Annotated in this window: 53 protein-coding genes and 2 pseudogenes (1 of these 55 running past the window's edge); 33 read left to right on the forward strand and 22 right to left on the reverse strand. The window is 41.2% G+C overall.

Features of this window, described 5'->3' with window-relative positions; all coding sequences use genetic code 11:
* Positions 1-41: 41 nt before the first annotated feature.
* Positions 42-278 carry an IDEAL domain-containing protein gene (locus IOC57_RS16430; RefSeq protein WP_207439742.1) on the reverse strand — a complete coding sequence of 79 codons (237 nt, stop codon included), beginning with the start codon at positions 276-278 and terminating at the stop codon, positions 42-44.
* A 317-nt stretch (positions 279-595) separates the two neighbouring features.
* Here IOC57_RS16430 and IOC57_RS16435 point away from each other — a divergent pair, with 317 nt between their 5' ends.
* Positions 596-1159, forward strand: coding sequence for a competence protein ComK (locus tag IOC57_RS16435; RefSeq protein WP_207439743.1), 564 nt, complete (start codon positions 596-598; stop codon positions 1157-1159).
* Positions 1160-1246: 87 nt separating this feature from the next.
* Here IOC57_RS16435 and IOC57_RS16440 read toward each other — a convergent pair whose 3' ends face one another.
* Entirely contained in the window at positions 1247-1462 is a 216-nt protein-coding gene (locus tag IOC57_RS16440; RefSeq protein ID WP_207439744.1) for a DUF3006 domain-containing protein, read from the reverse strand.
* A 95-nt stretch (positions 1463-1557) separates the two neighbouring features.
* Entirely contained in the window at positions 1558-1842 is a 285-nt protein-coding gene (locus tag IOC57_RS16445) for a ComEC/Rec2 family competence protein (RefSeq protein ID WP_207439745.1), read from the reverse strand.
* 127 nt (positions 1843-1969) lie between these two features.
* Between IOC57_RS16445 and IOC57_RS16450 the strand changes: the two genes are divergently transcribed.
* On the forward strand, positions 1970-2824 hold the full coding sequence (locus IOC57_RS16450) for an STAS domain-containing protein (protein WP_207439746.1): 855 nt from the start codon (positions 1970-1972) through the stop codon (positions 2822-2824).
* Between the two features lie 248 nt (positions 2825-3072).
* On the opposite strand, the gene IOC57_RS16455 is transcribed toward IOC57_RS16450, so the two are convergent.
* Positions 3073-3444, reverse strand: a complete 372-nt coding sequence (locus IOC57_RS16455; RefSeq protein ID WP_207439747.1) for a YhjD family protein — start codon at positions 3442-3444, stop codon at positions 3073-3075.
* A gap of 289 nt (positions 3445-3733) precedes the next feature.
* On the opposite strand from IOC57_RS16455, the gene IOC57_RS16460 reads away from it, so the two are divergent.
* The 5 genes from IOC57_RS16460 (at position 3734) to trpB (ending at position 13650) form a co-directional block, all read left to right on the forward strand.
* The gene (locus tag IOC57_RS16460) at positions 3734-4348 is read left to right on the forward strand and encodes a TVP38/TMEM64 family protein (protein ID WP_207439748.1); all 615 of its coding nucleotides are present in this window, start codon (positions 3734-3736) and stop codon (positions 4346-4348) included.
* 33 nt (positions 4349-4381) lie between these two features.
* Positions 4382-4945: a signal peptidase I gene (lepB, locus tag IOC57_RS16465; RefSeq protein WP_207439749.1), complete on the forward strand. Its 564-nt coding sequence runs from the start codon at positions 4382-4384 to the stop codon at positions 4943-4945.
* A 188-nt stretch (positions 4946-5133) separates the two neighbouring features.
* Complete coding sequence (gene addB / locus IOC57_RS16470) at positions 5134-8631, forward strand: helicase-exonuclease AddAB subunit AddB (RefSeq protein ID WP_207439750.1); 3498 nt, start codon at positions 5134-5136, stop codon at positions 8629-8631.
* Positions 8624-12358, forward strand: a complete 3735-nt coding sequence (gene addA / locus IOC57_RS16475) for a helicase-exonuclease AddAB subunit AddA (RefSeq protein WP_207439751.1) — start codon at positions 8624-8626, stop codon at positions 12356-12358. Before addB ends, addA begins: the two co-directional genes overlap by 8 nt.
* 128 nt (positions 12359-12486) lie before the next feature.
* The gene (trpB, locus tag IOC57_RS16480; RefSeq protein ID WP_207439752.1) at positions 12487-13650 is read left to right on the forward strand and encodes a tryptophan synthase subunit beta; all 1164 of its coding nucleotides are present in this window, start codon (positions 12487-12489) and stop codon (positions 13648-13650) included.
* Between the two features lie 45 nt (positions 13651-13695).
* Here the strand turns inward: trpB and IOC57_RS16485 are convergent, their stop codons facing one another.
* The 6 genes from IOC57_RS16485 to IOC57_RS16510 form a co-directional block, all read right to left on the reverse strand.
* The gene (locus IOC57_RS16485; RefSeq protein WP_207439753.1) at positions 13696-13914 is read right to left on the reverse strand and encodes a spore germination protein; all 219 of its coding nucleotides are present in this window, start codon (positions 13912-13914) and stop codon (positions 13696-13698) included.
* Between the two features lie 21 nt (positions 13915-13935).
* The gene (locus IOC57_RS16490) at positions 13936-14343 is read right to left on the reverse strand and encodes a spore germination protein GerPE (RefSeq protein ID WP_207439754.1); all 408 of its coding nucleotides are present in this window, start codon (positions 14341-14343) and stop codon (positions 13936-13938) included.
* A 5-nt stretch (positions 14344-14348) separates the two neighbouring features.
* A complete protein-coding gene (locus IOC57_RS16495; protein WP_207439755.1) occupies positions 14349-14528 on the reverse strand; it encodes a spore gernimation protein GerPD in 180 nt (59 codons plus the stop codon).
* Positions 14518-15129: a spore germination protein GerPC gene (gerPC, locus tag IOC57_RS16500; RefSeq protein ID WP_207439756.1), complete on the reverse strand. Its 612-nt coding sequence runs from the start codon at positions 15127-15129 to the stop codon at positions 14518-14520. Before gerPC ends, IOC57_RS16495 begins: the two co-directional genes overlap by 11 nt.
* An 82-nt stretch (positions 15130-15211) precedes the next feature.
* Positions 15212-15418, reverse strand: coding sequence for a spore germination protein GerPB (locus IOC57_RS16505; RefSeq protein ID WP_207439757.1), 207 nt, complete (start codon positions 15416-15418; stop codon positions 15212-15214).
* Between the two features lie 21 nt (positions 15419-15439).
* On the reverse strand, positions 15440-15661 hold the full coding sequence (locus IOC57_RS16510; protein WP_063592643.1) for a spore germination protein: 222 nt from the start codon (positions 15659-15661) through the stop codon (positions 15440-15442).
* A 223-nt stretch (positions 15662-15884) separates the two neighbouring features.
* Between IOC57_RS16510 and IOC57_RS16515 the strand changes: the two are divergent.
* From IOC57_RS16515 to IOC57_RS16530, 4 genes and pseudogenes are all read left to right on the forward strand, one after another.
* A pseudogene (locus tag IOC57_RS16515) lies at positions 15885-17479 on the forward strand (long-chain-fatty-acid--CoA ligase).
* A gap of 320 nt (positions 17480-17799) precedes the next feature.
* Positions 17800-19074 carry an MFS transporter gene (locus IOC57_RS16520; protein WP_207439758.1) on the forward strand — a complete coding sequence of 425 codons (1275 nt, stop codon included), beginning with the start codon at positions 17800-17802 and terminating at the stop codon, positions 19072-19074.
* Between the two features lie 40 nt (positions 19075-19114).
* Positions 19115-20296 (forward strand): DUF418 domain-containing protein, encoded by a 1182-nt coding sequence (locus IOC57_RS16525; protein WP_207439759.1) that lies wholly within the window; start codon positions 19115-19117, stop codon positions 20294-20296.
* 133 nt (positions 20297-20429) lie between these two features.
* The gene (locus IOC57_RS16530) at positions 20430-20771 is read left to right on the forward strand and encodes a YisL family protein (RefSeq protein ID WP_076367205.1); all 342 of its coding nucleotides are present in this window, start codon (positions 20430-20432) and stop codon (positions 20769-20771) included.
* Positions 20772-20827: 56 nt separating this feature from the next.
* Here IOC57_RS16530 and IOC57_RS16535 read toward each other — a convergent pair whose 3' ends face one another.
* Positions 20828-21394 (reverse strand): DUF2777 domain-containing protein, encoded by a 567-nt coding sequence (locus IOC57_RS16535; RefSeq protein ID WP_063232220.1) that lies wholly within the window; start codon positions 21392-21394, stop codon positions 20828-20830.
* Between the two features lie 284 nt (positions 21395-21678).
* Between IOC57_RS16535 and asnB the strand changes: the two genes are divergently transcribed.
* A complete protein-coding gene (gene asnB / locus IOC57_RS16540; protein ID WP_207439760.1) occupies positions 21679-23526 on the forward strand; it encodes an asparagine synthase (glutamine-hydrolyzing) in 1848 nt (615 codons plus the stop codon).
* Positions 23527-23568: 42 nt separating this feature from the next.
* Here the strand turns inward: asnB and IOC57_RS16545 are convergent, their stop codons facing one another.
* Entirely contained in the window at positions 23569-25320 is a 1752-nt protein-coding gene (locus IOC57_RS16545) for a glycoside hydrolase family 13 protein (protein WP_207439761.1), read from the reverse strand.
* A 374-nt stretch (positions 25321-25694) separates the two neighbouring features.
* Here IOC57_RS16545 and IOC57_RS16550 point away from each other — a divergent pair, with 374 nt between their 5' ends.
* The 4 genes from IOC57_RS16550 (at position 25695) to IOC57_RS16565 (ending at position 31739) form a co-directional block, all read left to right on the forward strand.
* Entirely contained in the window at positions 25695-26942 is a 1248-nt protein-coding gene (locus tag IOC57_RS16550) for an extracellular solute-binding protein (RefSeq protein ID WP_207439762.1), read from the forward strand.
* 150 nt (positions 26943-27092) lie between these two features.
* A complete protein-coding gene (locus IOC57_RS16555; RefSeq protein ID WP_207439763.1) occupies positions 27093-28628 on the forward strand; it encodes an alpha-amylase family glycosyl hydrolase in 1536 nt (511 codons plus the stop codon).
* A 79-nt stretch (positions 28629-28707) separates the two neighbouring features.
* Complete coding sequence (locus IOC57_RS16560) at positions 28708-30357, forward strand: glycoside hydrolase family 13 protein (protein ID WP_207439764.1); 1650 nt, start codon at positions 28708-28710, stop codon at positions 30355-30357.
* 338 nt (positions 30358-30695) lie between these two features.
* Entirely contained in the window at positions 30696-31739 is a 1044-nt protein-coding gene (locus tag IOC57_RS16565; RefSeq protein WP_207439765.1) for a LacI family DNA-binding transcriptional regulator, read from the forward strand.
* Between the two features lie 39 nt (positions 31740-31778).
* Here the strand turns inward: IOC57_RS16565 and IOC57_RS16570 are convergent, their stop codons facing one another.
* The 5 genes from IOC57_RS16570 to IOC57_RS16590 all read right to left on the reverse strand — a co-directional run bounded on the left by IOC57_RS16570 (position 31779) and on the right by IOC57_RS16590 (position 35453).
* On the reverse strand, positions 31779-32558 hold the full coding sequence (locus IOC57_RS16570) for an MBL fold metallo-hydrolase (RefSeq protein WP_309487721.1): 780 nt from the start codon (positions 32556-32558) through the stop codon (positions 31779-31781).
* Between the two features lie 121 nt (positions 32559-32679).
* The gene (locus IOC57_RS16575) at positions 32680-33555 is read right to left on the reverse strand and encodes an SDR family oxidoreductase (RefSeq protein WP_286184940.1); all 876 of its coding nucleotides are present in this window, start codon (positions 33553-33555) and stop codon (positions 32680-32682) included.
* Positions 33556-33791: 236 nt separating this feature from the next.
* On the reverse strand, positions 33792-34283 hold the full coding sequence (locus IOC57_RS16580; RefSeq protein ID WP_063232211.1) for a YajQ family cyclic di-GMP-binding protein: 492 nt from the start codon (positions 34281-34283) through the stop codon (positions 33792-33794).
* 103 nt (positions 34284-34386) lie between these two features.
* Positions 34387-34518: a DUF3941 domain-containing protein gene (locus IOC57_RS16585; protein ID WP_082196697.1), complete on the reverse strand. Its 132-nt coding sequence runs from the start codon at positions 34516-34518 to the stop codon at positions 34387-34389.
* 68 nt (positions 34519-34586) lie between these two features.
* Positions 34587-35453: a DegV family protein gene (locus tag IOC57_RS16590; RefSeq protein ID WP_207439768.1), complete on the reverse strand. Its 867-nt coding sequence runs from the start codon at positions 35451-35453 to the stop codon at positions 34587-34589.
* 157 nt (positions 35454-35610) lie between these two features.
* Here IOC57_RS16590 and IOC57_RS16595 point away from each other — a divergent pair, with 157 nt between their 5' ends.
* Entirely contained in the window at positions 35611-36453 is an 843-nt protein-coding gene (locus tag IOC57_RS16595; protein WP_076367181.1) for a YitT family protein, read from the forward strand.
* Between the two features lie 187 nt (positions 36454-36640).
* On the opposite strand, the gene IOC57_RS16600 is transcribed toward IOC57_RS16595, so the two are convergent.
* The 3 genes from IOC57_RS16600 to IOC57_RS16610 form a co-directional block, all read right to left on the reverse strand.
* Entirely contained in the window at positions 36641-36832 is a 192-nt protein-coding gene (locus tag IOC57_RS16600; RefSeq protein ID WP_207439769.1) for a DUF3813 domain-containing protein, read from the reverse strand.
* Complete coding sequence (locus tag IOC57_RS16605) at positions 36832-36984, reverse strand: hypothetical protein (RefSeq protein WP_164468789.1); 153 nt, start codon at positions 36982-36984, stop codon at positions 36832-36834. Before IOC57_RS16605 ends, IOC57_RS16600 begins: the two co-directional genes overlap by 1 nt.
* A 104-nt stretch (positions 36985-37088) precedes the next feature.
* Entirely contained in the window at positions 37089-37904 is an 816-nt protein-coding gene (locus IOC57_RS16610; protein WP_207439770.1) for a Cof-type HAD-IIB family hydrolase, read from the reverse strand.
* 231 nt (positions 37905-38135) lie between these two features.
* Between IOC57_RS16610 and IOC57_RS16615 the strand changes: the two genes are divergently transcribed.
* The 3 genes from IOC57_RS16615 (at position 38136) to moaA (ending at position 40452) form a co-directional block, all read left to right on the forward strand.
* On the forward strand, positions 38136-38924 hold the full coding sequence (locus tag IOC57_RS16615) for a prolyl oligopeptidase family serine peptidase (protein WP_207439771.1): 789 nt from the start codon (positions 38136-38138) through the stop codon (positions 38922-38924).
* A gap of 95 nt (positions 38925-39019) precedes the next feature.
* Positions 39020-39328, forward strand: coding sequence for a metal-sulfur cluster assembly factor (locus IOC57_RS16620; protein ID WP_034314562.1), 309 nt, complete (start codon positions 39020-39022; stop codon positions 39326-39328).
* A 110-nt stretch (positions 39329-39438) separates the two neighbouring features.
* Positions 39439-40452 (forward strand): GTP 3',8-cyclase MoaA, encoded by a 1014-nt coding sequence (gene moaA / locus IOC57_RS16625; protein WP_207439772.1) that lies wholly within the window; start codon positions 39439-39441, stop codon positions 40450-40452.
* Positions 40453-40709: 257 nt separating this feature from the next.
* Here the strand turns inward: moaA and IOC57_RS16630 are convergent, their stop codons facing one another.
* A complete protein-coding gene (locus IOC57_RS16630) occupies positions 40710-41399 on the reverse strand; it encodes a Crp/Fnr family transcriptional regulator (protein WP_207439773.1) in 690 nt (229 codons plus the stop codon).
* Between the two features lie 232 nt (positions 41400-41631).
* On the opposite strand from IOC57_RS16630, the gene argC reads away from it, so the two are divergent.
* The 9 genes and pseudogenes from argC (at position 41632) to IOC57_RS16675 (ending at position 52776) form a co-directional block, all read left to right on the forward strand.
* Complete coding sequence (gene argC, locus IOC57_RS16635; protein ID WP_207439774.1) at positions 41632-42669, forward strand: N-acetyl-gamma-glutamyl-phosphate reductase; 1038 nt, start codon at positions 41632-41634, stop codon at positions 42667-42669.
* Between the two features lie 16 nt (positions 42670-42685).
* Positions 42686-43918, forward strand: a complete 1233-nt coding sequence (gene argJ, locus IOC57_RS16640) for a bifunctional ornithine acetyltransferase/N-acetylglutamate synthase (RefSeq protein ID WP_207439775.1) — start codon at positions 42686-42688, stop codon at positions 43916-43918.
* 11 nt (positions 43919-43929) lie between these two features.
* Positions 43930-44703: an acetylglutamate kinase gene (gene argB, locus IOC57_RS16645; protein WP_207439776.1), complete on the forward strand. Its 774-nt coding sequence runs from the start codon at positions 43930-43932 to the stop codon at positions 44701-44703.
* Positions 44700-45851, forward strand: a complete 1152-nt coding sequence (locus IOC57_RS16650) for an acetylornithine transaminase (protein ID WP_207439777.1) — start codon at positions 44700-44702, stop codon at positions 45849-45851. Before argB ends, IOC57_RS16650 begins: the two co-directional genes overlap by 4 nt.
* An 81-nt stretch (positions 45852-45932) precedes the next feature.
* Positions 45933-47015, forward strand: a complete 1083-nt coding sequence (locus tag IOC57_RS16655; protein WP_207439778.1) for a carbamoyl phosphate synthase small subunit — start codon at positions 45933-45935, stop codon at positions 47013-47015.
* Positions 47008-50127 (forward strand): carbamoyl-phosphate synthase (glutamine-hydrolyzing) large subunit, encoded by a 3120-nt coding sequence (locus IOC57_RS16660; protein WP_207439779.1) that lies wholly within the window; start codon positions 47008-47010, stop codon positions 50125-50127. Before IOC57_RS16655 ends, IOC57_RS16660 begins: the two co-directional genes overlap by 8 nt.
* The gene (gene argF / locus IOC57_RS16665) at positions 50124-51083 is read left to right on the forward strand and encodes an ornithine carbamoyltransferase (RefSeq protein ID WP_207439780.1); all 960 of its coding nucleotides are present in this window, start codon (positions 50124-50126) and stop codon (positions 51081-51083) included. Before IOC57_RS16660 ends, argF begins: the two co-directional genes overlap by 4 nt.
* 1165 nt (positions 51084-52248) lie before the next feature.
* A pseudogene (locus IOC57_RS26540) lies at positions 52249-52422 on the forward strand (IS3 family transposase); the annotation flags it as partial.
* A 174-nt stretch (positions 52423-52596) separates the two neighbouring features.
* Positions 52597-52776, forward strand: coding sequence for a YjzC family protein (locus IOC57_RS16675; protein ID WP_034314546.1), 180 nt, complete (start codon positions 52597-52599; stop codon positions 52774-52776).
* 53 nt (positions 52777-52829) lie between these two features.
* Here IOC57_RS16675 and IOC57_RS16680 read toward each other — a convergent pair whose 3' ends face one another.
* Positions 52830-53588 (reverse strand): IclR family transcriptional regulator, encoded by a 759-nt coding sequence (locus IOC57_RS16680; protein ID WP_207439782.1) that lies wholly within the window; start codon positions 53586-53588, stop codon positions 52830-52832.
* A gap of 406 nt (positions 53589-53994) precedes the next feature.
* On the opposite strand from IOC57_RS16680, the gene IOC57_RS16685 reads away from it, so the two are divergent.
* The 4 genes from IOC57_RS16685 to IOC57_RS16700 form a co-directional block, all read left to right on the forward strand.
* Positions 53995-54942, forward strand: coding sequence for a fumarylacetoacetate hydrolase family protein (locus IOC57_RS16685; protein ID WP_207439783.1), 948 nt, complete (start codon positions 53995-53997; stop codon positions 54940-54942).
* Position 54943: 1 nt separating this feature from the next.
* Complete coding sequence (locus tag IOC57_RS16690) at positions 54944-55435, forward strand: DinB family protein (protein ID WP_207439784.1); 492 nt, start codon at positions 54944-54946, stop codon at positions 55433-55435.
* Positions 55436-55467: 32 nt separating this feature from the next.
* The gene (locus tag IOC57_RS16695; protein ID WP_207439785.1) at positions 55468-56580 is read left to right on the forward strand and encodes a cupin domain-containing protein; all 1113 of its coding nucleotides are present in this window, start codon (positions 55468-55470) and stop codon (positions 56578-56580) included.
* A 123-nt stretch (positions 56581-56703) separates the two neighbouring features.
* On the forward strand, positions 56704-57671 hold the 5' portion of the coding sequence (locus IOC57_RS16700) for an FAD-dependent monooxygenase (protein ID WP_207439786.1). The gene runs 232 nt beyond the window's last position; 968 of the gene's 1200 nt are visible here — the first part of the coding sequence; the start codon lies at positions 56704-56706; its stop codon lies beyond the right edge, outside the window.

The raw sequence follows: 57671 nt of genomic DNA on the forward strand, positions 1-57671 counted from the left end.
AAGCCTCCCAACATCATGGGAGGCTTTTTTGATCATGCATTTTAATTTCCAAACTGTTTGAGTAAAACGTTCATTTCAGAACTTAATTTTAAGAATAAAGGTTTGTTTTTCATATCCAAGGCTTCATCGATCTGTTTTGCAAGGATATTCTTTTTGGTAGTAAGGACGGCTTCCTGAATAATCATATCAATTAACATTCCCTGAACCACGGCATCGTTTTTCATTTCGTTCATTGATAAGGACTTCACTGACTCTGAATAAGATTTTTCATTTTTCAAAGTTACCACCCCTGACCCTTTTTATTATTATATGGATTTTAACGGATAAAATCAACTGAAAATTTAAAAAAATTAAAATAATAGAAAATGTGTCGTTTAGATGACGGAAAAGTCACTATATAAAAGAATTTTTAATTTTTTGTGAACTTGCTTTTTATGTATGGGGGTTGTGCTATTATAGTGAGTAATTTAACATACATTTACTACCTCCCTTCACTTATTTTGGACAATGGGGAAGGAAGGTGTACAAGTAATGTAGAGTATAAGCTTTAGTAAAGTAAAAGCGTGTTTAGCAATGAGGAAGAGGTGGATAAAAAATGAAGGAAAACAATCAGGGAATCATCGAGGAATATGAAATCACGCCACATACACTAATGGTTTCGCCAATCAATTACGGCAGTAAAATATATGCCCGTATCGTTGAAATGGAGGACGAGTTCATCTCCCCATTCAAACCTATGGAAATAATAAAGAAAAGCTGTGAGTTCTTCGGGTCAAGTTATGAAGGACGTAAGCAAGGCACGAAACAGCTCATAAACATCACACATAAAGCGCCTATTGCGATTGATCCGACCAGTTCAATTTTCTTCTTTCCCACTACATCTCCGTTGCGTCCTCAATGCATCTGGTTATCACATGAGCATGTGGTATCCTATGATCGCCTAGATTCCAAACATACAACCATCACATTCAGGAATAGACAAACCATCGATATAGAAGTATCATGCAGTTCTTTTGAAAATCAGCTGCACCGGACATCTTTTTTAAAAACGAAATTGCTCCAGAGGATTGAGGAAACAAAGAGGAAATCATTCTATCTGTTCACCGAAGGAAATGGGGCAAAGGCTTCAGAGGTAATGTCAAAGTATATACCACGTTAGAGGGCTTTCAGGAACATCATTGAAGAATGCAAACGGGATTCATTCAAAATTTAAAGCAAGCCCTTCTTATTAAAGAAGTGCCCGGAATTAGTCTTCAAATAATTCATCCATTAAATCGTCAATCTCTTTTCTTAATTTCTCAGTGCCTTCTTTGGAAAGGGTGATAGTATTATCTTCGATAATCAGCATATCTCCTACTTTTGCTTTTTTGGGAAGAGCGCTTGTGGGAAAATCCTTCATGCCACCATTGATTTCAACAACAGCGATCTTTCCCTCGAAGCGATCGATAATTCCTTGTACCATTTATTTCACCGTCTTTACATTAACGTTCTGACCTGTGGAAGTAAAAATAATGTTGCCTGATTTATCTGTGCGATAAGTTTTGGTTTTCACTGAATTCAACGTTTTACAACAGTAGAAGTAGGGTGCCCATATCCATTTTTCCCTACACTGATTCCAGCATATTTCGGTTTTGCTTTGTTAATGAAAGCTGAACTTGTTGATGTTTTTGCACCATGATGGCCGACTTTAAGTACATCCACACTTGGTACCAGTTTTTTAGCCAGCATATCTGACTCTGATTTTTCTTCAGCATCACCTGTTTTTAGATCTTTGGCAAAAGGCTTTATTGCACAACGAAAGCCCTTCTCATATGAGAAGGGCTTTAGAATTAATCCAATCAATGGATGATATTCTCTATTCTCCTAATGCAGGTTAATAACAATCTTTTGCAAAAAGGTTGTGCTGACTCTAAAATGATAGTGTTGACGAATAGTATAATAGATGAATAGAAATTAAGAGGTGATTAAAATGACGATTAATTATGAACAGACGAGCCCGACCTATTATTCGTTAAGATCTGTGTCCTCGAAAATGTTTTCCATAATCAGTAAGCAGCTAAATGTGCAAACGGCTTATGTAACAAAAAGAGGAGAAACGGCGATGACTGTACTCAGTTCCTATAATAGGGAAGAGGAGATTATACCAGAAGGTTACAGCGTCGAATATGGAGGAACATTCTGTCGTTTAATCATTAAGAACCAAGGCGATGCGATGCATACAGCAAACTTAACGAAGGATGCCGTAACAAGGGAGCTTGAAGTAACCGGTCAGTTAAATGTAAAAGGTTTCTTAGGAGTGACGTTAAAGGATTTGAAAGGGGATGTATTCGGGACCCTTTGTGTAATGGACAAGGAGGAAAAGGTGTTTTCAGAAGAAGATATTAACTATCTGAAATCCATGGCAGACATTTTATCCCACATGATAGAGCTCGATCAAACAAAGTATAGCATGGGCTTTTTAAGCGTACCGATCATCCCGATCACTAAAGGCATTTCCATTCTTTCGATACAGGGGATTGTTGACGGCAATCGATCAGAACAAATCATGAGTGATGTTTTACATTCTGCAGCGGATAATGATATTGGCTACTTTATCATTGATTTGTCGAAGCTCCTCGTTCAAGATAATTGTTTTCCTAACTTTCTCTTCAATATGATGAGTGCTCTTGGTTTGATGGGGGTGGAAACGGTCATAACAGGTGTCACTCCAACCTTTGCCAAGGAGCATGTAAATAACTTTGATTTAAAGAATCTCAAAACTAAAATGGTTAAGGATATTCAGTGTGCACTTGATTACATAGGTTATGTCTTAATTGAAAAGTGATTTTATGGAAGTAAGGCCATGCTTTTGAACCTATCCAATAATATTATTGGCAGGACAATGATAATGGGAAATCCAAACAGGTTCATGGATGTTAGTGAGTCTTATCGACCTTAATTCCAAAAAAATGAAATCCTTTATCTTTATGCCGAGAAAGATGAGATGCTTTTTTAATGGTCATACTTCTTTATCTCCAAGGGCATCTGCACCCGAAGGCTCCAAACACATATATGGAGGATGCATGTAACCCGCTAATTCCTTGAACGGTGTTTTTTTTCGGAAAAGTAATAACATAACAAATCTTCGGTTTTGTTGCGAAGGCGGGGATTGAAATAATTATGATGTTCCTCGTATCCTTTATATAAAAAACAATACATCGTGAAGGATTCATCGCGTTTGATTTCACTAACCTTAATATTCTCCTTGCGCAAATAGCGCCGTACCTCGGCAAGTTCGTCTTGAACCACTTTTAAAATATGTTCGACTAGCTCCGAATAAGGCCTTTTTAATTTAAACGGACAAATTTCGATGACCTTGAGATCCCGGTTTAAGATTGTAATAACCATAGGAAGGTAGATGGCTTTTTCAATCATATTTCGGTCATCTTCTGGAATGCGGGTCATCTTGACCGCTCCTTTCTAAAATAGCACGTTTTTAATAGTAGTATGTATATCTTGTAAAAAATAGAACATTTGTTCTGTTTTTATCCTAATGTATTTTCAGTGTATATGCAAGCAGTTTTGATAAATCATAAAATATTGGTTAACAAGATTATGTTTTCCGGAGATAGGGAAAGTATGAAGATATATGGATAATAATTCTTGCAATTTCAGGGGAAAGTGATATATCTAAAATAAATGGCTTTTAATAAGTTTATGCTGCTTCGATAGCAGCATGTCGAGGGAGATAATTATGGATCTGGATACTATACGTGAGTGGTTTACACTTGATCATATATCTGCACTTATTCAACAATATCGCTCATTCGGTCCAATTCCTGGGATCTTGCTGCCGATGCTGGAAGCTTTTTTGCCCTTTTTGCCCTTAGTTGTGTTCGTGCTTGCTAATGCAACGGCTTTTGGTCTCTGGTGGGGATTTTTATTTTCTTGGATTGGTGCGGTAGCGGGTTCTTTTTTAATCTTTTTGGTTATTAGAAGATATGGTCAAATGAGGTTTTTCCGATTTTTGCAAAAGCATAAACAGGTGCAGAGGTTGATGGTTTGGGTGGAGACCCATGGATTCGGTCCTTTGTTTTTACTGCTCTGCTTCCCTTTTACACCTTCGGCTATCGTTAATATCGTGGCAGGCCTTTCAAAAGTCAGTCCCTTGCAATATGGACTTGCAGTAGTGGGAGGGAAGGCGGTGATGATTTTTACGATCAGCTTCGTAGGTTACGATTTAGTCTCCTTAATTCATAAGCCGGTGCGTACGATCATTATCGGGGTCGTCATCTTTATCCTTTGGTATGTGGGTAAAAGACTGGAGGTCCGGTTAAATAAAAGCATGAAGAGGGAAGAAGGACAATAAATTAGTATATAAATGTAGTAGGGGTTGAACTAGATGGAAAAAATAAACAAGAATTCTTTATCCGATTGGATAAAACCAGCGATGATAGCTTTTGTTATTTACATCTTAATCCGTACATTTTTCTTTTCAAGCTATGATGTTGAAGGGAAGTCGATGCAGCCGACCCTTGAAGATGGAAATAAACTTGTCGTGAATAAAATCAATTACCAGATTCATGATATCAACCGTTTTGACATTATTGTTTTTCATGCGAATTCACAAGAAGACTATGTTAAGCGAGTTATAGGGGTTGCAGGTGACCGAATTCGTTATAAAGATGATTGGCTGTACGTAAATGGCGAGAGAGTGGATGAGCCTTATCTTGAGAAATTCAAGGAAGGTTTTCCAGGACAGGACTTTACGGGTGATTTTACATTAAAAGAATTGACGGACATGACCAAAGTTCCGGAGGGCAAGCTTTTTGTCATGGGTGATAATCGTCTTGAAAGTGCTGACAGCCGTCACTTTGGTTATATACCGGTTGAAAATGTTGTTGGTAAAGTGGATGTCCGATATTGGCCGGTCAAAGAATTCAATTATAAGTTTACAGGTGAATGATTGTGGAAGCCCAAAAGTTATGTGGGCTTTTTCTTTTGGGAAAAAAGCGAACGTACGATTGGTATTTTTAAAAGGGAAACGGTAAAATAATAGAAAGTAAATCAAATTGGAAACAGAAACCTAGTCAAAAAGATGAAAGTATTTCTGGTATGATGGATCTAGATATTATGTTTTAAGGGGGAAAAGAGATGTCACTCCGTTTTTTACTGGGAAGATCGGGTGCAGGGAAAACTTCGAATATATTGGATGAAGTTCGCTCCAAATTGGCAGAAGATCCCGAAGGAAATCCAATTATCTACCTAGTTCCTGATCAGATGACGTTTCTATCTGAATATAAATTAATTAAAACGCCAGGCCTTGCCGGAATGATCCGGACACAGGTTTTCAGTTTTAGCAGGCTTGCTTGGCGCGTTCTTCAGGAAACCGGGGGGATGAGCAGGCTACATTTGGACAGTGTTGGCGTTAATATGTTGATACGGAAGATCATGGAGGATAAAAAGGAAGAGTTAAAGATGTTTCGACGATCTGCTGATAAGCAGGGATTCATTGCACAGATGGAGCTAATGCTGGCTGAGTTCAAGCAGTATTGCATCCAACCTGATGACATTCAAAACTATTTGGCTGAAACCTCACAGGCCGGTAGCGGCATTCAGGATAAACTGCATGATCTTGACTTGGTCTATCAGGCTTTTGAGGATGAAATGGTTAACAAATATTTAGATTCCGAAGATTATTTCACTTTGCTGATCGAAAAAATGTCAGAGTCTTCATATATAAGGAATGCGGATATATATATCGATGGCTTTTATAGTTTGACTCCACAGGAATTATTGATTGTGGAAGAAATGATGAAGCTGTGCAGGAGTGTGACGATCTCGCTGACGTTAGATCAGCCCTACAGACAATATGCTCCGGATGATTTGCAATTGTTCAGGCAAACAGGAAATCTTTATCATCACCTTTATCAGGCTGGATTGAGGAATGGCATACCAATTTCAGAGGATCGAATCTTAAAAGGAACGGAAAGGTTTGGAAAGAGCCCGGGGCTGAATCATCTGGAAACTTATTTTGCCATTCGTCCTGCACAAATGTTTGAGCATTCACCTAATGTAACGATCGCCCAGGCAGTTAACCGCAGAGCTGAGATTGAAGGAGTTGCCCGGGACATCCTGTCGTTGGTCAGACAGAAACAGCACCGTTACCGTGATATTGCGATTTTGGTGCGTAATGGAGAAGCATACGCGGATCTTTTACAAACTGTTTTTCGGGATTATCAAATTCCCTTGTTCGTCGATTCCAAACGGACGATGCTGAATCATCCTCTCATTGAACTGATTCGTTCCACTTTGGAGATCATCAATGGCTATTGGCGTTATGAGCCTGTATTTCGTGCGATCAAGACGGAGCTTCTATTTCCGCTGCAAAAAAACCACGATAGGATGCGTGAACAGGTAGATAAGTTGGAAAACTATGTGCTAGCCCGTGGCATTAAAGGAAGCAGGTGGACGTCCAAAGATCGTTGGACCTATCGGCGCTTCCGCGGACTGGAACTCGAGGACCGGAATCAAACTGATAAGGAAATGCGGCTTGAACAAGAGTTGAATGAGATGAAGCAATTATTTACCGAGCCCATCTTGAAACTCTCAAAACGTGTTAAAAAGGCTGCTAATGGCAGGGAATTGTGTGAAGCCCTTTATTTATATCTTGAAGAATTGCATGTACCGGAAAAATTGGAAAAGCTGAAACGAGAGGCAGAAGAAGCAGGTGATTTGGTATCGGCAAGGGAGCATGAGCAAACATGGAATGCGGTTGTCGACCTATTAGACCAATTCGTTGAACTGCTGAGCGGGGAAAAGCTTTCCATGAAACAGTTTGCCGTAATCATTGAAGCTGGTCTGGAGTCTCTTGAATTTTCTTTGGTACCGCCGGCAATTGACCAAGTATTAGTCGCTAATCTAGATTTATCCCGTCTGGATGATGTGAAGACAGCTTTTGTTATCGGCCTGAACGAAGGGGTCCTGCCAGGAAAAGCTGTATCTGATGGGATATTTTCGGATAGTGATCGTGAGGTGCTGCAAGCTGGTGGACTTGATGTTGCTCCAAGTTCAAAAGTGCGCCTGCTGGATGAGGAGTTTACAGCGTACAAAGCATTCACTACGCCTGCTGAGGCCCTTTATTTATCATATCCGCTTGCCGATGAGGAAGGAAAGGCACTTTTACCCTCATCTTATTTGAAACGGGTAAGGGACATATTGCCTAACGTTTCCGATGTGTATTATATGAACGATCCGTCCGATCTGTCTGCTGAGGAACAGGTGAAATATGCTGCAAATCATGATGTGGCCCTATCGTACCTGGCTGCCCAATTGCAGCTGAAAAAAAGGAACTATCCAATCCATTCACTATGGTGGGATGTATATAATGCCATTATTGATGATGAAATGGCTGGTCCTTCCGCAACTAAGGTTTTATCTGGCCTTTTTTATCAAAATAGGACAAAGAAATTATCTGAGGAAACAAGTAAGCAATTATACGGTGAGAGCATTCTTACAAGTGTATCCCGGATGGAAATGTTCAATAGCTGCCCATTTTCCCATTATGCCGCACATGGCTTGAAATTGCGGGAACGGCAAATTTTCCGTTTAGATGCACCGGATATAGGCGAGATGTTCCATGGAGCGTTGAAAATGATTTCCGATTACTTAAAGGAGCATGATATTCCTTGGTCTACATTGACCTCGGACCAATGCTTGGAGTTGGCCAGAATTGCTGTGGAGAGACTTGCTCCTAAACTTCAAAATCAGATTTTGTTAAGTACGAACCGCCATCATTATTTACGCAGGAAACTGGAACAAGTGATTGGACGGGCCTCGATCGTGTTAAGTGAACATGCAAAGGTGAGCGGTTTTGCTCCAATCGGATTAGAACTTGGATTCGGAAAACATGGAGAGCTGCCTCCCCTTTCTTTCACATTGAAAAACGGTACGAAGATGGAATTGATAGGGCGGATCGACCGAGTGGATAAAGCGGAAGAAGATGAAGGTGTCTATTTGCGTGTGCTCGATTATAAGTCGAGTGATAAGGAACTGAACATGAGTGAAGTATATTATGGACTCGCGCTCCAAATGTTGACATACCTTGATATCGTCGTCACCCATTCCAAGTCGCTTATTGGAAAAGAAGCGATTCCAGCCGGCGTTTTGTATTTTCATGTGCATAATCCCGTTGTCAAATCAAAGGGAATGCTCAGTTTGGATAAAATTGAGGAAGAAATTTATAAAAGTTTTAAAATGAATGGACTTGTGCTAAATCATTCAAATGTCATTCAGATGATGGATACCTCGCTTGATATTGAAAATTCGGGTAAGTCGGATATCATCCCAGCTGGATTTAAAAAGGACGGATCGCTCCTGGCGGCTTCCAAAGTTGCCAGCAGGGAAGAGTTTTCGCTTCTGAATCATCATGTGCGCCGTATTTATCAGGAGGCTGGTGATCGAATGGTCGATGGTGATGTCGATATAACACCATACAAATTAAAGGAAAAAACTCCATGTACCTTCTGTTCCTTTAAATCCGTATGCCAATTCGACCAGTCACTGGAGGAGAATCAATTCAGGAATTTGGCACAGAAGAAACAAAATGACGTTCTTGAGCTGTTAAGGGGAGAGGGGAAGAGCGATGAGTAAAACAAAAATTCCTGCTCTGCCAGGAGACGTGACTTGGACCGAAGATCAATGGAAGGCGATATGGGCTAAAGAACAGGACATTCTGGTTGCGGCCGCTGCAGGTTCAGGGAAAACAGCGGTGCTCGTCAATCGGATCATTCAAAAAGTCATATCAGAAGAAGATCCAATCGATGTCGATGAACTGCTCGTGGTTACATTCACCAATGCCTCGGCTGCCGAGATGCGCCATCGGGTAAGTGAGGCATTAGAAAAAGCGATCAATGATAATCCGCATTCTCAGCATTTGCGTAAGCAGTTGAGTTTGATTAATCGTGCTTCGATTTCCACACTTCATTCCTTTTGTTTAGAGGTCATCAGGAAGTATTATTATCTGACGGATATCGACCCGGGCTTTCGGATTGCAGATTCTACAGAGATCCAGCTGCTCCGTGATGAAGTGATGGAAGAGCTTTTCGAGGAGCAGTATGGCCAAAGTGATAATGAAGGGTTCTTTAATTTAGTTGATGCTTTCACAAGCGATCGAAACGATGATGCACTTCAAAATATAGTTAGATCGCTGCATGATTTTTCGCAATCGAATCCAGACCCGGACCGATGGCTCGATGGTGCCGCTAGCATGTATGAGCTGGCAGATGATGATGGGATTGATGACCTTTCGTTTATCGATTCATTGAAGTTCGATATTGGTTTACAATTGGACACAGCCAGGGATTTTTTGGAGCGCTCGCTTGCGTTGACAAATATCCCTGGGGGGCCGGCACCAAGGGCTGAGAACTATATAGCAGATCTTGCCCTGGTTGCTAAACTGTCGGAAGTGAAGGACCAATCCTGGAATGCTCTTTATGAAGAAATCCAAAACGTGAAATTTGGAACGGCAAAACGCCTTACTGGTGCAGATTTTATCAAAGAAGTGACGGATGAGGCTACCAAGTACCGGGATAAGGCGAAGAAAATCATCAAATCGTTACAGGAAGAGTTATTTTCCCGTAAACCGGAAAGCTATCTGCGGGATATAAGGGAACTCAAGGGGTATGTCGATACACTGGTTATGCTAGTTAAAAGGTTTGATGATCGATTCTTCGCTGCAAAAGCAGAAAAGAACTTGGTGGATTTCGCGGATTTGGAACATTATTGTCTTCGGATTTTGACAGGGGAAACTGTGGATGGTGAACGAAAACCATCGGCAGCAGCCGTCGATTACAGGAACCAGTTCAAAGAGGTACTTGTAGATGAGTATCAGGATACGAACCTGGTTCAGGAATCCATCTTAAAACTGGTGACGGCTGATGGTGAGTATAATGGGAATCTTTTCATGGTAGGCGATGTCAAACAGTCCATATACCGGTTCAGGCTTGCGGAACCAAATCTCTTCCTTGGAAAATACACACGTTTTACCCATGATGGTGTTGATTCCGGACTGAAAATTGATTTAAACCGCAATTTCCGGAGCCGAAAGGAAGTTCTCGATGGGACCAATTTCTTATTTCAACAGTTGATGGGGATTACAGTCGGTGAGATTGATTATGATGAAGATGCTCAATTGAAAAAGGGTGCCCCATATCCCGAAGACGATTCAAACCCGATCGAACTTCATTTAATTGATGGAACAGCCGATCCGGAAGCTCATTCGGAAGCGGAAGGATTGGATGGTGGGTTTGAGGCCGAGGAGCTTGAAAAAGCGCAGCTCGAAGCAAGGCAGATGGCAAAGCTCATTAAAAAGGCTATAGGCGAAAAGCATAGGATATATGATTCGAAAACCAAAAAGTACCGCTCTGCCACTTATCGAGACATGGTCATTCTTCTTCGTTCGATGCCCTGGGCACCGCAAATCATGGAGGAATTTAAAAAACAGGGAATTCCAGTATATGCCAACTTGTCGACTGGGTATTTTGAAGCGACCGAAGTGGCCATCATGATTTCCTTATTGAAGGTGATTGATAATCCGCAACAGGATATCCCATTGGCTTCCGTTCTCCGTTCACCTATCGTGGGACTGGATGAAGAAGAGATGTCACAGGTGCGTTTATTCCATACAGGGAGCTACTACGAAGCGCTAGCTGATTTTTATAGAAAGAGTGATCCGGAAGAGCATCCGGGGCTTTATGAAAAAGCCTCAGCTTTTTATAAAAAACTAGTGAAGTGGAGGAAGCTTGCCAGACAGGAGGCATTATCAGATTTGATTTGGCTTCTGTACCGTGAAACGCAGTTTTATGATTTTGCAGGTGGGATGCCGGGTGGCAAACAGCGTCAGGCCAATTTAAGAGCGTTGTATGACAGGGCAAGGCAATATGAAGCGAGTTCTTTCCGCGGTCTGTTCCGTTTCCTGCGGTTCGTAGATAGGATGCAAGAACGTGGAGATGATTTAGGGGCAGCCCGGGCTTTAGGGGAACAGGAAGATGTAGTCCGGCTGATGACGATTCACTCCTCAAAGGGGCTAGAGTTTCCGATCGTTTTCATTGCCGGTCTTTCCAAGCAATTCAATATGATGGATTTACGCAAGGCCTATTTACTGGATAAGGATTATGGATTTGCGGCAAAATATGTGAATTCCGAATTACGGATAACTTATCCATCCCTCCCTCAATTGGCTTTTAAGAAAAAGAAGCAGCTTGAATTAATTGCCGAGGAGATGCGTGTCCTCTACGTGGCTCTTACAAGGGCAAAGGAAAAACTTTATTTGATTGCCAGTATCAATGATGCAGAAAAAACGCAGAAGAACTGGGAAAGTAATGCGGCACATGGAGATTGGCTATTAAAGGACTATGTACGGGCAGGTGCAAAAAGTTATCTTGATTGGATTGGTCCATCCCTTGTCCGCCATCAGGATTATCTTGGAGCTGCTGGTCAAGGCTTAGAAATGGAGTCACATCCATCGCATTGGTCCATTTCCGTCATTCCAAGCGAAGAGCTTGCTGTTCTGGATGTGGAAGAGGCACTAGTTCAAGAGCAAGTACTTGAACATGTCCAGAAATCGGAGAAGGTCGGTATCGTTTCCGAGTTTTATGATGATATCAAGGAACAGCTAGATTGGGAGTATCCCGAACATGAGGCGACGGTGTATCGTTCCAAGCAATCCGTTTCTGAACTAAAACGTCAATATGAACTTAAGGACGAGCAAAGCTCCACAGAGTTGTTGCGTAAATTTAAGCGTCCTATCACGAAACGGCCGACTTTCATGCAAGAAAAGTCACTGACTCCTGCTGAAAGGGGTACGATTACACATTTAGTCATGCAGCATATTGATTTAACTAAGGAGATTACCATTCAATCAATTCAGGAACTGATGGTTGACTTGATTCAACGCGAATTGTTGACGGAGGAACAGGAAGAGGCTGTGGAACCGGAGACGATCGTCGATTTCTTTGACAGTGAAATCGGGCAAAGAATGCAGAGGGCCGGGAGCATTCGCCGTGAAGTGCCATTTACGATGTCGTTGCCTGCAAAGGAAGCATACAGCGATTGGGCAGCTGGAGATGAAGAGATCCTTATCCAAGGTGTGATTGATTGTATCTTTGAGGATGAACAAGGTCTTGTGCTTCTAGATTATAAAACGGATACAATCACCGGGCGATTTGCTAGCGGGTATGAAGGGGCTAAAGAGATTCTTGCCGATCGATATCGGATGCAGCTTCAGCTCTATACGAAGGCTGTTGAAGAGATAATGAATAAGAAGGTAACCGGCCGTTACTTGTTTTTCTTTGACGGCTCGCATTTATTGGAAGTATAAGATAGAAGGAGTGTCCCATTGTTGCGGGACGCTCTTTTTGCCTTAATAAACAGAATAGTTTGAAAAAATATAAATACTTACTATATACTAGTGGAGAAAAATACCTTTTTAAAGGAGTAGAGAAGAGTATGACGAGTGAGATCAAGAGCAAGGGATACTTTGGTGAGTACGGTGGAAGCTTTGTACCGGGTGCACTTCAGGAAGTTATGGATATTTTAGAAACGGAATTCCTAAAATATAAGGATGACCCGGAATTCATTGAGGAGTTTCAATATTATCTGAAAGAATATGTCGGACGCGAAAACCCGTTAACACTTGCAAAGAATTTAACGAAAAAGGTTGGTGGGGCAAAAATATATTTAAAGCGTGAAGATTTGAATCATACAGGTGCTCACAAAATTAATAATGCGATTGGACAGATCCTGCTCGCTAAACGTATGGGTGCCAAACGCATCATTGCAGAAACTGGAGCTGGGCAGCATGGTGTGGCGACTGCGACTGCATGTGCGATGTTTGGCATGGAGTGTGTGATCTATATGGGGAAGCTGGATACGCAGAGGCAGGCATTGAATGTCTTTCGGATGGAATTATTGGGGGCAAAAGTCGTAGCGGTCGAAAAGGGACAGGGCCGATTGAAGGATGCCGTTGATGAGGCATTGAATGATTTGGTGCAAAACTATCAAAATACTTTTTACTTGCTTGGTTCAGCAGTGGGGCCGCACCCATATCCAACGATCGTTAAGCATTTTCAATCAATCATAAGTGAAGAATCAAAGCGCCAGATCCTTGAAAAGGAAGGAAAACTGCCAGCTGCCATCATTGCTTGTGCTGGAGGGGGAAGTAATGCGATTGGTGCTTTTGCTCATTATATCGATGAAGGAAATGTCCGTTTAATTGGTGTAGAGCCAATTGAAGCTCCAAGTATTTCGCAAGGTGTCCCGGCAGTATTGCACGGATTCAAAAGTTTGACGTTAGTGGACGAACAAGGGGAACCAAAACCGACATTTTCCATAGCCGCCGGTTTGGATTATCCAAGTGTGGGACCTGAGCATAGTTTTTTGAAAGATTGCGGACGAGCGGAGTATGTGACGGTAAAAGGGGAAGAAGCTCTTGAGGCTTTCCAGGTATTATCCAAAACAGAGGGAATCATTCCAGCTCTCGAAAGCTCACATGCATTAGCTCACGCCATGAAGCTCGCAAAAGAGTTAACAAGAGATGATATACTGATCATTAATTTATCAGGCAGGGGAGACAAGGATGTTGAGCAAGTATTTAACATGTTAGGAAAATAGACCGGAATTTAAAAGCCTCCCTGGAAATGGGAGGCTTTTCTTTGACTAATTATTTCCTGTAATGGGCTGGTCGACCCCATTGATATCAAGGACATTGCTACCGTTCAGACCATTAGCCGTAAAGGTGATGGCAGCTGTGTTTCCTGAACCGGATCCGAAAACGGATTTGGAGGAAGACTTAGGGGAAATGACGGCGCAATCACCGAATAACAGGTTTCCTTCCGCGACATTAAATATTTGTACTGGGCCGATAATGGCGGGCATATGAACCCCTCCTTTAAAAGTTTAAGAGTTGTTGGTTTTATCCACTATTGGTGTCTCTTCGATTTCTTTAGGAACCTCCCGAATATGTTTCACTCTTGATTCCATACGTGCATGGCCTACGTTCCCCACACCAACCACAGATGAGGATGATATCCCGATTATATTGATATTGCCGACCCGTATGAAGGGATTCGGGTTTGAAAATCTTGATATGACGGGTTCATTCAATCTGGGGATATAAAATGGTTTTTTAAAAATGTCAAAGTCTTCGAAATGAATATCCACTGAATGGAAAGTTTCACTTTTCTTTTGAATCGCTAAAGCCAGGGAATTTCCATCAATAAATGAGGTATCCCCGATTTGCAGTGTGGAGCTGAATGATACCGTGTCGGATAATAAGGATTTTACTTTTGATATTCTAGAAAACATGTTATTTATCCTTTAGGAGTTAGCGGTACGAATGGCCCGATGATAAGGGATTCAGGTGGGGTATCGAATGCTGAGGAAAGTTGGACCGTTTGTACATCCCCTATGAGAAATAAAGCAGAGCTTGCAACACCGGTAATATTAATATCTCCTACGCAAAGCTGGTGATTGATTACATTAAACTCCATTTGGATTTCCTCCTGTCTCGGCATGTGAATGGGTAATGAATTGTAATAATGCGGTTTGAATATCTGATTTTACCTTCTCCCTGACCTTTTCCTTGACATTATCCCGTTGCTGCGGTGCACGTTCCGCATAAGAAAGATTATCGAAATACATATTGATTCGTTGATGAAGCTGGCGTTCGACGTCCTGTTTAATGAAGTCATGATAAGAGGGTTCCAATGATATTTTCAGCTGGGTTTCCGCATCGTGAATCATATTTTCTAAGTCTGAAAGTATATCGTTGTGAATTTCCTGGACGACGATTTCCCTGCCTGGAAATAGGTTAGGTGCAGGTGGAACAGGTTGGTTGTTGACGGCAAATTCATCTATGTTGTTAAGGTCATTTGGATTTAAACCGATATTCAATGTTCCATCTAAAGATTCGACCTTTAACTGATCGAATTTATATTCAATTTTATCCACATGGATCGGTGGTTTATTTTTCAGTTCGGCAAGTTCATCTGTCAGGCGTTTGAGTTCGTGTTCAAGTTTCATGATCCGTTTATCCTGTGCTTCAAGAAAACGCTGCATTTGTATGGAATATGAATATAGATCCTGATTCACGATTCAACACCTCACCTTCACAATAAGTAATTTCATATATGGCAGTATATGAAAAAGTTGGATGTAGGTGAATGCCTATGAACTAGGAGGGTGTAAATGGGACGAAGCTGGTTAATGGGATTACATCGGCTTCAATTGCGGGAGCGGGCTCAGTGTATCCACCGGTATTGGCTAGTGTGGAATATGGTTTAATCACCCCGGCACTTCCTATTTGAAAAACGGATGAATTGGCGATGCTTTCAATTTTTATCATATTGATTTGTATGGTCTGGTGAATATTGAAAATCATGCTGACTCCTTTCTTAAAGCATTAGAGATTTAAGACCAGTGGCTGATCAACACCATCAGTATCATTTGTATTTGTGGTGCTATAGGCATTATAGAGGGATATGGATTCACCTGTATTAAAAGAGCCAGCACCTGCAAACGTTTTTGAGGTGGAATATGGATTAATTTTAAAGACGTCACCAATATGGACAATTCCACTGCTACCGACGTTGATGACTTGAACGATTCCTACGATGGCCGGCAAGAAAATCACCCTTTTTTTATTCTGGTTCTCCCTTGAATCTCAGGCCATGAGCCTATCACTGAAGGGAGTTTCAATGTATTGTATGTTGACTCATGATTGATGTGATTCATCTGCCTATCAATTTATTGTTATATAACAATAGTCGGCATTATTGTAATAATGGTAACAGATATGGTAATATAGTTATAATTCAGAATTTTCAAATAAAATAAGGGGTGAGGAAATGAACGTACCATTAGTATTATCGCATTTCTTAGATCGAGCAGCCTTACTATATGGCAATAAGAAAGCGATCATTGGAGATGACAGGGTATTAACCTACTCAGAGTTGAATGGCCGTGTAAACCAGCTTTCAAATGGTTTAAGGGATCTTGGAGTCAAAAAGGGTGATAAGGTGGCATATTTGGCACCTAACTCAGTTGAAATGCTTGAAGGTTTTTATGGGGTATTTCAACTTGGGGCCGTAATCGTTCCATTGAATATCCGCTTGAAGCCTGCTGATTATGTATTCATTTTGAACCATAGTGAGTCAAAGGTCCTTTTCGTAGATCAGGAATTGTATCATCTAATTTCCACTGTCAAGGATGAACTTGAATCAGTGGAGCACATAATCGTTCATTATAAAGATGAAGAGATAAATGAAATCGATTACAATCATTGGCTGGAACGTTACGATAACATGAGCTTTAACCGGGAGTCAGTGGATGAAAATGATGTTTCGAGCCTCCTTTATACGAGCGGGACCACAGGAAATCCCAAAGGGGTGATGCTGACTCACCGTAACAACTATTTACATGCCCCCTAGGTGCGATGCATCATTTCAGGGTCAATGACCGCGATATATATTTGCATGTACTGCCGATGTTCCACGTGAATGGGTGGGGTGCCCCATTTTATTATACGGCAAATGGTGCCACTCAAGTTTGTTTGAGGAAAACCAGCCCCGACAGGATATTTGATGCACTACAAAAGCATAAGGTTTCCATCATGCATATGGCACCAACGGTTCTGAATTCGCTGTTTCAATATTATGAGCGGAATGCTACGAAAATCAAGCAGGATATCCGCATCGTTGTTGCTGGTTCCGCTCCGCCTCCTGCATTTGTTACAAGGGTGGAAAAAGAGTTAGGCTGGGAATTCATTCAAATTTACGGAATGACTGAATCAACACCGGTTAGTCTGATATCGCTGATTCGTTCTGAATTCGATGATCTTTCGGAAAAAGAAAAATACAGAATGAAGGCGAAGGCCGGATATCCCATCATAGGCAGTGAGGTAAAGGTTATCCATGACAATGGTGAGGAAGTTGTCCATGATGGCGTGGATATCGGGGAGCTCATCGTCCGCAGTCATGGAGTGATGTTAGGTTATTGGAAAAATGAAGAAGCGACCAGCCAGACACTGATAAATGGATGGCTGCATACTGGAGATATGGCCACAATCGATGAAAATGGTAATGTTGATATCGTTGACCGCAAAAAGGATATAATCATAAGTGGCGGAGAAAATATCTCTTCCATAGAAGTGGAAGGAATACTCTACGAACATCCGGACATTCTTGAAGCGGCAGTCATTGCCGTTCCACATGAAAAGTGGGGAGAGACACCGCATGCCTTCATTGTGCCAAAAACGGGTGTAGAATTAACGGAGGATGATATAAAGGCTTTTACACGGGAAAAATTAGCTCATTTCAAATCAGTTACCAGTGTGTCGTTCGTCGGGGAGCTTCCAAAAACGGCATCGGGGAAAATACAAAAAATCCATCTCCGTAATGATTACTGGGAATCTAAGGGGAAAACAGGAAAATTCGTTAATTGAAGCTCGCTAACGCTGTTCAGAAATGATCAGCGTTTTTTCTATTTGCCAGTTCGAAGGGTTTCATATTAAGCTATGAAGATATCGACCCAGATGAATTGAAGATTGAGGGCGATATGTTTCCAATTGTAAATAAGCCACCGTTACCCATGCCATTGTTGGATAAGGGATGGTCATTCAAGAACACCGGAATTTGCTTCGATAAAAAGCTTCCAGTTTAACGATAAAGTGTTACTATTATAAAATATTTCAAATTATTATAATTTTTTTTTTTTTTTTTTCGTCATGTTGATTCTAAGAGTTTTGGATTGTGGGGGAGAGCATTGAAACGTATTCATTATAGCTGGGTTATTTTAATCATAACATTCTTCTCGATTATTGTAGCTGGAATTGTTAGGTCATCATCAGGAGTATTCATCGTACCATTTGAAAATGAGTTCGGGTGGGACCGCTCCGTCATTTCTTTAGCCTTCGCCATAAGTCTTTTTCTTTATGGATTATCGGGTCCATTCATGGCCGCTCTAATTGAAGTGCTTGGATTGAAGAAAATGATGGTATTGGCCATGACCACTTTATTGGCAGGGATTTTCCTCACTTTTTTCATGGAGCATGAGTGGCAGCTCATTATAATTTGGGGAATTATCATTGGATTGGGTTCTGGAGTGTTTTTAACGGTATTGAGCCCATATGTGGCTAATCGTTGGTTCGAGAAGAGGCGGGGGCTGGCGGTCGGGATACTAACGGCAAGTACGGCCACAGGGCAGCTCATATTACTTCCGGTTTTAGCCATCATCATTGAGAATTACTCGTGGAGATGGGCGATTGGATTAATTTTGGTACTTAGCTTGATCATGCTGGCAATCATCCTTTTATTCATGAAAAACAGTCCGAAGGAAGTAGGCACTCTTCCATATGGATTGGAAGAAGAGAGTCAGGGGGCCGTTACAGCCCATAAGAAGAACCCCATCGCCATGGCTTTTCAGTCGTTGACTGAAGCAGTGAGAGTTAAGGAATTCTGGTTATTGGCAGGCAGCTTTTTTATATGCGGGCTTTCAACGAGTGGGTTGATCGGCACACATTTCATTTCTTACTGCATTAGTTTTGGTTTACCGGTCGTGACGGCAGCATCACTGCTATCTTTCATGGGAATCTTTGATTTGATAGGTACGACTGTATCCGGGTGGTTATCAGATCGTTTTGATAACCGTTGGCTGTTGTTTTGGTATTATGCTCTAAGGGGTGCTTCCCTCGTATTACTTCCTTTTGCGTTAAATGAAGGCTCAATCGGTCTATTGATCATCTTCTCCGTTTTTTATGGTTTGGATTGGATAGCCACTGTCCCTCCGACCATAAGCATTTCAAGGCAGGTCTTTGGCATGGAGAAAAGCGGGATCGTATATGGTTGGATATTCGCAGCCCATCAAGTGGGTGCAGCAGTGGCGGCGTACGGTGGAGGACTTATCTTTAAAATATTCAACTCCTATACATGGGCATTCTTCCTTGCAGGAATCTTTTGCTTAATGGGCAGCTTGTTTGTCATACTGATAAAAAAGCAAAAAGCGGTCATGAAGGTTAAAGGTGATGCAGTGGAGTTATAGAAATGATGTTAAATCCGTATGGATGAAAGAGGGGGTATCTATGAAGGGCATGATGGTTCCATTGCAGGAAAGTAAACGGATCGTAAGCATCGACATTTTACGTGGAATAGCCATTTTAGGGATTTTCTTAGTGAATATGCCTTCTTTCCACTCTCCGCTCTTGTACATAGATGGTGTCGAGCGGTGGTCCAGAGGATGGGACAGGATTTTGTACAGATTCAGTGATATTGTCGCACAGGCAAGCTTTTATCCGTTATTTGCCTTTCTGTTTGGTTTCGGGGCAATCATACTAGCTGTAAGGAGTGAAGAAAAGGGTATTTCATTTCCTTTACTATATATGAAAAGGCTAAGTTTTCTGCTAGTACTTGGGTGCATTCATGCTTTTATCATCTGGCATGGGGACATCCTCATTAATTATGCTGTATTTGGCTTTGCCTTTTTATTTTTTTATAAGATGAAGGGCAGGAGTTTAATTCTGCTAGGCTCGGTTTGTTATGTCCTGCCTTTTGCGATATTGGGTTCGCTATTTCTTATAATAGGCATTTTTGATAGGGAAGGGATGGCAATTACGACTGATTTGGCGATGATGAAACAGTCCTTGGAAGTTTATCAATCTGGTACATTTACGGAAATAATGAGTCAAAGGGCACTGGATTGGTATATGGTGAACAACCCTCTTAATGCCATTATCCTTTTTTTATCGATTTTTCCATTTTTTTTAATTGGAGCAGGAGTGGCAAAACAAGGCTTTCTCCAAAAGCCAACCCAATATAAACGACAATTGAAAGCGATATCGATTGTAAGCTTGCTTTTGGGCATGTCAGTAAAGATTCTGCCCTATGTGACGGTATACCATTTTGGTACGATATTCGTGCAGGATTATTTGGGAGGACCAATACTTACGATTTTTTATATCACGGCAATCGCGCTTTTGGCGGAACAGGCTGGGGCTTCCCGCCTATTACACCCGCTTTCGTATATCGGAAGGATGTCGATGAGCAATTACTTGTTCCAATCGATGGTATGTACGGCCATTTTTTATTCATATGGCCTTGGTTTATATGGATCAGTCTCTTATACGACAGGATTTGTTTTCTTAATAGCCTTGTTTTGCCTGCAAATCCTGATTTCCTTATTGTGGATGGGGCTGTTTAAATATGGTCCGGTTGAATATATATGGCGTTTCGTTACATATGGTAAAAAGCCGGTCATGCGCCGGTGAGGACCAGTTAAGAAGAAATGTAAATGATGTTCATTAAATTGTTGATTTTACCCATTAAGGTGATTCCTTAGTTTTGTTTTTTTGTAAAAGCCTATGATATGATGAAATGGAAACTGAACGAGGGGGCAAAAAAATGACACATATGCATATTACTGCTTGGGTTATCGGAATCATTCTTTTCTTTGTCACATATTCGATGCTTAAAGGTGGAAACCCGAAAGCGAAAATGCTACATATGATAACAAGGTTGTTCTATCTATTGATTTTCCTTACTGGCGGTATGCTGATCACTGATTTTGGTGCTTACGCAGTAAAAATGATTGTTGGTATCATCGTGATTGCGGCGATGGAAATGGTGTTGGTCCGTACGAAAAAAGGAAAAAGCACAAGTGCCATGTGGATATTGTTCATCGTAGCGCTTGTATTCGTCCTTTATTTAGGGCTTTCGCTGCCACAAGGAATGGACTTTTTTTAATGCAGAATTAAAACGGGTAAATGAGGAAATCTCATTTACCCGTTTTCTTTTACCCGTTATTGTGAATTCACTTTCTCAATGACGATCCTTTTCCCCGTGTTCAGGGTGAATTCAAAACGATCGTGATCCTTTTTCCCATAAGAAAAATGGTGTTGAACGAGACATATTTGGCTCTCGTTATCAAAGGTGAAGAAATTCACGCCGGACTGGTTAGGGACGGCCCTTAAAAAGGTGAGCTGGTTATAGCTGTATATACAATCATAAATAGAAAAATCAAGTGAATTCAATGTCGTTACAAATTGGAAAAAGGAATCGTCGTTCAATTCTTCCAATAAACGTTCGAAAGAGTAGAGCAGTTTTTTGCGTATCCGGATGGGCTCATTTTCCCTTAAGAAGGTGATTTCCCGGTGAAGCAGGATTTTTCCCTCTTCTTCAACTACTCCTTGCTGCCAGCGCCCACCCCTGTACACTTCAATGATGCTATCAACGTGGTCCTCAATGGAGCAGGCCTCATCTGTTTCATCATCGAAAAAAATCCATTGTTGATTGATATTTTCCACTGTTCCTTCGGTAAAAGCTCTTGTTTGCCTGTTCATTAACTTGGTTCGTTGTTGCTGACTCATACATATACCTCCAATAGTGGAATCCTCACCTACTTTTTAGTCAAAATCCAATGAAAATATAACTGTATATTTTAAAATATTATGGACAAATAACCATCTTTCCGTCTTTGCATAGGCTATGTTTAAACACGGGATGCATTGCTCAACAATTCATTAACAACACCGGGCGTTGTGGGCAGGTGGTCCTACGGAATGATACTGATCGATACTTAGGAACTGTAAATCTTTTTAAGACAGGGAGCCAATATATTTTTGATAGCCCGGAAGAAAGGATGAAGTGTAAAATGTGTGGGATAACAGGCTGGGTGCATTTTCAAAAAGATTTACGGACAAAAACGAAAACACTGGAAAACATGACAAAAACGTTGGCAAAGCGGGGGCCAGACGAAGGAAATGTTTGGAGCGAAGCCCATGTTGCCTTTGGTCATAAACGGTTAACGGTTGTCGATGCGGAAGGCGGAAAACAGCCGATGACGAAAAATCACGAAAACGGCAGATATACGCTTTGTTATAATGGTGAGCTATATAACACCGAGGATATTCGTAAACAGCTATTATTAAAAGGATATTCCTTTAACGGTCATTCTGATACAGAAGTTTTGCTAACTTCTTATATAGAATGGAAAGAAAAATGCATTGACTTGTTTAATGGGATTTTTGCGTTTGCGATTTGGGATGAAAAGGAACAAAAATTATTCGTTGGAAGAGATCGGATGGGGGTAAAACCATTCTTTTATGCGGAAAGGGATGGCGGGTTCATTTTTGGGTCGGAGCTTAAGGCGATACTGGCCCATCCGGATGTTAAAACGGAGATTGACCGTGAAGGGCTGTCTGAAGTCTTTGGTGTTGGTCCATCCCGAAAGCCAGGTTCAGGCATATTTCATAATATCCAGGAATTAAGGCCTGCCCATGCGCTTACCTTATCAAGGGAAGGCCTCCGGATTTGGAGATATTGGAATGTGAAAAGTGAAGAACATCGGGATACGCTTGATGAGACGGCAGAGAAGGTTCGCTTCCTAGTCGAAGATGCAGTGACACGGCAACTTGTATCAGATGTTCCACTTTGTACCTTCTTATCAGGAGGGCTTGACTCAAGCGCGATAACGGCCATTGCTGCAAATGCCTATCAAAAAGAAGGGAAAGGCCGGCTTCACACGTATTCCATTGATTATGAGGATAATGAGCGCTATTTTAAGGCAAATGACTTTCAACCTAACTCTGATGGGTATTGGATTAAAAAGATGTCGGATAGTTTTAACACGGTTCACCATTCATCGATCATCACTCAAGAGCAGTTGACGGATTATTTAACAGAAGCTGTTCTTGTAAGGGACCTACCAGGGATGGCAGATGTCGATTCTTCCTTACTTTGGTTTTGTAAGGAAATCAAGCGGGATTTTGTCGTAGGCCTGTCAGGCGAATGTGCGGACGAAATTTTTGGAGGGTATCCTTGGTTTCATCGTGAGGATGATTTGAATCGTGCTGGTTTTCCATGGATGAGATCTACGGATGAGCGGGTATCTTTATTGAAAACGGGATGGCGCGAGAAATTGAAGCTGGAGGAATATGCGCAGGAAGCTTATTTGAACACCCTTGCCGAGACACCTAAATTGGAAGGGGAAAACGGTGTAGCAGCAAAGCGGCGAGAGCTTTTCTATGTGAATTTATTATGGTTCATGACGACGCTCCTTGACCGGAAGGACCGGATGAGTATGGGTGCAAGTCTGGAGGTGCGCGTGCCATTTGCCGATCATCGCCTTGTTGAATATGCATGGAACATTCCTTGGGAAATGAAAATGGAAGGCAACCGTGAAAAGGGTATTCTAAGGAAGGCTTTGGAGGGGCTATTACCGGATGAAGTATTGTATCGTAAAAAAAGTCCATATCCAAAGACCCATAATCCTGTATATACAGACCGTGTGCAGGCGTGGTTGAAAGACTTACTGACGGATAAAAATTCGGTCCTGCATGAGTTTTTCGATAAACAAAAGCTAACCGATATAGTAGATTCCAAGGGTGCTGCTTTTAAAGTGCCGTGGTTCGGGCAATTGATGTCAGGTCCACAGTTGCTCGCTCACTTGGCACAAACCCATGTATGGTTCAAAGAATATGATATCCAAATAATTGATTAAAAAAACGGGGCGGATGATTTTCACTGCCCCGTTTTCATTGCTTCAATGATTGAATGCGAGAAGTTTATATTGATAACCACCCAAATCAAATCTACCTTCCTGTGTGGTTTCTTCTGTTCTTAAATCGGTTAGTGTACGTCCTTTAAAATCAAAAGGGAGGGTAAAGGATTGCTGGACATCTGTCGGATTGATGAGGATCACGACAGAACGTTTTCCATTATCCTTTTGGTAGGCCACGATATTTTCGTTTCCGGATGTATCAAGAAATTTGAACTTTCCGTCATTGGCAAGTAATCGTTCTTCTTTTCGCAAAAGGATCAATGCCTTAATTTCATTGAAAAGCTCGGTATTTTGTTTTTCTTCTTCCCAGACCATGCATTTTCGGCACCCTGGGTCCATGCCTCCGGTTAAGCCGATTTCATCACCATAGTATATACAAGGGCTGCCATTGAATGTCAGCAGGATTGCATGGATGAGTTTGGCCCGAGCTAGATTTTCCCCGCAATCCGTGAAAATTCGCGGTGTATCATGGCTTCCAAGAAGATTGAATGTCACATCAAAAACATTGGTTGGATAACTGTGATAGATGGCTGTCATTTCTTCTGTGAACTCGCGTGCATTGATGGTTTGTGAAGCGACCAAGCGAAAAACTTGGTTGGTAAAAGGGTAATTCATGACCGCATCGAACTGATCGCCGCGAAGCCATGGCATCGAGTCATGCCAAATTTCCCCAAGAATATAAAGGTCAGGCTTTATATTCTTCACCGTTGTTCGAAATTCACGCCAGAATGGCTGATCGACCTCATTTGCCACATCGAGCCGCCAGGCATCTATATCGAACTCCTTGATCCAATAAGCCGAGACTTCGAGCAGATATTCTTTCACCTCAGGATTCGCCGTATTCAATTTTGGCATCGATTCAAAAAAACCGAATGTTTCATAATTGGGCCTTTCCCCTCCCTTAAGGGGCAAGCTGTGTGGGTGGAACCAATCCTTATATTTCGATTTCTCTCCTTTTTCGAGTAGATCCTGAAAAGGGGGGAAATAGTAGCCGCTATGGTTAAAGACGGCATCCAGCATGACCCGTATATTCCGTTTGTGGCATTCGGTTATTAGTGTTTTCAATGTTTCCCTCGTTCCGAATTGCGGATCGATACTCCGATAATCAATCGTATCGTATTTATGATTGGAGTAGGCATGGAAGATTGGCGTGAAATAAATTCCGTTGATGCCGAGATTCTCTAGATAATCCAAATGTTCAATGATTCCTTCGAAGTCCCCGCCAAAAAAATTATCCACGGCCGGATCTTCACTTCCCCAAGGTTTCACACCTTCCGGATCGTTGTTGGGGTTTCCATTCGCGAACCGTTCAGGGAAAATTTGGTACCAGGTCGTATCCTTTACCCATTCGGGTGCCCCGAAAACTTCATTTTGATGCAGATAGGGAATCGCGAAATAGCTTCCAGGATCTCGGGGGGGTTCTTTAAAGAAGCCCTTTTCCGTATAAACGGCACTTTCATCTTTTGAGGATACCTTGAACCCATATCGAATTCTTCGATAGGGAGGCTTCACATAAATATGCCAATAATCATGACGGTTATCGCTGCCTGACAAGCTCATCGGAAGTTCTTCGTATTGCCATTGACCATTATCTGAAAGGTATGGATCCCCAAAAATCAATCCAACTGAGGAGATATCTTGTTTTTTCGTACGTAGGCGGATATGTAGGGTTTCAGTGCTGATGGGATAGCTGTAACTGTCATTAGGTCTATGGTGTATCGATGAAAATTCCATTTGAAAATCACTCCAATTCTAAAAGTATTTGAGGATGTGAATATGAAAAAGGGAACTTCAGGCTACTTGTGAGGGGGGCTAATGGCTAATCAGTTGTACTAAGCCGTGTTTAAGTTTTTTTCAATATGGTTCTTTACCCAATTCCAATTGAAAGAAGCACTTATTAACTAAAAAATAACAAAAAGTGTGCATCAGTACAAGGAAATAAATACGTCGAGGAAAATGTTGTAAAAATCAAAGGCGTTCATATAATGATAACAATAGCTTTGGTATCGCTTTCATTAGGGGCTTTATTTGGATGACTGAACTGAAAAACAGTATTATTTGACGCTTTTGGACATGATAGAATAAACATTTTAAAAAGGAGAATGAAAGTGAAGAAGCTGATTTTTCATTTGTTCATGTCCATAGTGTTGATCGCTAGTGTAAGTGCTTGCGGATTCAGTTCAGATTTGGAAAATAAAGTAGTGAAAGAAAATAAGAAAAAAGAAGAAGCCAGCGATGAAGAGAAGCCGGAAAAATTGATCATTTGGGAAGAAGAAGGTAAAGCGGAGGCCCTTAAGCCAGTGATTGAAGCTTTTGAAAAAGAATATGGAATCAAAGTTGAGCTTGAAGAGCTAGAAATAGCTACCGAAATGTATGAGCGGCTTCGTCGTGATGGGCCAATCGGAAATGGAAAGGCCCCAGATGTCGTAACTTTTTCTCATGAAAAAGTCGGGCAAATCGTGAAGGAAGGCCTAATTCAGGAAGTGAAGGTGAATGATGAAGTAGTAAATGCTTTCATTGAACCTTCAATTAGGGGAGAGACGTATCAAGATAAGATATTTGGATTGCCGAAGTCCGTAACCACATCCGTTTTCATTTATAATAAAAAATTGATGGCTAAGGCTCCCGAGACGATGAATGACCTTTATAAAATGACGAAAAAATTAAGAAAAGGTAACGTGCATGGTTACTATGCCAAATGGAATGATTTCCATGATTCGTTTGGGGTAATGGCTGGAATGGGAGGTTATATATTTAAAGATAAGAATGGAAAACTTGACCCTTTTGAGATTGGTTTGAATAATGATGGTGCTATAAAAGGGGCTGCGTACATCCAAAAATGGTATAGGGCGGGTTTGATTCCTAAAGGCGATAAGGCAGCGATCGAGATGTTGTTCATACAAGGGAATTTGGCTTCTTTCATGAGTGACGGGAGCTCATTTACCGAGCGAAAGGATACAGGCATTGCCCCGATGCCCGAACTGCCCAATGGCCAGCCAATGAAAACGATAATGAAAATCAAAGGCTGGCATGTAACAGCTTTCACAAAACATCCTTATTGGTCTACGAAGTTAGTTGAATATTTGACAAATGATGATAATGCAATGAAACGTTATCAAATAACAGGTGAAATCCCTGCTAATAAATCAATCAAACACAATGCAGCAATCAATGAAAATGAAAGGGCACAAGCCTTAAGCATACAATTACAATACGCTGAACCCGTGCCGAATATTCCGGAAATGAATAAGGTATGGGGACCGATGAATTCAGCCATGGAGGAAATAACCATTCAAAAAGTAAAACCAAAAAGGGCTTTGGATAAAGCGGTTAAGACGATAAAAAAAGAACGTTAATCGTGTTCTGCCTTTACCAATTCAGTATTCATAACCTGTATCCCCAATTTGTCCCTATAGTGTAAATTTTTTTATAAATTGGATTTGACGTTAAGGGGGTCAAAAGGCTAATCTTAAAGGCGTAAAGAGATAGCTAGGAGGAGAGCGGATATGAGAAAAAGAGTGTTATCACTCGCTTTAATTCCGTTGCTTCTTTTTTACGCGATTCCAGTAGGAGCAGCTGAAAAAGAACAACGAACTTGGAAGGATGAAATCGTATATTCATTATTGGTCGACCGATTTTTTGATGGGAATACTCAGAATAATGGAGATGCGAACGTGAATGACCCTTCCACGTTTAATGGTGGGGATTTCGAAGGTGTCACGAAGAAGCTGAATTATTTAAAAGATATGGGTTATACCGCTATCATCCTTTCACCGATTTTTGCTAATGATGAAAATGGCTATCATGGCGATTGGGTGGCCGATTTCTATAAAACGGATAAACACTATGGGACAATTAATGAATTTAAAAAACTCGTGAATGAGGCACATAAACGCGAAATGAAAGTGATCATTGATTTCCAAGCAAATAATGTGGGCCCTGACTCCACTTGGCTAACCGATCCAAAAAAACAAGATTGGTTCCATGAAGAAAAAAAGATTTCGAAGGACGGTAACCAGACGGATTTGGAAACAGGGTGGGTCGATGGTCTTCCCGATTTGAATCAAAATAATGAGGAAACACGAAAATATTTACTTGATGCTGCCAAATGGTGGATAAAGGAAACTGATATTGATGGATACCGTATAAATAAAGTCCAATACGTAGCGAAGGATTTTTGGAAGGAGTTTGTGGATGGAGTCAAATCTGAAAAATCAAATTTCTATACAATCGGCGATGTACAAGGTGATGCTGATTTGATTTCAAGCTACAAGGAGACCGGTATCGATGCTTTTATGGCTTATCCGCAAAATGCTGAGCTACGGGAAGCATTTGCCGCACCCGATAAAGAATTGAAACCTGTTTTTAATGCGTTTGCGAAAAGTGAAGATGAACTAGGGGGCGATGCCCATCAAGCGTTGTTCATGGATACTCAGGGAATGCCCCGATTTACAAAGGATGCAGCCGATCATAACGAAAATCCAGGTTCCAGATGGAGAATGGCGCTTTCGTATCTATATACGATGCCAGGGGTGCCAATCGTATTTTATGGATCGGAAATTGCCTTAAATGGCGATATTGCCCCGGATAATCATAAGTTGATGAATTTTAAGACAGAACAGGAATTGGTGGATTATATAACAAAGCTTTCGGATCTCAGAGACATGTATCCGGCATTGGTAAAAGGGAATATGGAGCTTTTATATGAAAAAGGTGGAACTTCGGTATTCAAGCGTGTATATGGTGATGAAACGATTGTCGTCGCCATGAACAATACGACTGAAACTCAAACGATTAACCTTACTGATAAGGAACTTGAAAGTAATAAAGAGTTGAGAGGTATGCTGAATGGGGATCTGGTCCGCAGTAAGGACAACAGTTACTCTATTGTAATCGACAGGGAGACGACAGAAGTATACACGTTGTCACCTAAGTCGATTATTAATATTCCTTACCTGTTAGTTATAGGATTGGTTCTTCTTATTTTTGGTATATTCATTGCTTTGGTTATTAAGCGTTCAAAACGGAACCAACCAAAATAATCATATGCCTCTCGATTGTCGGTAGCCGCCAAACATTGTCCCTAAGGCTTTGTGGAAAACAGGATCGGGAGGTTACAGCATGAATAAGACCTGGTGGAAAGAAGCGGTTTGCTATCAAATATACCCGCGCAGTTTCATGGATAGTAATGGTGATGGGGTCGGAGATATAAAGGGTTTGATTTCAAAGCTTGACTATCTGCAGGAATTAGGGATAGATGTTATTTGGATTTGTCCGTTTTATAGATCGCCCAATGCGGATAATGGCTATGATATTAGTGATTATCAAGCGGTTTCCGATGAATTCGGTTCAATCGAAGATATTGATCTGTTATTGAAAGATGTTCACGGACGTGGGATGAAGGTGATACTCGATCTTGTTTTGAATCATACAAGTGATGAGCACCCCTGGTTCGTCGAGTCACGTTCGTCCCGCGATAATCCGAAACGGGATTGGTATATATGGAGGGATGGGCAGGACGGTCGTGAGCCCAATAATTGGGAAAGTATCTTTTCCGGAAGTGCTTGGAAATTCGATGAAAGGACCAATCAATACTATTTACATTTATTTGCCGAAAAGCAGCCAGACTTAAACTGGAAAAATACTGATGTGCGACAGGCATTATATAAAATGGTCAATTGGTGGCTCGATAAGGGAGTCGATGGCTTCCGGATTGATGCCATCACGCATATTCATAAGCGTGAAGGACTTCCGGATATGCCCAATCCTTATTGGCATCAGTATGTACCTGCGTTTGAAATGCACACCAATCAGGACGGGATTCTGGATTACCTTCAGGAGTTGAAAGAAGAGACTTTCTCTAAGTATGATATCATGACGGTTGGTGAGGCCAATGGCGTCAGGATTGAGCAGGCGGAGGAATGGGTCGGGGAACTGAATGGGAAGTTCAATATGATCTTTCAATTTGAACATCTTGGACTTTGGAATAGGGGACAGAATCACGATGTTGATGTTCAGGGGTTAAAGCGCACAATGACCAAATGGCAAAAGGGTCTGAAAAACAAAGGATGGAATGCTTTGTTTTTTGAAAATCATGACCAGCCCAGAAGTGTATCCACCTGGGGAAATGAACATCAATACTGGTTGGAAAGTGCAAAAATGATTGGGGCCCTTTACTTTTTCATGCAAGGCACACCTTTTATTTATCAAGGTCAGGAAATTGGCATGACGAATGTCCAATTTGATTCGATTGATGATTATGATGATGTAGGAATGAAAAACTTTTACCGGATAGAGACCTCCAAAGGTCGTCCGCATGATGAAATCATGAACATTATATGGCATAGCGGCCGTGATAATTCACGAACACCGATGCAATGGAATGATATTGAAAATGGCGGATTCACGAACGGAACACCTTGGATGAGGGTTAATCCCAATTATCGCGCCATCAATGTAGAACAGCAGAAAAATGACCCGTCATCCATTTATCATTTTTATAAAAAGATGATTGAACTTCGAAAAAAACATCAGGTCCTTGTTTATGGGGAATATGAATTATTATGGGAAGATCACCCCGAACTTTATATTTATACAAGAAATATGAATGATAATTCAGTCATGGTAGTATGTAACTTTAGTATGAATCACCACCAAATTGACCTTTCTTATTGGGGGGGGATGGAACTTTTGCTAGCTAATTATGAGGATTGCCCTGAGGTGTCCCTTATCGATTTACGTCCATATGAAACGAGGGTTTATCGTTATTAATTTGTAAATCACTTTTATGGACTTGATTGGAAGTTAGCTTAAAACCTATGTAGTTAGTCGTCTGACTTCTTAATTCCCAATAGACCTGTCGTTTTTTTAGAAGCTGATCGTACATCAGCTTCTTTTTGGATTTTAAAAAAGAGATGAAAAAACGGAAAAGTGAGTATTTTCTGAAAAATCGAACAAACATTAAAAAAAGTATGGATATAACTATTGAACTGAGTGTATTATGAATACATACAAAATGTATAAATATAAAAAATATTAGAGAAGCGTTTATTGGTATTCACTTTTTTAAAAGGAAGTCAATAAAGGCGAAGAGAGGAGAGGGGAAATGCATGGCCATCACAATAAAAGATGTGGCACAGCTAGCGAATGTTGCTCCTTCAACAGTTTCTCGAGTGATTGCAAACAATCCTCGAATAAGTGAAAAAACAAAGGAACGGGTACGTAAGGCGATGAGCAAATTAGGATACCATCCAAACTTCATTGCACGTAGTCTTGCCAATCAATCGACAAGGATCATTGGCTTGGTAATGCCCAGTTCGTCAAATGATTATTATCAAAACCCCTTTTTTCCGACGATACTCCAGGGTCTAAGTGAGGGAGCTCAGGAAAATCATTATTCCCTGTTGCTAAGCACGGGAAAAACCGAAGATGAAATCTACGAAGGAGTAGTGAATATGGTGCAGGGGGGGATGGTGGATGGAATCATCCTAATGTATTCAAGGATGGACGATCACATTCTCGCCTATTTGAGAGCAAGAGCTTTTCCATTTGTGATCATTGGAAAACCCTTCGATTTCATTGAGGAAATAACATATGTTGATAACGATAATGTATTGGCTGCCGAACAGGCAACGGATTACCTCATACAGCTAGGTCATGAAAGGATTGGATTCATCGGAGGTGATGTAACCCTAGTGATGACCCTTGATCGTTTGTCCGGATATGAACGGGCATTGAAGAGGGCTGGAATCGATCGAAGGATCGAATATACCCTGCATGAAGATTTTTTGCATGAAGGGGGACAAGCAGCTGCAAAAAGGTTACTATCCATCGATGAACCACCTACCGCTTTGGTGGTCAGTGATGATCTTATGGCACTTGGAATCGTGCATTCACTTCGCGAGATGGGTGTGCGCACTCCTGAAGAAATGTCAATCGTCAGTTTCAATAACGTTGTTTTCTCTGAACTGTCATTACCAGCCCTGACTTCCGTAGATATTAACATTTTTGATTTGGGATATCAGGCCGCTAAGGGCATCATTCACATGCTGCAGACTGGAGATACTCCTGCCGGGACGATCATTCCACATCATTTCGTGGAAAGGCATTCCTGCAGATCTATCAAGCACGGTGCAATGGCCATGACTTATTGAACCCAAAAGGGCATTGCGTAAAAGCAATGCCCTTTTTTTCTAGAAATGTACGCTGAAACTTCTGAATGCATGTACACCCGTTCCGTGTCTGATTAAATTATTCTCTTTAAGATATTGAATGGCTGCTAGGACATCCTCAAGGACCCTTGGTTCGAGGCCGAGTTGGTTGTGTCCGCCATAGATTTTGGTGACTGCCTTTATCTTTGCGATTTTTTCTAATGAATTCACAAGGTCTTCAGGGCTTGTCGAGGGATAAAATGCATAAATTGGAGTATCTGAATAAAGCAGGTCGCCAGTGAATAAATAACCTGTTTCATTATCGAAAATCGAGATGTGGCCAGGTGAATGCCCAGGCGTGTGATAAATGATTAAATTGCGGTTCCCGAGATCGATCATGTCCCCATCCGATAAGAGCCCATCAGGGTAGCCCAGGTATGGCTTGTATGTAAAAGGGTCGAATGATTCCGGTATGGGTACAGTGATATCCCGGGCCATGTTCTTCCTTATTTGTTCCAAAGACAAACCTTCAATGCCGTTGATCAGCCAATTGGCATCATCTCCATGAACATAAATTGTATCATAATCCCCGTGACCGCCAATATGATCCGCATGAACGTGTGTGGTCAAGACGATAATCGGAAGATCGGTAAGCAGGTCTGTAATCCGCTTAATCGAACCGATGCCTAATCCTGTGTCGATTAACGCAGCCCGGGTCTCCCCAAGTAATAAAAAGGAATGAACTTTCTCCCAATGACCATATTCACTGATTGCAAACGTTTTTGAGTCCAATTTCTGAACGGTGAACCATGGATCTGCAATATTTTTCAAAAATGACCCCACTCCTTCCCAATTCATATATTCCGCGTTAACCGGAAATATCCTGCTTGAAAGAGTAAAAGCAGTGGATTTGTGAAATCCACTGCTTTTGGATAGATAAGGCTTATCCGTTTACAACAGTCCCGCCGTTTACATGGATGACTTGTCCGCTTACATAGGATGAATCATCACTTCCCAAATATACATACGCTGGTGCCAATTCCTCTGGCTGCCCTGCACGGCCCATTGGAGTATCCTGTCCGAATTTGGCAACATCCTCTTCACCGAATGAGGCAGGAATCAGCGGTGTCCAGATCGGACCTGGAGCCACACCGTTCACTCTGATGCCATCTTTTGAAATGGAGTTCGACAGGGCTCTTGTAAATGCCAGTATTGCACCTTTTGTTGAAGAGTAATCGATTAATTTTGGGTTGCCCTGATAGGCTGTAATAGAGGTTGTATTAATGATGCTGCTTCCTTTTTTAAGGTGCTTCAATGCAGCTTTAGTTATGTGGAACATCGAGAAAATATTCGTGCGGAACGTTTTTTCCAATTGTTCAGTTGAAATGTCCAGGATACTTGTCTGCACATGCTGTTCTCCGGCGTTGTTGACTAGAATGTCCAAACCGCCAAACTCATCAACCGTTTTTTTGACGACATCCTGGCAGAAGGCTTCATCACCGATATCACCGGAAATGAGTAAACATTTCTGGCCTTCTTTTTCGACCAATTCTTTTGTCGCTTTGGCATCCTCGTGTTCATCCAAGTATGCAACTGTCACATTCGCTCCTTCTTTAGCGTAGTAAATGGCAACTGATTTACCGATTCCGCTGTCTCCTCCTGTAATGATTGCCGTTTTACCTTTTAATTTGCCGCTTCCTTTGTAGGAAGCTTTAACAGAATCAGGGTTCGGTTCCATTTTTGTTTCCAATCCAGGTTGATGCTGCTGATGTTGGGGTGGAAATCCTTGTTTATGCTGATTTTGGTTTTGAGTAGTCAAGATATAAACGCCTCCCATTTAATTATCTACGCTTTTTCTATTCCTTCTTTTAGGAAAAAGAAAACATGGTAAAAATACCCAAACAAAGTCTTGTTTAATGTTTTAACTGAAGGGAACATGACTAGTCTTTCCATGTTACATGAAGGCGATTCATTTGAGGGAAAAGGAGGGGATGACCGACGATGGAGGCAGTTGCATAAAAAAAGACCCACCCAAAGCAGGTGAGGCCTTCATACTTAGCGGTAATTCAAGAATTGTACATCAATGGACAGATCAGCGCCCCGGATCGCGGAGATGATTCCTTGTAAATCATCCCGGTTCTTACCGGTAACCCGGATTTGATCATCCTGGATTTGGCTTTTCACTTTTAGACCGCTATTCTTAATGATGGTATTGATTTTTTTTGCTTGCTCCTTATCGATGCCTTGAATTAACTTAGCCCGTTGGCGAACGGTTCCGCCAGAAGCTCCTTCTAATTTGCCGTAATCCAGGTTCTTGACTGGTACGTCACGTTTAATGAGTTTGCTAATGAGAACATCCTTCAGCTGTTCGAGCTTATACTCATCGTCGGATACTAAGACCAGGTCTTCTTTTTCAATGGTGATGCTGCTTATGCTCCCTTTAAAATCATAGCGAGTCTGTATTTCCTTCATAGCCATGGTAACTGCATTCGTTACCTCTGAAAAGTCTACTTTCGAAACAATATCAAATGAATTTTCCTTTGCCATCACTTACCTCCAGCAGGGTTTATTTCCTTTATTATAGAGAAAGTGTGATAGGAAGACAACTATATAAACGATATTAAAAAAGCGAGGGGACAAGCCCCGCGCTTCATTTATGATCCGTTTTCTTCGAATAGGAGTGCTTACCTGCAGTAAGGTTTTCCTGATAAGCGATATTTTTTTCAGCATTTCTCGCTTGGTTATCTTTTGGCCTTTTATTGTCATCGGTTGTTTTGGACATAGTGAAAACTCCCTTCCATTATCTGATCAATATATATTGTTCACAATTATGGAAGGGAGTATGTATGTTTATGATTTATCAGGGGTATCGTTTAAGAAGAAGAGGGCAATTGTGCCAGGACCGGCATGTGCACCGATGACGGACCCAATTGTATGGATCATGAAGTCGGTTGTCCCGAATTCATTTTGGATGGCTTCCTTCCATTCCATGGCCGTTTCTTCATCATCACCATGACTGATGGCAATCGTTTGGGTTGTCAAGTTTTTGCCTCTTTCGTACATTAATTCGATTACACGTTTAATCAATTTCTTTTTGCCGCGTATCTTTTCGAGCGGAACAAGCTTCCCATCTTCAACATGCAATAACGGTTTAATGTTTAATAAACCGCCAACAAGGGCAGATGTCTTGGAGATGCGGCCGCCCCGGGCCAGATAATCTAGGTTATCTACAGTGAATAGATGCTCCATATGCCGGGTTTGGAATTCGATGGCAGCCAGGATTTCTTCTTTAGTGGCACCGTTTGCTGCCAGATCGGCTGCTTTCTTTACAATTAAACCTACGCCCATTGAAGCACATTTCGTATTGACGATTTCAATGTCAAGATCAGGGTACTCTTCCTTCACCTGATTAAGAATCATCACTGCCGTTTGATAGGTTCCAGATAACTCAGAGGAAAAGGCTATATATATCCCTTGTTTTTTCTCCTTGGCAAACTGTGTGAAAAGTTCTATAAAGTATTCTGGGGAAGCTTGCGATGTTTTCGGGGCTTTTCCTTCAAGCATCGCCTGATAGACTTCGTGAGAATTAATAGTAAGTAAATCTTCATAATTTTCCCCGTCAAGATGGACTTGTAAAGGTATTAATGAAACATTGTTTTCCTTATAGAAAGACAACGGTAAATCACATGCACTATCTGCAAGAATCGTGATAGCCATAATACACCTGCTTTCCTTTTACAATTTTTAGAAAAATGAGTGGTCACTCTACTTTTTAGTGTAGCACGTAACGGTAAAAATTCAATCTCTACGTAAATAGAATAAATAATTAAGGGTAAAAAGATAATAGAATTAGGGTGAAATGGAGGTTTACAGGATGTACAGTGGTGAAATGAAGAAAATTATCATAGTTGTGGTCGGAGCATTACTGAATGCCATCGCAATGAACTTTTTTCTAATACCGGCAAACGTATATGCAAGCGGCTTTACAGGAGTGGCCCAGTTATTATCGAGGATGATTGGCTCTTTTGCTCCATTTAATGTATCTACAGGTATTCTATTGTTTTTATTGAACATTCCAGTAACGATCATTGCTTGGCGAAAAGTTGGAAAATCTTTTACTTTTTATAGTTTCCTCAGCGTTGTCTTGATGTCCTTCTTTATGGAAATCATTCCGATTACACGCTGGTCACCTGATATATTATTGAATGCGGTGTTTGGCGGAGTCATAGCTGCAGTAGGTGTGGGGATCACCTTGAAATACGGTGCATCGACTGGCGGAATGGATATTATCGCTATGCTTCTATCACGGAAGAAAGATAAACCAGTGGGTACTTATTTATTTCTGCTGAATGGCGTGATCATTGTAACAGCAGGTGCTGTTTATGGACCGGAAAAAGCTTTGTACACACTTGTTACCCTTTACACATCGACCCGTGTCGTTGACGCGATACATACGCGACATGAAAAGCTTACAGCCATGATCATAACAAAGAAAAGTGAAGAACTTAAACAGGCAATCCATGCTAAGTTAGTTCGCGGAATTACAAGGGTTCCTGCCAAAGGGGCGTTCACCAACGAAACTAAGGAAATGTTATTGATTGTCATTACAAGGTATGAACTGTATGACCTTGAAAGGATCATCAAGGAAGTGGATCCGCATGCTTTCACAAACATCATAGAAACTTCAGGAATTGTTGGAACTTTCCGCAGGGAATGATATTAATAAAGCATCTGAAAATCACGACAATGATTTTTACCGGGAAATTGGGCAAAGGGTGAAGAAGCCACTGCTGATTCCCTCAGTATGGACTTTTATAAAGAAATGGGTAAAAAGGTGGAAAGGCATAAAATAACAATTGATGAAAACAAAGCGAAAGCCTCCAGGAATCCTGGAGGCTTTCAAGTTATTTAGAGTGGTTTTCCAGCTCTTCCTGGAGTTCTCGCAGTTGTCTTTTTTCTGCCTCGGTCGTATTGGCAAAGGCTGATGAAAGAGCGTTTTTAGCGATTTCCTCTGTCTTATGCTGGTCACCGTCATGCTCAGAGTGGAGAGCTTCTTCAACAAATTCCCTAGCCTTCTGAAATAAATTGTTTCCCATTAGAAGCCACCATAGCTTTGTTCAGACATTATTCTTAACCTGTCTTTTTCAGCCTCTTCAAACGTAGTGTGATAAGGGATTTTTTCGGCATGCCTGGCAACACTTTCTTTGCCCTGCTGTACAAATCGTTTAGATTTACTGCTTTTACCCATTCTTATCTCCTCCGATTCTGAGCGTTGTCGACAACGGAATGGAAGCTGTTGTCCATATTAGTTTGGCTTGAAAGATAGATATTATGAAGGTAAAAAATAACGTATTAGGCTTTTATATTGAATTTTTCTTCGAGGAAGACAGCAATACCATCTTCTTCATTCGTCAATGTAGTCGTATTTGCAACCGTTTTTACTGGTGATATCGCATTTCCCATAGCCACCCCGGTTCCCGCGTAATCGAGCATTTCCAGATCATTATCTTCATCACCGAATGCGATTATCCTGTTTTGAGGAATTTCCAGAAAGTTGGATACGCGTTTTAGACCCACGGCTTTACTTAACCCGCTTTTTATTATTTCGATGATATGAAAAGGTTCTGCCCAACGGCGATGATCGACCAACTCTGCATGGACATCGGATAAATGCTGGCGAATCTGTCCTACAAATTCACTATCTGTGTGAATAAGCATCGAAGTTGGGGAATCCTGAAGGTAATTGCGCAAGTCACCCGTCTTCATGTTCGGATTTCCTACATTGAACATGTTCATCAACTTTTCATCATGATAATGGACATAAACATCATCCCTGACTTCTGCGATAATGTTGTGATATTTAAACTGATCACACGCTTCAACAATATCTTTCGCAACGCTAATATCAAGTGGTGAGTGGTATACCCCCCAGCTTGTATGTAATGGGTGATGGACGAAAGCGCCATTGAAATTAACGATTGGTGTAGTCAGCCCCAATTCCCGGTAATAAAGTTCACTTGAGCGAAATGGACGCCCGGTAGCGATCATAACTTCGTGTCCATCTTCCTTTAGTTTTAGGAGTGTTTTTTTAGTTCTTGAAGAAATTGTTTTGTTATCTGTAAGTAAAGTACCATCAAGATCCAATACGATTAAATGTTTCTCAGCCATGTACACACCTTCTGTTCTTTTTTATTTCATTATATGCAAATATTGTTAAGTCTAGTTTAAAGTAAATGTAAATCTTTTTCATTCTTTATGCATTCCTGTATGATATTACTATATCCAGGATTATATTAATTAAAGCGATGCTAAGGTTTAAAGGAATGGAATGATGAATGCCAAAGCCCTATTTGAGAAGGGGATTGAAAGGCCGGAACAAATTTATTCGGAGGGGTTAACTTGATAATAATTGAAAAAGAACATATTGGAAATATTCCTGTATTGCATCTAGGTGAAGAAACCAGTTTCAATCAGGAATTGCCGCTTATTATTTTTATACATGGTTTTCAAAGTGCGAAAGAACATAATCTTCATTATGCATATTTATTGGCTGAAAAGGGTTTTCGTGTGCTTCTTCCCGATGTGATTCATCATGGGGAAAGGCAAGCTGGTTTAAGTGATTCTCAAATGATGCCCCGTTTTTGGGAAATGGTTTTACAGACAATCCAGGATTTATCTTTGTTGAAGGATGATTTATTATCCCGAAAATTAATTGATCCTGGTAGAATTGGCGTAGCAGGTACCTCTATGGGGGGAATAGCGACTAATGGGGCCCTGGCTGCTTATGAATGGATATCCGCCGGAGTCAGTTTAATGGGAAACCCATCATATGTCGCGTATGCAGAGCTCCAAATGGCGGAGATTAAGAAAAGGAAAGTTAATTTCCCAGCTACTGATGAGGAAGTTGCCAAGGTGATTGAACAGCTCAAGCCATTTGATTTGAGTCTTAATCAGGATAAGCTTTCCAACCGTCCGCTTCTTTTTTGGCATGGCGCCAAAGATCCGGTTGTGCCTTATCAACATGCATATCGTTTTTATGAAGGGGTCAAAGCAGGGTATAATGAGGCAGATGAAAAAATTGATTTTATCCTTGACCCCATGGCAGGACATAAGGTGAGTAGAGAAGGCGTGCTCAAGACTGCAGACTGGTTCGCGAAACATTTACTGTCAACTGTGCAAAATGCTTAAGTACTTACTTAAAATCTGTTATGATTCTAATACGGACATAATGATGAAACCGACAATTTAAAATAAAAAGGTTTTCCATAAAAGGAGTGATCGAAGTGGATCAAGATACAAAAGACATTATTTTAGGCGCTTTGGAGCAGGTCATTGACCCTGAGCTTGGTATAGATATCGTGAATTTAGGTTTGGTATATGATGTTGATATGGATGAGGAAGGTCTGACTACCGTGACGATGACATTGACTGCCATGGGCTGCCCGATGGCAGGGACAATTGTCGATCAAGTGAAATTGGTTCTCGAAGATATACCCGAGGTCAAGGAAACGGATGTGAAGATTGTCTGGAGTCCGCCATGGACGAAAGACAAAATGTCCAGATATGCTAAAATTGCATTAGGAATCAAATAATAACCATGTAATAGAAAATGAAAAGCCAGTCAAAAAACTGTGAATCCATTTTTTGGGGTCCACTTTTTATGGCCTGGTTTTTTTTTATACTTTTGGCTAGGAGTGGTTAATTGAACAGTCATATTAAAGATTCATTGGACAGGCCACTAAGGGATTTAAGGATTTCAGTCATAGATCGCTGTAACTTTCGATGTCAGTATTGCATGCCTGCTGAAATTTTTCATGAGAATTTTCAGTTCCTGCCTAAAAGTGAGCTATTATCTTATGAGGAAATTGTAAGGCTTTCTAAGATATTTGCAAGCTTAGGAGTTAAAAAACTAAGGTTGACAGGCGGGGAACCATTACTCCGGAGAGACCTTACCACTCTGATTTCATATCTCGTTAAAATTGAAGGTATTGAAGATATTGGACTGACTACGAATGGTGTCTTCTTGAAAAAACATGCCGTGAATTTGAGGGAAGCTGGTTTGCGGAGGGTGAATATCAGCTTAGACAGCCTCGATGATGAACTTTTTAAGAAGATGAACGGCAGGAATATCGGCATAAAGCCTGTTATAGAAGGCATCACTGCTGCCAAAGAAGCAGGGCTTGGCGTTAAAGTGAATATGGTAGTGAAAAAAGAAACTAATGAATCTCAAATCCTGCCGATGGCGCGATTTTGTAAAGATGAGAGCATTCAATTACGCTATATAGAATTCATGGATGTCGGACATACAAATGGCTGGCAGTTGAAGAATGTCATTACGAAAAAAGAATTGCTTGCGATGCTCCAAACCGAATTCGATCTTGAACCGGTTGAAGAAGATTATTTTGGAGAGGTGGCCAAACGCTTCCGTTATAAGGGCACTGCTGCAGAAGTGGGCTTCATAACCTCGGTATCCGAATCTTTTTGTTCAAGTTGTACACGTGCACGTCTTTCTGCCAATGGAAGTTTATATACATGCCTGTTTAATGGAGAGGGACATGACTTGAAGTCTTTGCTGCGTTCCGACATGACAGATGAAGAATTATCCGGGTTCATCATTTCACTTTGGAATCGTAGGTATGACCGCTATTCGGATGAACGGGCAGCGGGAACAGTAAAGAAACAGGAAAAAATCGAAATGTCATTCATTGGTGGGTGAAAAACATGGGACTCCCGTCCGAATGAACAAAAAGGGGTGGAAACTATCTCCATCCCTTTTTTTGTAAAGTTGTTAGGAACCTAAGATGCCAGCAATGGACGGGATCGACTTTTATACTTTTTTTATGCATTTTTATATAGGACACTTCGTAATGAAAATAAATCAATGGTCCTAGGGGTAAATCTAGCCTGGAATAAACTCCAATCATTTTCAAATCAGTAAGACATTATGTATTGCTCTTTTTTTATGGGAGGGGTTTAATCGATTGTACAGATTTCTATTGGACAGTTTTCACAGTCGATTTCCTGTTTCAAATAGTCAAAGTCAAGAATCGTAATGTGTCCCTTTTTAATGGAGATGACATTGTTTTTCCTTAATTGAGCTAGCATTCGATTGACTACCTCGCGGGATGTGCCGCAAAAATTGGCGAGTTCTTGGTTCGTGAAGGGAAGATTGATAACTTTACCGTCTTCTACTTCAGTGCCATAGCTATTTGATAAACGGATGAGGGTGGAGTAAAATGCGCCTTTTTTACCGTGCAGAAGCATGTCGCGGAATTTAGCCTGATTTTTACGGTTTTGAGCGGATAACCATGTCATCATATCGACAGCAAGACGACTATCAGAGGCGATTTTATCTTCTAATGCTTCTTTGGAAATAACCGATACAGCTCCATCTTCCATCATTTTTGCATTCATCATATATTTAGGGTTTTGAGAAAATAAGACTGTTTCCCCAACCAAATCATTCTCCGAACTAATGCGTATCGTTAATTCTCGACCGTCGGGAACAACCTTACTCACTTCTACTTTCCCTTTTATAATATAATACAAATCACTTGCAGGGGTGCTCTCCTGAAAAAGGTAGCGCCCTTTTTCCATATGTTTAACTTGATGTTTATTATCTAAAATTGCATGCATCCGATTAGATAACGATAATTCATTCATGCATATGACCACCTTTCAGATACCGTTATTACTCAATTACTCCCTTTGATTTAAACGAAAAAAAACCTAGTAGTCAACAAGTTTGGATAATTCTAGGATTTTAGATGGATAATTTTTCATTTGGAATTAATGTTTATAATTTTATAAAAATACATTTGATTTTATTTTTATTCAGTCTTATAATAATAGAATCAAAGAATGACAGGGACCTGAAATTATAGGAGATGGTTTTATGAACGTATCAATAGTAGGTGCAACGGGTTATGGAGGACTGGAACTAATAAGATTTTTGAATAATCATCCGCAATTTAAAATAAAATCATTGCATACTTCATCCCAATTTGGTCGAAGTTTATATGAAGAAAATACACATTTAATGCATATGAAAGATAAATTAGAAGAAATTGACCCGAAAGCCATTGCAGAAAAATCCGATATTGTATTTCTAGCAACTCCTTCTGGTGTTTCATCGCAATTGATTTCGGAATTTTCTGACCTTGATATTAAAGTAATCGACCTATCTGGAGACCTCAGGCTTCAAACTCCAGGTGAATACGAGCACTGGTATAAAAAAACAGCCGCTCCTCAGCAAATTATAGAAGATGCCGTATACGGATTGGCTGAATGGAATGCCGAAGCAATAAAAAAAGCAACGATTATTGCCAATCCAGGTTGCTACCCAACCGCATCACTATTAGGTCTCGCCCCTTTATTCACTGAAGGATTGGCCGGAGCAGCTGCTGATGTGATCATCGATGCAAAATCTGGGGTTTCAGGGGCGGGTAAATCACTTTCGGCAGTCACCCATTATAGTGAAATGAATGAGAACTTTAAGATATATAAGGTAAATCAACATCAACACATACCGGAAATTGAACAACAGCTGGGGCGATGGTCATCAGGTTTACAGCCCATCACCTTTAATGCACATCTTGTTCCAATGACAAGAGGGATTATGGCAACGATGTATATAAAGGTAAATCGGAAAACCTCAAATGTTGAATTGAAGGATTTATACGAAACAGTATACGAGAACCACCCATTTGTCCGGGTACAGCCCCTTGATCGCTTTCCATCCACGAAACAGGTATTTGGATCGAACTTTTGCGACATTGGTGTGGATTATGATGAAAGAACAGGTAAGGTAACAGTGGTTTCAGTTATTGATAATTTAGTGAAGGGTGCTGCAGGGCAGGCCATTCAAAATGCAAATATATTAATGGGACTAGAAGAAACGGCAGGACTATGGAACAGTCCGTTATATCCGTAAACTATGGAGGGAAACAATGAATACACTACAGCCAGTTGAAGTAATCAAACAAATTCAAGAAGGAAACATTTTAATGCCCCAAGGTTTCAAAGCGTCAGGTGTCCATGCAGGATTACGCTATTCTAAAAAGGACATTGGCATCATTTTTACGGATGTCCCAGCATCAGCCGCAGCGGTTTATACACAAAATGTAGTTCAAGCCGCTCCAATCAATGTAACGAAAGATAGCATTGCAGTTACTGGAAAACTTCACGGCATTGTAGTGAATAGTGCTTGTGCGAATGCTTGTACAGGCGAACAGGGTTTAAAGGATGCAAATGAAATGAGGAAGATTGCGGCTTCAAAGTTCGGTTTGGAGGATCATTCATTTGCAGTGGCTTCAACGGGAGTCATAGGGGAATTCATGGAGATGGAAAAAGTAAGGAAAGGTATAGAGTCATTGCAGCCAGAAAATACATCTGAAGCAGCTGAAGCTTTTGGTACAGCCATTTTAACAACGGATATTGTAACGAAGAGCTGTGGTTATGAATCGATTATTGACGGTAAAACAGTGAAAATGGGCGGCGCTGCGAAGGGATCGGGAATGATTCATCCAAACATGGCCACAATGCTCGGTTTCATAACAACGGACGCTGTAATTGAACCGGGTGATTTACAGCAAGCACTATCTTCCATTACAAATGATACATTCAATCAAATCACGGTTGATGGCGACTGTTCAACGAACGACATGGTGTTAGTGCTCGCGAATGGAGAAGCGAACAATGACCCTTTGACACCTAATCATCCAGAATGGTCCATTTTCCTGGAATTATTAAAACAAACTTCCGAAAATCTCGCTAAACAAATTGCGAAAGACGGAGAAGGTGCCACAAAACTGATAGAAGTGAATGTTCATGGCATGCATACGAAGCAAGATTCACAGATGATGGCGAAAACGATCGTAGGATCAAATCTAGTGAAAACAGCAGCTTTTGGAGCGGATGCAAACTGGGGACGCATCATTGCTGCGATGGGAAGAAGCGGAGTGGCATTCAATCCGGATCAAACAACGATCGTTTTTGGTGATATCGTCGTACTTAATAATGGTGAGCCAATCCTGTTTTCAGAGGAAGAGGCCAAAGCATACTTAGAGAATGATAGTATCATCATTCATGTATATTTAAAAGATGGTAATGAATCAGGCACGGCATGGGGATGCGATTTAACCTATGATTATGTGAAAATAAACGGAAGCTATCGTTCGTAAGAGGTGAAAATATGGACATATTAGTCGTAAAGTGCGGCGGCAGCATCATTAATGAGCTATCGGAGTCGTTTTTCAATAGTGTTAGAGAGTTACAAAACCGCGGCTACCATATTGTCTTTGTGCATGGAGGCGGCCCTGATATAAATTCAATGCTTGAAAAATTTGAGATTGAACCAGTATTTGAAGATGGTTTAAGAAAAACGACCACTGAAGTGTTGGAAATCGTGGAACTTATGCTTGCAGGTAAATCGAACCGCAGCCTCGTTCATAAATTGGAAGCTCATGGAATCAAGGCAATCGGTATAAATGGCTCTGACGGAGGAATTCTCACAGGTGATTATATCGATGAACAGAAACTTGGAGCTGTTGGTGAGATACAACAAGTCAATACGGAATTATTAGGACTTTTATTCGAAAAAGGTTATTGTCCGGTATTGACGCCCATTTCAATTACCGAAGAAGGCAATAAATTAAATGTGAATGCCGATATGGCTGCTGGGTCTGTAGCGAAGGCACTATCGGCCGATATGTGTTTATTTGTGACAGATGTTAAAGGGGTCTTGAAGAATGGGCAGATCATTGAGAAATTGAATGAAACGGAAACGAAGAATATGATCATGGATGGAAGTATCCATGGGGGAATGATCCCGAAAGTCAATACAGCATTGTCGGTGCTGAATAAAGGGATTGAAGAAGTGATGATCGTTAGTGGGAAAGAATATTTTTATCAAGGCGGACAATTCATCGGTACGAAATTTCTTCAGGAGGAAGGGGTATTTCAATGAGTTCTTTATTTCCAACATATGCAAGGTGGAACATTGAGCCAGACACAGCGTCAGGATTGAAGATTACGAGTGCAACTGGTATAGAGTATCTGGATTTTACATCCGGGATCGGGGTTTTGAATCTTGGGCATTGTCATGAGAAGGTAAAAATGGCTGTTACAGAGCAGCTTAATAAATATTGGCATGTATCGAACATGTTTCAAAGTTCCATACAGGAACGGACAGCAAAAATGCTGGCTGATGCCTCTGGTTTAAGTCAGGTGTTCTTTGCAAACAGCGGTGCTGAGGCGAATGAGGCAGCTATCAAACTAGCACGTAAAGCAACTGGGAAAAGCAAAATAGTCACATGTCAGCAGTCTTTCCACGGCCGTACGTTTGCAACGATGGCTGCAACGGGGCAGGAAAAAATCAAGATTGGTTTCGGACCGATGCTAGCTTCGTTCGAATATGTTCCATTTAATGATAATGATGCGATGGCAGCAGCCATTGATGAAAATACGGCAGCTGTAATGATTGAAATAGTTCAAGGTGAGGGCGGCATTCATGTGGTACAGCAATCTTATCTGGACGCGATACAAACTCAATGCCAAGATTACGGAGCTCTCCTTATCATAGATGAAATCCAGACTGGAATAGGGCGTACAGGGAAACCATTTGCATTCCAGCATTTTAATATTCAACCGGACATCATAACTTCAGCAAAGGGGCTGGGTAATGGACTGCCAATCGGGGCGATGATTGGAAAGGAAGCACTGTCTGAGTTCTTTAACCCTGGAAGTCATGGATCCACTTTTGGAGGTAATCCCGTTAGTGTCTCAGCGGCCGAAGCCGTGTTAAAGGAAATTTTCCAGTCAGGGTTTTTAAAAGAAACCGTTAAAAAGGCTGAATACCTTGAGAGCGAATTGGCAAAAGCATTGATGGACATGGAAGAAGTGAAAGAGATTCGCGGTCTGGGAATGATGGTCGGAATCGAATGTAAACAGGATGTTCAGGGCTTTATAATGGAACTGCAAGATGAGGGCTTACTTGTATTGAGTGCAGGTCCTAAAGTACTTCGTTTACTCCCATCCCTGACAGTTACCGAATCGGAGATCAATAGTGCTATAAATAAAATTAAAAAAGTATTGGGAATAAAACAAACTATCTAAATTTATTGAATTTTTATAGAATGAAATGAATAATTATGCTATTCTGTATATAAATATACATCATCTAAAGAGGTGAAGATCATGAAAAGCTATCTATATTTAGAGAATGGTTCCGTCTTTGAAGGGGAACTGCTGACTAAATCGAGTGAAAAAACAATCACTGGAGAGATTGTCTTTTTTACAGGAATGACCGGATATCAAGAAGTGTTGACAGATCCTTCATATAAGGACCAGATCGTTATCTTCACATACCCACTAATCGGAAATTATGGAATCAATGAACATGATTTTGAAAGTAAGAAGCCGCATGTTGCCGGTGTGATTGTATATGAAGGAAATATGAGCCATTCCCATTATCAAGCTAAATATTCACTTGGTGAATATCTAGACAAGTGGAACATTCCTCTTTTAAGCCATGTTGACACAAGAGCGGTCGTTAAGAATATAAGACAGGAAGGTTCCATGCAGGCAGTCATTACAGCGGAAGAAAAATACACGGCCATACCTTGCCTGAATGGTTTATCAGCACACGTTGCTGAGGTATCCACAAAGGTTGTCGAGAGTTTTGGGAATGGCGGCAAGCACGTGGTAATGATGGATTTCGGCTATAAAAAATCCATATTGGATTCATTGGTCGAGCAAGGCTGCCGAGTCTCTGTCGTACCGTTCGATACTGAATTCGAACAAATCAAGGACCTGAAACCAGATGGAATTTTGCTTTCAAATGGGCCTGGGGATCCAAAACAGCTTGAATACCTCCTAGGAAACATTAAAAAGATTATTACGAATTTTCCGACGATGGGCATTTGCCTCGGTCATCAATTAACGGCCCTTGCCTTAGGTGGAAATACAAAAAAAATGCTGTTTGGACATCGAGGTGCGAATCAGCCCGTGGTCGATTTGAAAACGAAGAAGGTGTATATGAGTTCGCAGAATCATAGTTATGAGGTGGATGAACCGAGCTTAAAAGGAACATCGCTGCAAGTGAGATTCAGAAACGTGAATGATAACACGGTTGAGGGGCTCATGCATGAAGACTTGCCAATCTTCACTACCCAGTATCACCCAGAGGCAAATCCAGGACCTATCGAGAGTTCATTACTATTCAATGATTTTTTACAAATGATAAATGATTATAGCGGGAGAGAAAAAGCTTATGCCTAAGGACAACACGATACAGACCATTTTAGTGATTGGTTCGGGGCCGATTGTCATCGGGCAGGCCGCCGAATTCGACTATGCAGGTACACAGGCCTGCCTTGCTTTAAAGGAAGAAGGATATAAAGTCATACTGGTCAACAACAACCCTGCAACGATCATGACTGATGAAATGAATGCGGATGCTGTCTATTTCGAACCTTTAACAGTTGATGTACTTGAAAAGATCATTTCCAAAGAAAAGCCGGATGGCCTGCTCGCTACATTAGGCGGTCAAACAGGATTAAATCTAGCTTATCAATTGGATGATGCTGGAGTACTTGAAAAATATAAAGTCAAATTATTGGGAACTCCGATCGACTCCATCAAAAAAGGGGAGGATCGTGAACTGTTTCGTGAGTTGATGTTTGAAATAGGTGAACCCGTTCCCGACAGTACGATTGTCCATACTCTTGAGGAAGCGCTGGATTTTGCCGACAAAATCGGTTTTCCTATTATCGTTCGTCCCGCTTACACACTAGGCGGAACTGGTGGTGGGATTGCTGATTCATTGGACACCTTTAAGGAACTTGTACGAGGCGGACTTCAAGAAAGTCCAATTACACAATGCTTGATTGAAAGAAGCATAGCTGGTTATAAAGAAGTGGAATATGAAGTGATGCGAGATGGCAACAATACGTGCATCACTATCTGTAATATGGAAAATATCGATCCGGTAGGGATCCATACAGGTGATTCGATTGTCGTGGCACCATCACAGACTTTATCGGACGACGAGTTTCAGATGCTGCGTGCCGCTTCCATTAAAATCATCTCTGCCTTAGGTATCATAGGCGGCTGTAACATTCAATTTGCACTTGATCCGAATAGCAAGCAATATTATTTAATAGAAGTAAACCCGCGCGTCAGCCGTTCATCGGCACTAGCTTCCAAAGCAACAGGTTATCCCATAGCACGAATAGCCGCAAAGCTCGCTGTTGGCTACGATTTATCGGAGCTCATCAATCCTGTAACGAAAAGTACATATTCAAGCTTTGAACCTGCTCTTGACTATGTAGCGGTGAAGTTCCCGAGGTGGCCATTCGATAAATTCACGACCGCCAACCGCAAATTGGGAACACAGATGAAGGCGACCGGTGAAGTGATGGCTCTACACCGCAGCTTTGAAGGAGCAGTCCAAAAGGCCGTCGATTCTTTGGAATTGAAAACGATTGGGCTGCAGCTATCAACGCTGAAAAATAAAACGGTTACGGAACTCTGGGGAAAGCTTGCTGAAAAATCCGATGAACGAATATTTGTCATTTTTGAAATGCTTAGAAAAGGTGTGACGATTGAAGAAATCCATGAAGCGACAGCCATAGATTATTTCTTCCTTAAATCCTTTGCGTCATTGATCCAAAATGAAATGAAGATTGAAGCTAAGGCAATCGATCAGGTAACAAGTGAAGAACTGCAGGCATACAAGGAAAAGGGCTTTTCAGACCGCTATCTTGCTTCCGTATGGAAAGTAAGTGAGATGGAAGTGAGAGCATACCGCAAATCATTAGGCCTAACGGCGGTCTACAAAACGGTTGATACATGTGCAGCCGAGTTCGAATCACATACGAACTATCACTATTCAACATATTTTGGTGAGAACGAACAGAAAAAAACTGATAAAAGGAAAGTCTTAATGATTGGCAGCGGTCCGATCCGCATCGGACAGGGTATCGAATTTGATTATTGTTCGGTTCACGGTGTTTATGCACTCCAGGATGAAAATGTTGAAACGATAATGATCAATAATAATCCGGAAACGGTAAGCACTGATTTTGCGACGGCAGATCGCCTTTATTTTGAACCTTTAACTCTTGAATACGTTCTTAATGTAATAGAAGCGGAAGATATAAAAGACGTAATCGTCCAATTTGGTGGGCAGACTGCGATAAACTTGGCAAAAGGCCTGGAGGATTACGGTGTCAATTTGTTGGGGACTTCCTTCGATACACTCGATCAATTAGAAGACCGTGATCGTTTTTATCAGCTTCTTCAAAAACTGGATATCCCCCATGTACCGGGTTCAATGGCTAGTGGTGAAGAACAATTAATTACCTGTGCAGAGGAAATTGGCTTTCCAGTACTCTTACGACCATCCTATGTAATTGGCGGCCAGGGAATGGAAATCATCCGCTCCAAGGAAAGCTTAGTGAATAGAATGGTAAATGGAACGGCACTTGTATATCCCGTGTTGATCGATTCCTATATTCCAGGAAAGGAAGCCGAAATCGATTTGATTGCGGATGGCAATGATGTATACATTCCCATCATTGCCGAACATATTGAGAAAGCAGGTGTCCATTCAGGGGATAGCGTGGCATTATTGCCAGCTCAAACCTTAACGGATGATATCAAAGATAAAATGACCCTTTATGCTACAAAACTAGTTAGGGAACTTGGTTATAAAGGACTTATGAACATCCAATTCGTGATTGAGGGAAATAGTGTATATGTATTGGAAGTGAATCCTCGTGCCAGTCGGACAATCCCAATCATCAGCAAAGTAACCGATGCATCCTTGGTGCAAATAGCGACAAAAATATTGCTTGGGAAATATTCATTGTCGAATGCGTTCGACAAAACGGGCTTAATGGAAGAAATTCCGTATGCTGTCGTCAAATACCCAGTATTTTCTACCTTTGCACTAAGCGGACTTGATTCGAAGGTAGGTCCGGAAATGAAATCAACAGGGGAAGGAATCGCAATCGGAAAAACGGTAAATGAAGCGTTGACAAAAGTATTCCATGCTCAAAAGGCTAAACATACCTCAGGTGTTTATCAATCAGGATCAGTCCAATTTAGTGAAGAGTTGCTAGTGCAAATCAAAGAAGCAGGTTTGACATTGGAGAATTCAGATTTTGATAAATGGTTAAATGAAGGAAATGCTGCGGTCGTTTTGGCATATGGAACAACGGAAGAAGATAAGAAGCTAAGATTGCTTGCAGCGAAATACCGACTGCTTGCATTTACGGAAGAAGAGACTTTCAAGGCCTATCTTCAATCGATAGGAAATGCTGATCCCGGGGTTACCTCGCTTCAGGAATGGCTTGTACCATATTCGAAAGGAGTGTCACACGTATGAGTTCAATGACGGCACCGACACAAGCAAAGATTTTAAATGGAAAAGATTTTTTGACCATGAAAGAGTCTGCACCAACGGCAATTGCAGATTTGTTAAAGCTAGCGCAGACCATTAAAGGCAAATTGCAAGCTGGTGAAGAATATACGCCTTTAAAAGGGAAAACGTTAGGGATGATCTTTGAAAAATCGTCTACCCGTACCCGTGTTTCTTTTGAAGTAGGCATGATGCAGCTTGGTGGACATGCTTTGTTCTTGAGTGGTAATGACTTGCAAATTGGACGTGGTGAAACTATTTCCGATACTGCAAAAGTCCTTTCTGAATATATTGATGGCATCATGATTCGTACCTTCGAGCATGAAAAAATCCTGGAATTGTCAGAAAACGCTTCAATCCCAGTCATCAATGGGCTAACTGATCTCGCACATCCTTGTCAGGTGCTTGCTGACTTCTTGACGATCATCGAGATAAAAGGGCAGCTAAAAGGCTTGAAAATGAGTTATATCGGTGATGGCAATAATGTTGCCAATTCATTGATGGTAGGCTGTGCAAAAATGGGAATGGATTTTTCCATTGGGTGCCCAGAGGCCTATAAACCGGATGAAAAAGTCGTTGCCTATGCTCGAGAAGTCGCAGAAGAGACTGGCAGTGAAATTGTGGTCACAACCTCCGCTTCAGAAGCCATAAAAGATGCGGATATTGTCTATTCCGATGTTTGGACCTCCATGGGGCAGGAAATCGAGAATGGTATCCGTTTAGAAGCTTTTAAAGATTATCAAATCAATGGTGAACTAGTAAAACTTGCTAAAGAAGATTACCTATTCATGCATTGCCTGCCTGCACACAGGGAAGAAGAGGTAACGGCTGAAGTCATCGATGGACCTAATTCCGTCGTTTTCCACCAAGCTGGAAATCGGCTGCATGCCCAAAAGGCGGTTCTGGTGGACTTAATGACTTAACCAAAAAAGAGTCTCTTCAGAGAACAGTCGCTCAGTTTGTAGAAAAAAAGGTTTCGGAATGGTCTCATTCCGAAACCTTTTTGATTTTATTTGTAGCAGTTAGGGAATATAACTGCTACAAATATTTGGGCGTCCTACCTTTGAAAATATCTTTCATCAAGTCATAAATGAAAAAGGCATCAATTGTTGCCCCCATTTTACGAACTAAATGGTTTGATGGCACCAGTTGATCTTGCTGAATAGAACCATGTTTAGAAACATCTTAATCAACTCAAGTTTTAACCATCTATTTTAAACAAAAAAGACTGCAGGTAAAAGGGTCTATCCTTACTGTTAAAACAAAGTTGATTGGAAAGAAAGGTAGGACGAGACTCTTGGGAGGAAAGCGGGTCAAAGGGGAGATCCTGCAGGCGCAATGGCGCCGAGGGAGGACCGCCCGTAGAAAGCGAGTGCCCCACTTTCAATCAACGGTCAAGTTTTAAACATAAAAAGACTGTAGACAAACCCAACTACTATCGAATTGAAATGCCCCGTAAATGTTAGAGACCAAACTAACATTTACGGGGTGTTTTTTATGGCTGATTTTTCCGCCGAACAGAAAATATTCATTACACGACTTTACCTAGAAGGAAAGCACAGCTATATGGATCTTCAAAAGGATTTGAAGTCTCGTATCAAACGATTCAAGGGTGGGTTCGTTTATACCAAATTCAAGGAGCCGATGGATTTAAGAAATCCTATACAAGTTATTCTGCGGAGTTTAAAATGGATGTCCTTATTTATATGAATGAAACGGGTATATCTTCTTACGACGCAGCCGCAAGGTTTAAAATTTATTCTCCAGCTTTAATTCGGACGTGGAGAATAAATTTTAATGCCTATGGAGTAGATGTCCTAATTTCTAAGAAAAAGGGGCCATTATCCATGAAAAAAGAAACCAATCCATCCATCTAAACAAGTTGAAGGGTCAGTGGAAGCGCCTGAAAAACGAATGAAACAACTGGAAATGGAGAATGCGTATTAAAAAAAGTTGAATACTTTAGTTCAAATGCAGGAAAAATTACAACCAAAATCAAAGCGCAAGTAATTGATGAACTAAAGTCGATGTATGAGGTCGTAGCCTTAATTAAAGTCGCTGATATTCAGATAACGCAGACATGGGAAATTTCTTGGCTTGTTAAAGTCTGAATTGCTTTATCTCCAAGAGTTTGAAAGTATGGAGCACTTTGAAAAGGAATTAGATGATTATATCCATTACTATAACCACAAACGTATGAAGGGAAAATTAAACGCCCTGAGTCCGAGAGAATACCGAACTCAGGTCTTAGAAGCTGCTTAAACTATTTGTCTAACTTTAATGGGCCAGATCAAATTTGTCTACAGTCTAAGTGTCTGCCCAAAGAATATCGCTTTTTTAATTCGGTCAAATTTCCTGTGTGTCCTTAATTTTTCTGACATGAAAGGAAGGAACCTGGTAATAATAACAGGGAAAGCATGTAAAGGGGTGAAATCTATGGGGCAAAATCGTCAATTTAAGCCAGGTCAGAAGGCACCTAATAATGGGACCTACGTAGAAATCGGTGAAACGGGCAGCACGGTAGTGAATCCGAAAATGGTAAAGCTTGATGCAGGGGATTCTTTTCCTGAAACATCCAATCATAACCGGATTTGGACTTATAAGCGGAAGCCATGAAACATCCAAAAGCAGGAAAAAGGACTGATCGCCATCCTTTTCCTGCTTTTTTTCTATTCTGCGGAATAACCGAATATTTTCGAGATTTCCAAACAGCTCTTTCTTAAATAGTGGCTTAAAGGATCTTCATAATGATCAGGAATGCTTTCGGTGAACCCAACGGCAGTGATCGCTCCCAATAATTCTGAATTATAATTAAAAACCGGAATGGACATGGAGGAAACAGATGGTACAAGAGGCTCTTTGGCAAAAGCTATTTTGTATTTCCGGATTTCATCATATTCATTTGTTCCTTTAAGGAACGAGCCTGTAACATTACGATCTTTTTCAATCCATTGAGCCGTCAAGGAAGGATCCTGAAATACAGTGAATACCTTTCCAGAAGAGGATGATGGGGGAAGGCGTGTACCTAACTGTGCCCCGATGTTTAAGTTTTGGTTGGAATTCCATATTTTTGCCGTGATTGGTCCATCATATGTCCAAACGGAAAAAAGGACAGTACAAGAAGTATGGTGACTGATTTCCTGTAAATAAGGAGTTATTCTGCTCGTTACATCCTCATTACCTATCGCTGCCATGCCATATTGAATCAATTTGCTCCCAAGGTGATACATACCGGTTGTCTTATCGCGATATAGTAACTCCAGCTGAGTCAAGGTATTCAAATACTTATAGAGGTTACTTTTCGTTATTTCCGTTAATTCTTGAATATCAGAGAATCTTAAAGGAGTTCTTTGGGAAGCAAGTAAATCAATGATGCTCATCCCTATTTGTAATGATTGAATCGTCGAACCGGATTTTACGATTTCCATAAATCAATCTCCCTAATCTGTTTTAATTTAGGTCTAGTATATCAGAAGCTGTAAAATTTAAATGAAATTCAGCAAGAAAAACAGGAGGCTGCTTGAAGCTATCCATATACTTTCCTATTAAATAAATAATTTCAGCTGACCTTTTTATTGATTCCGAAGTAGTCATAATGGTGTAGATGATAACATTTGCACAAAATTTTGCAATACTTTCTTGACAATATTCCGAAAATTGAGTTATTATTTATATAAATAGTGAACAGTGTTACCTATAAGTGGTTTAGGTGAATGTGCATTCATTCATATTCTGGTTTGTGAAGCGAATCCAGCAGAATTAGCCCACAAATAAGGATAGTGACATTAAAAAGAGATTTTTTAAAAAAAACAGATTAATAAAGGAGAATGAAATATGAAATTAGTAACTTTCAGCAATAAAGGATTTAAACGTATTGGTGCAATTTACCCTAATAATGTAATAGTCGACTTGAATTATGCTTATCAAGCGCTTCTTGAAAGCGAAGGAAAACTTCGCAGTGAACAAATCGCTGAAGCATATGTACCTGCAACCATGGAGGCGTTTTTACAGGGAGGGAATGAAAGCCTTTCCATCGCAAAAAAGGCTGCGGACTATGCATTGAACAATCATGATTCCTTCAGACATGAATTGCTGCATGACGTTGAAAATATAAAGCTTGAGGCTCCTGTCCAAAAGCCAAGCAAAATTATTTGTGTCGGACACAACTACCGTGAGCATATTGCTGAAATGGGTCGTGAATTGCCGCCATTCCCTGTGGTATTCGCAAAGTTTGCCAATACAGTAATCGGTCCCCAAGATGATATACCATTTTTCCCAATCTCTGAACAACTTGATTATGAAGCAGAATTCGCTTTTGTAGTCGGACAAAGGGCACGTAATGTCTCAAAAGAAGATGCGCTTGATTATGTAGCCGGTTATACAATTGCGAATGATGTTACGTATCGTGATATCCAACGGCGTACACTTGAGTGGCTTCAAGGAAAAACGGTTGAAGGAAGTGCCCCTATGGGTCCTTGGCTAGTCACTTCCGATGAACTATCCGATCCATCTGGCTTAAATGTCCGATTAACGGTAAATGGTGAAGAACGCCAAAAAACGAATACGTCCAACTTCGTATTCGATGTGAAATATCTAGTTGAGTTCTTATCGAATTTAATGACTCTCGAACCAGGTGACATCGTTCTTACAGGAACACCGGGTGGGGTAGGAGTAGCCCGTGATCCACAAGTGTTCTTAAGGGATGGTGACGTCGTCAAAATCGAGATCGACAAAATAGGTTATCTTGAAAACCGTGTGCGACGTGTCGGGGAGGGGAAATAGAATGGCTTATAAGGAAATCGGGACATCCATTCAATCTGTTCAACGATCCATCGACCACATTCTTGAGACAGCTGCAAACCTTCCGGATGAAACGATCCGATTCAAGCTTACAGATGATGAATGGTCAATCATGCAGATACTTTCCCATTTAGCTGAGGCCATTCCTTATTGGTTAGGTGAAGTGGAAAATGTAGTAGCGGTCCCTGGATCCCAATGGGGGCGTGGATTGCAAGATCCGGCCCGCCTGGCAGCAGTTGCCGATACTGACAAACTTGCTGTTGATGATGTCATGAAGCAAGTGGAGGAGCTTAAATATAAAGTGGAAAGCTGTCTCGGGAAATTAGATGAAGAAACACTATCCAAAGAATCACCACACCGAAATTTCGCTAAATTCGGTAACAAACCAGCTTCTTATATAATCGATCACTTCATTGATGAGCATGTTTCAGGACACTATGATCAAATTAAGCGAAACCTTTCTAAAATCCAGTGAGGAAATGACAAAAAAAGAAAGTAGGGATTAATATGGCTGAAAAATCGGAATACATGAATAGTACAATCGTAAAAGATTTTACAAAGGATATTCAGCAGTATAACCTTGGGCCACTGTGGGAAGCCATTCCCGCTCTGATGGACCATGAACCTAAACCTCATGCCCATGCTTATTTATGGAAAGAAGAGCTTTTGACAAAAAAATTGATGGAAGCAGCTGAAATCTTCACTCCAGACCGAGGTGGGGAGCGAAGAGCCATATATTTTCAAAACCCTGGCCTTACGTATCGCCAGCCTTGGGGATGGGCTTCGACAACGCAAACGCTTTATGCAGCGGTTCAGCTATTGTTGCCAGGTGAAGTGGCCCCTTCCCACCGTCACTCCCAAAGTGCACTTCGTTTCATTACGAAGGGTGAAGGTGCCTACACCATCGTTCAGGGAGAAAGGATCTTCATGGAAGAAGGAGATTTCTTGATCACGCCTAAAAACCTATGGCATGGTCATGGACATGTTGGAGAAAAGCCAATGATTTGGATGGATGCCCTTGATATTCCAACCATCTATTCCATAGGTGGCACTTTCTTTGAACCATATCCAGATCGGATTGAAACGCCTAAACGGCCGGATAATTTTTCAGAGCTCCGTTATCAAGGCGGAATGGTTCGTCCGGTATCCGACCGCTATTCACAAGTGGCACCGCTTGCCAACTACAAGTGGAAAGGCACCAAAGCAGCGATAGAAGGGTTAATGAATTTCGAACCGGACCCATACGAAGGGTTCGCTGTGGAGTATATCAACCCATCAAATGGCCAAACGGCCAATCCGACGATGGGGGCATGGATGCAGAAACTTCCTAAAGGTTTCCATACGAAAGCACATCGCCATACCCATTCCACAATTTATCAAGTGCACCAAGGATCAGGCTATACGGTCATTAATGGGGTGCGTTTTGACTGGTCCAAGGGAGATTACTTCGTCGTTCCGAATTGGGCCTGGCATGAGCACGTTGCAGAAGTCGATTCTTATTTATTCTCGGTAAACGACCTACCAATAATGGAAAGGTTCGATTTGGAACAGCAACAGGCATTAGACGCAAACAATGGTTACCAAAAGGTTGATAGTGAATTCAAGCCTGTTTTGGTTTAAAAATGATCGGTTTGAAAACTTTCAGAATGATCCTGATGTATATATGGAGTGCCAGTTGAAAACGCTTACTAGGATATTGGTCCACAACATTGTCTAAAACAACTAATTTAGGGGGAATTGATGATGAACAAAGAAAAAAAACCATTCATCGTTATCGGTGGGGGAATTGGCGGATTGGCAACTGCTTTAGGAATCGCAGAAACGAAACAGTATGTAAAAGTCCTGGAACAAGCTCCCGAATTTGGTGAAATTGGTGCAGGGATTCAGCTTGCAGCAAATGCTACCAACGTATTGCAGCGTTTAGGCGTCATGGATAAAATCAATGAAATTGCAGTATTTCCAAAAAGGTTGGTGCTGATGGATGCCTTTTCCGGAAAAGAGCTTTCCGCTTTGGATTTAGGTGATGTTTATAAAGAGAGATATGGGGCCCCGTACGTTGTTTTGCATCGTTCCGATTTGCATAAAGTACTGGCTGAAGCCTGTGAAAAGAACCCGTATGTCGAACTGGTTACGAATCAAACCATTATTGAGTCAGTAGAAAATGAAGGTGAAGTGACAGTTACTTCTGCCAACGGGTCCCAACATTCAGGAACTGCTGTCATCGGAGCAGATGGATTATGGTCCAAGGCACGGAAACATTTTGTGGAAGATCAGCCGGTCTGCTCTCGATATGTTGCATACAGGGGAGCGATCCCGATGGAAGAGGTTACGAGCCATGGAGATTTAGATGATGTATATATGTGGATTGGGCCAAACCTTCATCTTGTTCAATATCCGGTTAGAAGGGGAGAACTATACAACCAAGTAGTTGTGTTCAAAAGCTCTCAATACACGGAAGAAAACGAAAAAACAGATCAATGGGGGACCCCGGAAGAAATGGACCGTGTATTTGCCGGAACTTGTGAGCTTGTTCAAAATGCGATTTCATTCATTCAAAGGCAACGCCGCTGGCCCATGTATGACCGTTTACCAATTGATAATTGGACAAAAGGAAGAATGACGCTTACGGGCGATGCGGCACATCCGATGCTTCAATACTTGGCACAAGGGGCTTGCCAGGCTTTAGAAGATGCAGCTTATTTGTCGGATAT

It is taken from the genome of Bacillus sp. SD075 (assembly GCF_017355165.1).
Classification (GTDB): Bacteria; Bacillota; Bacilli; order Bacillales; family DSM-1321; genus Peribacillus.

What these genes read in the sequence shown, in the direction of transcription:
- IOC57_RS16505 (WP_207439757.1), bottom strand. Translation starts at nt 15,418, where the DNA reads ATGATTTTCAATATTCACCAGACCATACAAATCAATATGATAAAAATT.
- asnB (WP_207439760.1), top strand. Translation starts at nt 21,679, where the DNA reads ATGTGTGGGATAACAGGCTGGGTGCATTTTCAAAAAGATTTACGGACA.
- IOC57_RS16630 (WP_207439773.1), bottom strand. Translation starts at nt 41,399, where the DNA reads ATGAATGAATTATCGTTATCTAATCGGATGCATGCAATTTTAGATAAT.
- IOC57_RS16690 (WP_207439784.1), top strand. Translation starts at nt 54,944, where the DNA reads ATGGCTTATAAGGAAATCGGGACATCCATTCAATCTGTTCAACGATCC.
- IOC57_RS16605 (WP_164468789.1), bottom strand. Translation starts at nt 36,984, where the DNA reads ATGGGTAAAAGCAGTAAATCTAAACGATTTGTACAGCAGGGCAAAGAA.
- IOC57_RS16660 (WP_207439779.1), top strand. Translation starts at nt 47,008, where the DNA reads ATGCCTAAGGACAACACGATACAGACCATTTTAGTGATTGGTTCGGGG.
- IOC57_RS16545 (WP_207439761.1), bottom strand. Translation starts at nt 25,320, where the DNA reads ATGGAATTTTCATCGATACACCATAGACCTAATGACAGTTACAGCTAT.
- argJ (WP_207439775.1), top strand. Translation starts at nt 42,686, where the DNA reads ATGAATACACTACAGCCAGTTGAAGTAATCAAACAAATTCAAGAAGGA.
- IOC57_RS16525 (WP_207439759.1), top strand. Translation starts at nt 19,115, where the DNA reads ATGAAGGGCATGATGGTTCCATTGCAGGAAAGTAAACGGATCGTAAGC.
- IOC57_RS16485 (WP_207439753.1), bottom strand. Translation starts at nt 13,914, where the DNA reads ATGCCCGCCATTATCGGCCCAGTACAAATATTTAATGTCGCGGAAGGA.
- IOC57_RS16680 (WP_207439782.1), bottom strand. Translation starts at nt 53,588, where the DNA reads ATGGAAATCGTAAAATCCGGTTCGACGATTCAATCATTACAAATAGGG.
- IOC57_RS16495 (WP_207439755.1), bottom strand. Translation starts at nt 14,528, where the DNA reads ATGGAGTTTAATGTAATCAATCACCAGCTTTGCGTAGGAGATATTAAT.
- IOC57_RS16590 (WP_207439768.1), bottom strand. Translation starts at nt 35,453, where the DNA reads ATGGCTATCACGATTCTTGCAGATAGTGCATGTGATTTACCGTTGTCT.
- IOC57_RS16555 (WP_207439763.1), top strand. Translation starts at nt 27,093, where the DNA reads ATGAGAAAAAGAGTGTTATCACTCGCTTTAATTCCGTTGCTTCTTTTT.
- IOC57_RS16560 (WP_207439764.1), top strand. Translation starts at nt 28,708, where the DNA reads ATGAATAAGACCTGGTGGAAAGAAGCGGTTTGCTATCAAATATACCCG.
- IOC57_RS16440 (WP_207439744.1), bottom strand. Translation starts at nt 1,462, where the DNA reads ATGGTACAAGGAATTATCGATCGCTTCGAGGGAAAGATCGCTGTTGTT.
- IOC57_RS16565 (WP_207439765.1), top strand. Translation starts at nt 30,696, where the DNA reads ATGGCCATCACAATAAAAGATGTGGCACAGCTAGCGAATGTTGCTCCT.
- IOC57_RS16435 (WP_207439743.1), top strand. Translation starts at nt 596, where the DNA reads ATGAAGGAAAACAATCAGGGAATCATCGAGGAATATGAAATCACGCCA.
- addB (WP_207439750.1), top strand. Translation starts at nt 5,134, where the DNA reads ATGTCACTCCGTTTTTTACTGGGAAGATCGGGTGCAGGGAAAACTTCG.
- IOC57_RS16685 (WP_207439783.1), top strand. Translation starts at nt 53,995, where the DNA reads ATGAAATTAGTAACTTTCAGCAATAAAGGATTTAAACGTATTGGTGCA.
- IOC57_RS16595 (WP_076367181.1), top strand. Translation starts at nt 35,611, where the DNA reads ATGTACAGTGGTGAAATGAAGAAAATTATCATAGTTGTGGTCGGAGCA.
- IOC57_RS16450 (WP_207439746.1), top strand. Translation starts at nt 1,970, where the DNA reads ATGACGATTAATTATGAACAGACGAGCCCGACCTATTATTCGTTAAGA.
- IOC57_RS16490 (WP_207439754.1), bottom strand. Translation starts at nt 14,343, where the DNA reads ATGTTTTCTAGAATATCAAAAGTAAAATCCTTATTATCCGACACGGTA.
- IOC57_RS16530 (WP_076367205.1), top strand. Translation starts at nt 20,430, where the DNA reads ATGACACATATGCATATTACTGCTTGGGTTATCGGAATCATTCTTTTC.
- IOC57_RS16585 (WP_082196697.1), bottom strand. Translation starts at nt 34,518, where the DNA reads ATGTCCAAAACAACCGATGACAATAAAAGGCCAAAAGATAACCAAGCG.
- lepB (WP_207439749.1), top strand. Translation starts at nt 4,382, where the DNA reads ATGGAAAAAATAAACAAGAATTCTTTATCCGATTGGATAAAACCAGCG.
- IOC57_RS16455 (WP_207439747.1), bottom strand. Translation starts at nt 3,444, where the DNA reads ATGACCCGCATTCCAGAAGATGACCGAAATATGATTGAAAAAGCCATC.
- IOC57_RS16535 (WP_063232220.1), bottom strand. Translation starts at nt 21,394, where the DNA reads ATGAGTCAGCAACAACGAACCAAGTTAATGAACAGGCAAACAAGAGCT.
- argF (WP_207439780.1), top strand. Translation starts at nt 50,124, where the DNA reads ATGAGTTCAATGACGGCACCGACACAAGCAAAGATTTTAAATGGAAAA.
- IOC57_RS16655 (WP_207439778.1), top strand. Translation starts at nt 45,933, where the DNA reads ATGAAAAGCTATCTATATTTAGAGAATGGTTCCGTCTTTGAAGGGGAA.
- argC (WP_207439774.1), top strand. Translation starts at nt 41,632, where the DNA reads ATGAACGTATCAATAGTAGGTGCAACGGGTTATGGAGGACTGGAACTA.
- IOC57_RS16600 (WP_207439769.1), bottom strand. Translation starts at nt 36,832, where the DNA reads ATGGGAAACAATTTATTTCAGAAGGCTAGGGAATTTGTTGAAGAAGCT.
- IOC57_RS16650 (WP_207439777.1), top strand. Translation starts at nt 44,700, where the DNA reads ATGAGTTCTTTATTTCCAACATATGCAAGGTGGAACATTGAGCCAGAC.
- addA (WP_207439751.1), top strand. Translation starts at nt 8,624, where the DNA reads ATGAGTAAAACAAAAATTCCTGCTCTGCCAGGAGACGTGACTTGGACC.
- IOC57_RS16695 (WP_207439785.1), top strand. Translation starts at nt 55,468, where the DNA reads ATGGCTGAAAAATCGGAATACATGAATAGTACAATCGTAAAAGATTTT.
- IOC57_RS16675 (WP_034314546.1), top strand. Translation starts at nt 52,597, where the DNA reads ATGGGGCAAAATCGTCAATTTAAGCCAGGTCAGAAGGCACCTAATAAT.
- IOC57_RS16610 (WP_207439770.1), bottom strand. Translation starts at nt 37,904, where the DNA reads ATGGCTGAGAAACATTTAATCGTATTGGATCTTGATGGTACTTTACTT.
- trpB (WP_207439752.1), top strand. Translation starts at nt 12,487, where the DNA reads ATGACGAGTGAGATCAAGAGCAAGGGATACTTTGGTGAGTACGGTGGA.
- IOC57_RS16580 (WP_063232211.1), bottom strand. Translation starts at nt 34,283, where the DNA reads ATGGCAAAGGAAAATTCATTTGATATTGTTTCGAAAGTAGACTTTTCA.
- IOC57_RS16460 (WP_207439748.1), top strand. Translation starts at nt 3,734, where the DNA reads ATGGATCTGGATACTATACGTGAGTGGTTTACACTTGATCATATATCT.
- argB (WP_207439776.1), top strand. Translation starts at nt 43,930, where the DNA reads ATGGACATATTAGTCGTAAAGTGCGGCGGCAGCATCATTAATGAGCTA.